The 56585-nt window shown below is 71.3% G+C and carries 56 protein-coding genes; 46 read left to right on the top strand and 10 right to left on the bottom strand.

Going from position 1 to position 56585, the window contains the following annotated elements; genetic code table 11:
• Positions 1-66: 66 nt before the first annotated feature.
• On the bottom strand, positions 67-1059 hold the full coding sequence (locus AB0K00_RS20490) for a YihY/virulence factor BrkB family protein (protein WP_363522880.1): 993 nt from the start codon (positions 1057-1059) through the stop codon (positions 67-69).
• 252 nt (positions 1060-1311) lie between these two features.
• On the opposite strand from AB0K00_RS20490, the gene aspS reads away from it, so the two are divergent.
• From aspS to AB0K00_RS20460, 6 genes are all read left to right on the top strand, one after another.
• Positions 1312-2550 (top strand): aspartate--tRNA(Asn) ligase, encoded by a 1239-nt coding sequence (gene aspS, locus AB0K00_RS20485; protein WP_363522878.1) that lies wholly within the window; start codon positions 1312-1314, stop codon positions 2548-2550.
• Between the two features lie 182 nt (positions 2551-2732).
• Positions 2733-3917, top strand: coding sequence for a 1-deoxy-D-xylulose-5-phosphate reductoisomerase (gene dxr / locus AB0K00_RS20480; protein ID WP_363523128.1), 1185 nt, complete (start codon positions 2733-2735; stop codon positions 3915-3917).
• A complete protein-coding gene (locus AB0K00_RS20475; protein WP_363522876.1) occupies positions 3917-5221 on the top strand; it encodes a site-2 protease family protein in 1305 nt (434 codons plus the stop codon). The genes dxr and AB0K00_RS20475 overlap by 1 nt, the downstream gene beginning before the upstream one ends.
• A gap of 40 nt (positions 5222-5261) precedes the next feature.
• Positions 5262-6428 (top strand): flavodoxin-dependent (E)-4-hydroxy-3-methylbut-2-enyl-diphosphate synthase, encoded by a 1167-nt coding sequence (gene ispG, locus AB0K00_RS20470; RefSeq protein ID WP_363522875.1) that lies wholly within the window; start codon positions 5262-5264, stop codon positions 6426-6428.
• An 83-nt stretch (positions 6429-6511) separates the two neighbouring features.
• Positions 6512-7351, top strand: a complete 840-nt coding sequence (locus AB0K00_RS20465; RefSeq protein ID WP_363522873.1) for a GNAT family N-acetyltransferase — start codon at positions 6512-6514, stop codon at positions 7349-7351.
• Positions 7352-7429: 78 nt separating this feature from the next.
• Entirely contained in the window at positions 7430-7954 is a 525-nt protein-coding gene (locus AB0K00_RS20460; protein ID WP_363522871.1) for a hypothetical protein, read from the top strand.
• 13 nt (positions 7955-7967) lie between these two features.
• On the opposite strand, the gene AB0K00_RS20455 is transcribed toward AB0K00_RS20460, so the two are convergent.
• Positions 7968-8795 carry a helix-turn-helix transcriptional regulator gene (locus AB0K00_RS20455; RefSeq protein ID WP_363522869.1) on the bottom strand — a complete coding sequence of 276 codons (828 nt, stop codon included), beginning with the start codon at positions 8793-8795 and terminating at the stop codon, positions 7968-7970.
• 101 nt (positions 8796-8896) lie between these two features.
• Between AB0K00_RS20455 and AB0K00_RS20450 the strand changes: the two genes are divergently transcribed.
• Positions 8897-9604 (top strand): SDR family oxidoreductase, encoded by a 708-nt coding sequence (locus AB0K00_RS20450; RefSeq protein WP_363522868.1) that lies wholly within the window; start codon positions 8897-8899, stop codon positions 9602-9604.
• Between the two features lies 1 nt (position 9605).
• Here AB0K00_RS20450 and AB0K00_RS20445 read toward each other — a convergent pair whose 3' ends face one another.
• Positions 9606-10475: a LysR substrate-binding domain-containing protein gene (locus AB0K00_RS20445; RefSeq protein ID WP_363522867.1), complete on the bottom strand. Its 870-nt coding sequence runs from the start codon at positions 10473-10475 to the stop codon at positions 9606-9608.
• A gap of 70 nt (positions 10476-10545) precedes the next feature.
• Between AB0K00_RS20445 and AB0K00_RS20440 the strand changes: the two genes are divergently transcribed.
• A complete protein-coding gene (locus tag AB0K00_RS20440; RefSeq protein ID WP_363522865.1) occupies positions 10546-10893 on the top strand; it encodes a nuclear transport factor 2 family protein in 348 nt (115 codons plus the stop codon).
• A 1-nt stretch (position 10894) separates the two neighbouring features.
• Here the strand turns inward: AB0K00_RS20440 and AB0K00_RS20435 are convergent, their stop codons facing one another.
• Complete coding sequence (locus AB0K00_RS20435; RefSeq protein WP_363522864.1) at positions 10895-13321, bottom strand: FAD-dependent oxidoreductase; 2427 nt, start codon at positions 13319-13321, stop codon at positions 10895-10897.
• Between the two features lie 190 nt (positions 13322-13511).
• Here AB0K00_RS20435 and AB0K00_RS20430 point away from each other — a divergent pair, with 190 nt between their 5' ends.
• The 10 genes from AB0K00_RS20430 (at position 13512) to AB0K00_RS20385 (ending at position 23266) form a co-directional block, all read left to right on the top strand.
• Entirely contained in the window at positions 13512-14441 is a 930-nt protein-coding gene (locus AB0K00_RS20430; protein ID WP_363522862.1) for a choline/ethanolamine kinase family protein, read from the top strand.
• Positions 14442-14460: 19 nt separating this feature from the next.
• Positions 14461-16002, top strand: a complete 1542-nt coding sequence (locus AB0K00_RS20425) for an amino acid permease (protein ID WP_363522860.1) — start codon at positions 14461-14463, stop codon at positions 16000-16002.
• A 59-nt stretch (positions 16003-16061) separates the two neighbouring features.
• Positions 16062-16805 carry an FCD domain-containing protein gene (locus AB0K00_RS20420; RefSeq protein ID WP_363522858.1) on the top strand — a complete coding sequence of 248 codons (744 nt, stop codon included), beginning with the start codon at positions 16062-16064 and terminating at the stop codon, positions 16803-16805.
• A 38-nt stretch (positions 16806-16843) separates the two neighbouring features.
• Positions 16844-18169 (top strand): glutamine synthetase family protein, encoded by a 1326-nt coding sequence (locus tag AB0K00_RS20415; RefSeq protein WP_363522857.1) that lies wholly within the window; start codon positions 16844-16846, stop codon positions 18167-18169.
• 5 nt (positions 18170-18174) lie between these two features.
• Positions 18175-19524 carry an aldehyde dehydrogenase family protein gene (locus AB0K00_RS20410; protein WP_363522856.1) on the top strand — a complete coding sequence of 450 codons (1350 nt, stop codon included), beginning with the start codon at positions 18175-18177 and terminating at the stop codon, positions 19522-19524.
• Entirely contained in the window at positions 19525-20292 is a 768-nt protein-coding gene (locus tag AB0K00_RS20405) for a 3-oxoacyl-ACP reductase (protein WP_363522854.1), read from the top strand.
• Positions 20289-20972 carry a gamma-glutamyl-gamma-aminobutyrate hydrolase family protein gene (locus tag AB0K00_RS20400; protein ID WP_363522853.1) on the top strand — a complete coding sequence of 228 codons (684 nt, stop codon included), beginning with the start codon at positions 20289-20291 and terminating at the stop codon, positions 20970-20972. The genes AB0K00_RS20405 and AB0K00_RS20400 overlap by 4 nt, the downstream gene beginning before the upstream one ends.
• Before the next feature lie 97 nt (positions 20973-21069).
• Positions 21070-21978 carry a TIGR03619 family F420-dependent LLM class oxidoreductase gene (locus AB0K00_RS20395; protein ID WP_363522851.1) on the top strand — a complete coding sequence of 303 codons (909 nt, stop codon included), beginning with the start codon at positions 21070-21072 and terminating at the stop codon, positions 21976-21978.
• 4 nt (positions 21979-21982) lie between these two features.
• The gene (locus AB0K00_RS20390) at positions 21983-22702 is read left to right on the top strand and encodes a gamma-glutamyl-gamma-aminobutyrate hydrolase family protein (RefSeq protein WP_363522850.1); all 720 of its coding nucleotides are present in this window, start codon (positions 21983-21985) and stop codon (positions 22700-22702) included.
• Between the two features lie 18 nt (positions 22703-22720).
• Positions 22721-23266 (top strand): Uma2 family endonuclease, encoded by a 546-nt coding sequence (locus tag AB0K00_RS20385; RefSeq protein WP_363522848.1) that lies wholly within the window; start codon positions 22721-22723, stop codon positions 23264-23266.
• Here the strand turns inward: AB0K00_RS20385 and AB0K00_RS20380 are convergent.
• Positions 23237-23434 carry a hypothetical protein gene (locus AB0K00_RS20380; RefSeq protein WP_363522846.1) on the bottom strand — a complete coding sequence of 66 codons (198 nt, stop codon included), beginning with the start codon at positions 23432-23434 and terminating at the stop codon, positions 23237-23239. The two genes, AB0K00_RS20385 and AB0K00_RS20380, sit on opposite strands and share 30 nt — an antisense overlap.
• 52 nt (positions 23435-23486) lie before the next feature.
• On the opposite strand from AB0K00_RS20380, the gene map reads away from it, so the two are divergent.
• Positions 23487-24344: a type I methionyl aminopeptidase gene (gene map, locus AB0K00_RS20375; RefSeq protein ID WP_363522845.1), complete on the top strand. Its 858-nt coding sequence runs from the start codon at positions 23487-23489 to the stop codon at positions 24342-24344.
• A complete protein-coding gene (locus tag AB0K00_RS20370; RefSeq protein WP_363522844.1) occupies positions 24341-25039 on the top strand; it encodes a VIT1/CCC1 transporter family protein in 699 nt (232 codons plus the stop codon). The genes map and AB0K00_RS20370 overlap by 4 nt, the downstream gene beginning before the upstream one ends.
• A 228-nt stretch (positions 25040-25267) precedes the next feature.
• On the opposite strand, the gene AB0K00_RS20365 is transcribed toward AB0K00_RS20370, so the two are convergent.
• The 3 genes from AB0K00_RS20365 to AB0K00_RS20355 are packed head-to-tail and all read right to left on the bottom strand — an operon-like array spanning position 25268 to position 26625.
• Positions 25268-25732 (bottom strand): nitroreductase/quinone reductase family protein, encoded by a 465-nt coding sequence (locus AB0K00_RS20365; RefSeq protein WP_363522843.1) that lies wholly within the window; start codon positions 25730-25732, stop codon positions 25268-25270.
• A complete protein-coding gene (locus AB0K00_RS20360) occupies positions 25733-26164 on the bottom strand; it encodes a DUF4439 domain-containing protein (RefSeq protein WP_363522841.1) in 432 nt (143 codons plus the stop codon).
• Positions 26161-26625: a hypothetical protein gene (locus AB0K00_RS20355; protein WP_363522839.1), complete on the bottom strand. Its 465-nt coding sequence runs from the start codon at positions 26623-26625 to the stop codon at positions 26161-26163. Before AB0K00_RS20355 ends, AB0K00_RS20360 begins: the two co-directional genes overlap by 4 nt.
• Before the next feature lie 199 nt (positions 26626-26824).
• On the opposite strand from AB0K00_RS20355, the gene rimP reads away from it, so the two are divergent.
• The 13 genes from rimP (at position 26825) to truB (ending at position 38763) form a co-directional block, all read left to right on the top strand.
• Complete coding sequence (gene rimP, locus AB0K00_RS20350) at positions 26825-27424, top strand: ribosome maturation factor RimP (RefSeq protein WP_363522836.1); 600 nt, start codon at positions 26825-26827, stop codon at positions 27422-27424.
• Positions 27421-28455, top strand: coding sequence for a transcription termination factor NusA (gene nusA, locus AB0K00_RS20345; RefSeq protein WP_363522835.1), 1035 nt, complete (start codon positions 27421-27423; stop codon positions 28453-28455). The genes rimP and nusA overlap by 4 nt, the downstream gene beginning before the upstream one ends.
• Before the next feature lie 5 nt (positions 28456-28460).
• Positions 28461-28760: a YlxR family protein gene (locus AB0K00_RS20340; protein WP_363522833.1), complete on the top strand. Its 300-nt coding sequence runs from the start codon at positions 28461-28463 to the stop codon at positions 28758-28760.
• Positions 28761-28920: 160 nt separating this feature from the next.
• Complete coding sequence (gene infB / locus AB0K00_RS20335) at positions 28921-32001, top strand: translation initiation factor IF-2 (RefSeq protein ID WP_363522831.1); 3081 nt, start codon at positions 28921-28923, stop codon at positions 31999-32001.
• Positions 32002-32084: 83 nt separating this feature from the next.
• Positions 32085-32459 (top strand): hypothetical protein, encoded by a 375-nt coding sequence (locus tag AB0K00_RS20330; protein ID WP_363522830.1) that lies wholly within the window; start codon positions 32085-32087, stop codon positions 32457-32459.
• A 20-nt stretch (positions 32460-32479) separates the two neighbouring features.
• Complete coding sequence (locus AB0K00_RS20325) at positions 32480-32776, top strand: DUF503 domain-containing protein (protein WP_327005765.1); 297 nt, start codon at positions 32480-32482, stop codon at positions 32774-32776.
• Positions 32777-32863: 87 nt separating this feature from the next.
• Positions 32864-33361 (top strand): 30S ribosome-binding factor RbfA, encoded by a 498-nt coding sequence (gene rbfA, locus AB0K00_RS20320; RefSeq protein WP_363522829.1) that lies wholly within the window; start codon positions 32864-32866, stop codon positions 33359-33361.
• On the top strand, positions 33358-34389 hold the full coding sequence (locus AB0K00_RS20315) for a bifunctional oligoribonuclease/PAP phosphatase NrnA (protein ID WP_363522827.1): 1032 nt from the start codon (positions 33358-33360) through the stop codon (positions 34387-34389). The genes rbfA and AB0K00_RS20315 overlap by 4 nt, the downstream gene beginning before the upstream one ends.
• A 53-nt stretch (positions 34390-34442) precedes the next feature.
• Positions 34443-34844 carry a hypothetical protein gene (locus AB0K00_RS20310; RefSeq protein ID WP_363522825.1) on the top strand — a complete coding sequence of 134 codons (402 nt, stop codon included), beginning with the start codon at positions 34443-34445 and terminating at the stop codon, positions 34842-34844.
• Positions 34841-35059: a DUF6186 family protein gene (locus tag AB0K00_RS20305; protein WP_363522824.1), complete on the top strand. Its 219-nt coding sequence runs from the start codon at positions 34841-34843 to the stop codon at positions 35057-35059. The genes AB0K00_RS20310 and AB0K00_RS20305 overlap by 4 nt, the downstream gene beginning before the upstream one ends.
• 605 nt (positions 35060-35664) lie before the next feature.
• Positions 35665-36951, top strand: a complete 1287-nt coding sequence (locus AB0K00_RS20300; RefSeq protein ID WP_363523126.1) for an MATE family efflux transporter — start codon at positions 35665-35667, stop codon at positions 36949-36951.
• 13 nt (positions 36952-36964) lie between these two features.
• Entirely contained in the window at positions 36965-37861 is an 897-nt protein-coding gene (locus AB0K00_RS20295) for a DUF3626 domain-containing protein (protein WP_363522822.1), read from the top strand.
• A 26-nt stretch (positions 37862-37887) separates the two neighbouring features.
• The gene (gene truB, locus AB0K00_RS20290; protein WP_363523124.1) at positions 37888-38763 is read left to right on the top strand and encodes a tRNA pseudouridine(55) synthase TruB; all 876 of its coding nucleotides are present in this window, start codon (positions 37888-37890) and stop codon (positions 38761-38763) included.
• Here the strand turns inward: truB and AB0K00_RS20285 are convergent.
• Complete coding sequence (locus AB0K00_RS20285; protein WP_363522821.1) at positions 38760-39407, bottom strand: HAD-IA family hydrolase; 648 nt, start codon at positions 39405-39407, stop codon at positions 38760-38762. The two genes, truB and AB0K00_RS20285, sit on opposite strands and share 4 nt — an antisense overlap.
• Positions 39408-39442: 35 nt before the next feature.
• Between AB0K00_RS20285 and AB0K00_RS20280 the strand changes: the two genes are divergently transcribed.
• The 5 genes from AB0K00_RS20280 (at position 39443) to dapB (ending at position 45505) form a co-directional block, all read left to right on the top strand.
• Positions 39443-40384: a bifunctional riboflavin kinase/FAD synthetase gene (locus AB0K00_RS20280; RefSeq protein WP_363522820.1), complete on the top strand. Its 942-nt coding sequence runs from the start codon at positions 39443-39445 to the stop codon at positions 40382-40384.
• Positions 40385-40477: 93 nt separating this feature from the next.
• On the top strand, positions 40478-40747 hold the full coding sequence (rpsO, locus tag AB0K00_RS20275) for a 30S ribosomal protein S15 (RefSeq protein ID WP_203846174.1): 270 nt from the start codon (positions 40478-40480) through the stop codon (positions 40745-40747).
• A gap of 206 nt (positions 40748-40953) precedes the next feature.
• Positions 40954-43431 carry a polyribonucleotide nucleotidyltransferase gene (locus AB0K00_RS20270; protein ID WP_363522818.1) on the top strand — a complete coding sequence of 826 codons (2478 nt, stop codon included), beginning with the start codon at positions 40954-40956 and terminating at the stop codon, positions 43429-43431.
• Between the two features lie 3 nt (positions 43432-43434).
• Entirely contained in the window at positions 43435-44748 is a 1314-nt protein-coding gene (locus tag AB0K00_RS20265) for a pitrilysin family protein (protein ID WP_363522817.1), read from the top strand.
• A gap of 10 nt (positions 44749-44758) precedes the next feature.
• The gene (gene dapB / locus AB0K00_RS20260; RefSeq protein WP_363522815.1) at positions 44759-45505 is read left to right on the top strand and encodes a 4-hydroxy-tetrahydrodipicolinate reductase; all 747 of its coding nucleotides are present in this window, start codon (positions 44759-44761) and stop codon (positions 45503-45505) included.
• 83 nt (positions 45506-45588) lie between these two features.
• Here the strand turns inward: dapB and AB0K00_RS20255 are convergent, their stop codons facing one another.
• A complete protein-coding gene (locus AB0K00_RS20255; RefSeq protein ID WP_363522814.1) occupies positions 45589-46194 on the bottom strand; it encodes a GNAT family N-acetyltransferase in 606 nt (201 codons plus the stop codon).
• Positions 46195-46350: 156 nt separating this feature from the next.
• Here AB0K00_RS20255 and AB0K00_RS20250 point away from each other — a divergent pair, with 156 nt between their 5' ends.
• From AB0K00_RS20250 to AB0K00_RS20215, 8 genes are all read left to right on the top strand, one after another.
• Positions 46351-47691 carry a glycosyltransferase family 87 protein gene (locus tag AB0K00_RS20250; protein ID WP_363522812.1) on the top strand — a complete coding sequence of 447 codons (1341 nt, stop codon included), beginning with the start codon at positions 46351-46353 and terminating at the stop codon, positions 47689-47691.
• 75 nt (positions 47692-47766) lie between these two features.
• Positions 47767-48981 carry a crosslink repair DNA glycosylase YcaQ family protein gene (locus tag AB0K00_RS20245; RefSeq protein ID WP_363522811.1) on the top strand — a complete coding sequence of 405 codons (1215 nt, stop codon included), beginning with the start codon at positions 47767-47769 and terminating at the stop codon, positions 48979-48981.
• 48 nt (positions 48982-49029) lie between these two features.
• Entirely contained in the window at positions 49030-49599 is a 570-nt protein-coding gene (locus AB0K00_RS20240; protein WP_363522809.1) for a DUF2752 domain-containing protein, read from the top strand.
• Positions 49600-49608: 9 nt separating this feature from the next.
• Positions 49609-50346, top strand: coding sequence for an FAD-dependent thymidylate synthase (gene thyX, locus AB0K00_RS20235; RefSeq protein ID WP_363522807.1), 738 nt, complete (start codon positions 49609-49611; stop codon positions 50344-50346).
• Between the two features lie 36 nt (positions 50347-50382).
• A complete protein-coding gene (dapA, locus tag AB0K00_RS20230) occupies positions 50383-51336 on the top strand; it encodes a 4-hydroxy-tetrahydrodipicolinate synthase (RefSeq protein ID WP_363522805.1) in 954 nt (317 codons plus the stop codon).
• Positions 51333-53021 carry a ribonuclease J gene (locus AB0K00_RS20225; protein ID WP_363522803.1) on the top strand — a complete coding sequence of 563 codons (1689 nt, stop codon included), beginning with the start codon at positions 51333-51335 and terminating at the stop codon, positions 53019-53021. The genes dapA and AB0K00_RS20225 overlap by 4 nt, the downstream gene beginning before the upstream one ends.
• 4 nt (positions 53022-53025) lie before the next feature.
• Positions 53026-53439 (top strand): DUF2784 domain-containing protein, encoded by a 414-nt coding sequence (locus AB0K00_RS20220; RefSeq protein WP_363522802.1) that lies wholly within the window; start codon positions 53026-53028, stop codon positions 53437-53439.
• Between the two features lie 242 nt (positions 53440-53681).
• Positions 53682-56057, top strand: coding sequence for a DNA translocase FtsK (locus tag AB0K00_RS20215; protein ID WP_363523122.1), 2376 nt, complete (start codon positions 53682-53684; stop codon positions 56055-56057).
• The last annotated feature ends 528 nt before the right edge of the window (positions 56058-56585 follow it).

Raw genomic sequence — 56585 nt, 5'->3', positions numbered from 1 at the left:
GTCCACGCGAGCGATCACCCGGGGCGGCCGCCCGCGCGCTCGAACCCACCTCGGCGGTCGCGGTGGTCAGCGTGGGGCGTTGAGCTGGTCGTGGGCGAAGGCCTGGGGGTCGGTGTCCGGGTCGCGGTCGAGCTGTTCGTCGACCGGGACCCACTTGTCGTCCACGACCGGCTCGGGGACGCCGACGCGCAGGGCCTCCAGCTGGGCGCCGAACGCGATGCCGAGGAACAGCGCCACACCTGTCAGGTTGGCCCACAGCAGCAGGGCCATGATGCCGGTCAGGGCGCCGTACGTGGCGCCGAAGGCGTCGCTGCTGCTGACATAGATGGCGAGGAGGGCGCTGATCAGCCACCAGAGGGCCGTGGACAGGGCGGCGCCGAAGAGGAGCCAGGAGAAGGCCGGCTGGCGGCGGCGTGGGGCGAAACGGAAGATGGCCGCGACGGCGGAGACGACGAGGACGACGCTGACCGGCCAGCGCACGAGCTGCCAGGCGGTGTCGACGGGGCCGCCCCACGAGTAGTGGGAGCGGACGGACTGGCCGAGGTCGCCGCCGGCGACGAGCATGAGGAAGCCGGCGAGGGCCGGGATGCCGGCGCCGACGGCGAGGAGGACGGCCCGGCCGTACTTGACGTGGGCGGGGCGGTCGCGTTCGACGCCGTAGATGCGGTTGGCGCCGCGTTCGATCTGGGCCATCGCGGTGGTGAGGGCGAGCATGCCGGTGAGCAGACCGGCGGTGAGGGCGAACTCGCCGATGTCCTCGGTGCGTTCGGAGTCGGCGAGCAGATCGTGGACGAGCTGATCGCTGGCGCCCGGGGTGAGGGCGAGGACGGTGTCGGCGACGACCTGGCCGCCCTCGGCGACGCCGAGCTTGCTGACGAGGCCGGTGAGCGCGATGAGGAACGGCACGATCGCGAGGCACAGCTGCAGGCCGAGGGCGCGTGCGTGGCTGAAGCCGTCGCCGTACCGGAACCGCAGGAACGCGTCGCGCAGCAGGCACCAGCCGCCGTGGCGGCGCAGCGCGTGCCAGGCGTCGTCGGCGGAGAGGTCGTCTCGGGCCATCAGCCGTGTCTCGGGAACCTGCCGGGTACTGCTCACGGCGGTTGAATTCCCGTCGCGGGGAAAGCGAAAACCCGCCTACCATATGGGGGCACGGTGATGAAGCGGACGTATCGGCGCCTGACAAGCGCACAGCGATGCGGTCGCGGAGCCGGATGCGTCGAGGTCACGGCTATGTCGTGGCGAAGGTGTGGTGGCACCGCGATCGGCCCCATCGCCCACACCTCCGGGGAGCGGAGTCCCTCGGGAGGTGTCATGCATCGCATTCTGTCCAACCAGCTGCCGGCCCACGTCGGCGAGACCGTCACGGTCGCCGGCTGGGTCCATCGGCGGCGGGTTCTCGCCAACGTCGCATTCGTGGTCGTCCGTGACCGCGGCGGGTTGCTGCAGGTGGTGACGAAGGAGGAGGACCCACCGGGTGAGGAGCAGGTCGTCGAGGTCACGGGCCTGGTCGTCGCCAACGAGGTGGCGCCCGGCGGGGTGGAGCTGGTCGAGCCGGTGTTCACCGTGCTCGGGCCAGCCGAGCCGCCGCCGGTGGAGCTGTTCCGGCCCGAGCTGAAGGCGTCGCTGCCGGTGGTGCTCGACCACGCCGCCGTGACGCTGCGGCACCCGGCGCGGCGGAAGGTGTTCGCGGCGTCGGCGGCCGCGGTCGGGGCGTTCCGGGAGGAGCTGGACCGGCAGGGGTTCACCGAGGTGTTCACGCCGAAGATCGTCGCCACGGCGACCGAGAGCGGCGCCAACGTGTTCCGGCTGGACTACTTCGGCGGCCCGGCGTATCTGGCGCAGTCGCCGCAGTTCTACAAGCAGACGATGGTCGGCGTCTTCGAGCGGGTCTACGAGGTCGGCCCCGTGTTCCGCGCCGAGCCGCACGACACGTCCCGGCACCTGGCGACGTACACGTCACTGGACGCCGAGCTGGGGTTCGTGCGCGACCACCGCGACGTCATGGCCGTGCTCACGGAGGTGATCCGGGCGATGGTCGGGGCGGTGCAACGGTTCGGTTACACCGCGAGCATGCCGGTGGAGGTACCGGTGCTGCATTTCCGGGAGGCGCTGAAGATCGCCGGCGCACACGAGGACGAGCCTGACCTCGCCCCGGAGCACGAGCGGGCGCTGGGGGAGTGGGCCGCGAGCACCCACGGGTCGGACTTCGTGTTCGTCGAGGGGTATCCGATGCGCAAGCGCCCCTTCTACACGCATCCGCAGCCGGACGAGCCGCGCTGGTCCAACTCGTTCGACCTGCTGTTCCGTGGCGTGGAGCTGGTGACCGGCGGCCAGCGCCTGCACCGGCACGCCGACTACCTGGCCGTACTCGCCCGGGAGCACCAGGACCCGGCGCCGCTGCGGACCTACTTGGAGGCGTTCCGGCACGGCATGCCGCCGCACGGTGGATTCGCGATCGGACTGGAGCGGTTCATGGCCCGGATGACGGGTGCGGCGAACGTCCGCGAGACCACGCTGTTCCCCCGTGACCTGCACCGTCTGGCGCCGTAATTCGATTGCCGGGCACCAAGTGATGATCTATAATTGGTACATGCGTACTAACGGGGATGGCATCTGGGATTCACCACGATGACGGTCGGTCGCGGGGGCACACCGCTGTGTGCCCCCGCGACATCGGCCACCCCTCACACGTGCGCGCCTGAGACAATGGACGGGTGACCCCCCGCGAGATCGTGCTGCTCGGCTCGACCGGGTCGATCGGCACGCAAGCGATCGACATCGTCCGGCGCAATCCCGACAAGTTCCGCGTGGTCGCCATCGGCGCCGGCGGCGGCAACGTGCGCCTCCTCGCCGAGCAGGCGCTCGAGCTGGGCGTCGACGCGGTCGGCGTGGCGAAGGCCACCGCCGCGCAGGACCTGCAGCTCGCGTTCTACAGCGAGGCCACCCGGCGCGGCTGGGCCACCGGCGACTTCCGCCTGCCGAAGATCCTCGCCGGCCCCGACGCGATGACCGAACTGGCGCAGTGGCCGTGCGACACCGTGCTCAACGGGGTCGTCGGCTCGCTCGGCCTGGCACCGACCCTCGCCGCGCTCAAGGCCGGCCGGACCCTGGCCCTGGCAAACAAGGAGTCCCTGGTCGCCGGCGGTCCGTTGGTGCGGGCCGTGGCCCGCCCCGGCCAGATCGTCCCTGTCGACTCGGAGCATTCCGCGCTCGCCCAGGGGCTGCGGGGCGGCACCGCCAAGGAGGTCAGGCGCCTGGTGCTGACCGCGTCGGGCGGCGCGTTCCGCGGGCGGACCCGCGAGCAGCTCGTCGGGGTCACGCCGAAGGAGGCCCTCGCCCATCCGACCTGGGACATGGGGCCGGTCGTGACGATCAACAGCGCCACGCTCGTCAACAAGGGCCTCGAGGTGATCGAGACCCATGAGCTGTTCGGGGTGGCGTATCGCGACATCCTCGTCATGGTGCACCCGCAGTCGGTGATCCACTCGCTGGTCGAGTTCCACGACGGCTCGACCCTCGCGCAGTGCAGCCCGCCGGACATGCGCCTGCCGATCGCGCTCGCCCTCGGCTGGCCCGACCGGGTTGCCGACGCCGCGCCCGGGGTCGACTGGACCGCGGCGCACACGTGGGAGCTGCGCCCGCTCGACGAGGAGGCGTTCCCAGCGGTTGCCCTGGCCAAGGCGGCCGGGGAGGCGGGCCGGTGCCGACCGGCGATCTACAACGCCGCCAACGAGGAGTGTGTGGCCGCGTTCACAGCGGGTGACCTTCCATTCCTCGGCATTGTCGAGACGTTGGAGCAGACCCTTACGGACGCACCTGACTTTGCCGAACCAGGTACCGTCGATGACGTGCTCGCCGCCGAATCCTGGGCGCGGGCCTATGCGCGCGAGCGGATCGCGGGCGGGAAAGGGGCCTGATGGCGTTCACGGTGGGGATCGTCCTCTTCGCGGTGGGGATCCTGTTCGCGGTGTGTCTGCACGAGGCGGGACACATGCTGACCGCCAAGTGGTTCGGCATGCGGGTGACCAAGTATTTCGCCGGGTTCGGGCCGACGATCTGGTCGTTCAAGCGCGGCGAGACCGAGTATGGCGTCAAGGCGCTGCCCTTCGGCGGGTTCGTGAAGATCGTGGGGATGACGCCCCAGGAGGACGAGATCGACCCGGCGACCGGCAAGTCCGGCGCCGACGACCCGCGGGCGATGTGGCGCTTCCCGGTGTGGAAACGGACGATCGTGATGAGCGCGGGGTCGATCACGCACTTCGCGATCACGCTGATCACGCTCTGGGTGCTCTTCTCGTTCGTCGGCATCCCCGACCCCGAGACCAAGAGCGAGGACTGGCCGGTCCGCGTCGGTCCGGTCGCCCAGTGCATCGCCACCACCTGGGAATACGACCCGGCCACCAAGGCGCCGAAGGCCTGCGATCCGGCGAAGGATCCGAAGAGTCCGGCCGCGCAGCTCGGGCTGAAGCCCGGCGACCTGCTCGTCTCCATCGACGGTGTCGCGGTCCCCAACTCCGGCACCCTGCGCGAGGAGCTCAAGAAGGTCACCAACAAGACCGTCCCGGTGACCTGGACGCGCGACGGCAAGACGATGAGCGGCACCGTCCAGATCCTCGAGGCGCAGCGGCTCAAGGCCGACCTGCCCGAGACCAAGACCTATGACCAGATCACCGCCGACGACCTCGAGAAGGGCGGCCTGCTGGGCATCAACATCGCCCCGCGGACGTCGGACATCCCGCACGTCTCCTACGGGCCGGTCGAGGGCATCGACAAGACGTTCACGATCACCTGGTCACTGATCGAGCGCACGTTCGCGTCGTTCAAGGACATCCCGGAGAAGGTGCCCAACCTCTTCAACGCGATCCTCGGCGAGAAGCGCGACCCCGAGACCCCGGTGAGCGTCGTCGGCGCCAGCCGCATCGGCGGCGAGCTGTTCGAGCTCGGCGACTGGGCGTCGCTGCTGCTGATGTTCGCCAGCCTCAACCTGTTCTTCGGCATCTTCAACCTGTTCCCGCTGCTGCCGATGGACGGCGGTCACATCGCGATCGCCTGGTTCGAGCGGGTCCGCTCCTGGGCCGCGGCGAAGCTGGGCAAACCCGACCCAGGTCGGGTCGACTACTACAAGCTGGCGCCCCTCACGCTCGGTGTGATAGGCATCCTCGGCGTCTTCGTCCTGCTGACGGTGACGGCCGACTTCGTGAATCCCATTACGCTCAAATAAACCGGACAATTCGATCACCCTGAAACAGGTGGCGCACTCCATGACCGCTGTCAGCCTCGGCCTGCCTACCCTCCCACCGCCGGCGCTCGCGCCGCGCCGGAAGTCACGCCAGATCATGGTCGGCTCGGTGCCGGTCGGTGGCGGCGCGCCGGTGTCCGTGCAGTCGATGGCGACCACGCTCACCGCCGACGTCAACAGCACGCTCCAGCAGATCGCCGAGCTCACCGCCTCGGGCTGCCAGATCGTGCGGGTCGCCGTGCCCAGCCAGGACGACGTCGAGGCGCTGCCGGCGATCGCGAAGAAGTCGCAGATCCCGGTCATCGCCGACATCCACTTCCAGCCGAAGTACGTGTTCGCGGCGATCGACGCCGGCTGCGCGGCGGTCCGGGTCAACCCCGGCAACATCCGGCAGTTCGACGACAAGGTCAAGGAAATCGCCAAGGCGGCCTCGGCGGCCGGCATCCCGATCCGCATCGGCGTCAACGCCGGCTCCCTCGACAAGCGCCTGCTGGAGAAGTACGGCAAGGCGACGGCCGAGGCGCTGGTCGAGTCGGCGCTGTGGGAGTGCTCGCTGTTCGAGGAGCACGACTTCCGCGACATCAAGATCTCGGTCAAGCACAACGACCCGGTCGTCATGATCCGGGCGTACCGGCAGCTGGCCGAGCAGTGCGAGTATCCGCTGCACCTCGGCGTGACCGAGGCCGGCCCCACGTTCCAGGGCACGATCAAGTCCTCCGTCGCGTTCGGCGCGCTGCTCGCCGAGGGCATCGGCGACACGATCCGGGTCTCGCTGTCGGCCCCGCCGGTCGAGGAGATCAAGGTCGGCAACGCCATCCTCGAGGCCCTCGGCCTGCGCGAGCGCGGGTTGGAGATCGTCTCGTGCCCGTCGTGCGGCCGCGCCCAGGTTGACGTCTACACCCTGGCCGAGCAGGTCACCGCCGCGCTCGACGGGTTCCCGGCGCCGCTGCGGGTCGCCGTCATGGGCTGTGTCGTCAACGGCCCCGGCGAGGCCCGCGAGGCGGACCTCGGCGTGGCGTCCGGCAACGGCAAGGGTCAGATCTTCGTCAAGGGCAAGGTCGTCAAGACGGTGCCCGAGTCGCAGATCGTTGAGACGCTGGTCGAGGAGGCCCTGCGCCTCGCCGAGGAGATGGGCGTCGACCTGCCCGAGGAGCTGCGCGGCCTCGGTCCGTCGGTGACGGTGCACTAAGCGGTGCACGACGAGCCGGACACGGGGACAACTGCCATGGGTATGTGCGGCCGTCCCCGGCCGGATCTGGCAGGCTTGTACGCATGCTGACGGTGGCGGCGAGGCTCCTTGGCGACGCCGAACGTGGTTCGGTCGAGCGCCTGCTCGACGGCGACCCGTTCGGCGGCGCGCAGGTGGCCGAGCGGATCTCGATGGCCGGGCTCGCCTGGTGGCGCCAGGACGCCCGGATCTTCGGTTACGGCTCGCGCCGCCACCTGGAGTCACTGTGCTGGCTCGGCGCCAACCTGATCCCCGTCAACGCCTCGGCCGCGGCGGTCTCGGCGTTCGCCGACATGGTCGCCAATGAGCCGCGCGGCTGCTCCTCGATCGTCGGTTCGGCCGACGCGGTCCTCGGACTGTGGAGCCGGCTGGCCCCGTCGTGGGGGCCTTCGCGGGACGTACGCCCGAATCAGCCGCTGATGGCGACGTCCTCGCCCGCACCGGTGCCCGCCGACCCAGGGGTGCGGCTCGTGCGGCCGGATGAGATCGACCTGCTGTTCCCGGCCGCGGTGGCGATGTACACCGAGGAGGTCGGCGTCTCACCGACCGCCGACGGCGGCGAGCGCTCCTACCGGGACCGGGTCGGCGAGCTGGTCCGGGCCCGCCGGGCCTATGCCCGCGTGATCAACGGCAAGGTCGTGTTCAAGGCCGAGCTGGCCGTGGTCACCCGGCACACCGCGCAGATCCAGGGCGTGTGGACGGCGCCGGAGTGGCGCGGCCGGGGGCTGGCCCGGGGCGGGATCGCCGCGATCGTGCGCGACGCGCTACGCCGGGTGGCGCCATCGGTGAGCCTGTATGTCAACGACTACAACACGCCTGCTCGCAAGGTGTACGAGCGGTGCGGGTTCCAGCAGGTCGGCACCTTCGCCACCGTGCTGTTCTAAACCGCGATTTCCCGACAAATCACCCCCAATGTGCAGGATGATCAAGAGGCCACCCGGCTGAACAAGGGGAAGCTTCGCATGGGCCAGATCATCCGGCAGATATCGCCCAATACCACCCGCTACTACTGGTACCCGGGTGACAAGAAGGAGTGGCTGCGCGCCCTCTTCGCCTGTGGTGCCGGGTGTGCCGTCTTCGGGCTGACGTTCCTGCTGACCAGGAGCGTCGTCGCCGCCACGGTGCTCGGCATGTCGACCGCCGTCGGGTGCGCCTGCTTCAACCTCGGCCGGCGCGACACCCGCGCGCTCGACGGGCTCGACAAGGCCACGATCACCCGCCGCGCCACGGTCTGCGCGTCGGGCCGGGCCGCCTGGCGCGGGCTGGTCGAGGGCGTCGCCGTCGCGGTCGCGGTGCTGGTCGTCGTGCACCTGCCGACCCGCGGGTTCGTGGTGGACTGGCTGCTGCCGCTGGTGCCGGCGCTCGCCGCCGGGCTCGGCCGCCAGGGCGGGCTGCTCAGCGCCCGCCTGACACACGAGTCGGCGAAGGCGTCCACGCTGCGCCCGGTCCTCAACCGCAACCCGATCGCCGAGGGCGCCCGGCACTGACCACGCCCGCCGGTCAGCGGGCGTACTCGGGCTGGCGGCGCAGGGAGCACAGCACCCAGGCCGTGTGCGAGCCCGCTTCGGCGGTGTAGAAGATCACCTTCTGGCCGGCGTCGGCGATGTCGAGCACCTCGCAGTCGAAGACGAGCTCGCCGTGCACGGGGTGGTCGAAGCGCTTCGAGGTGCTGCGGCGCACGCACACCTGGTGCTCGTCCCACCGGCGGGCGAAGTCCGCGCTGGCCGCCCGCAGCCGCCCGATCAGGGCACGGATCGCCTCGTCGGCGGGGTAGCGCACCGAGGCCGCCCGCAGGTCGGCGACGCACTCGTCGGCGAACACGGAGGCGGCCTCATCGGTGAGCGCGGCGGCCGGCCCCGTGAACAGGTTCCAGATCATGTTGCGGGACTCGGGCATGACGACCGCCGGGTCACCCATGAGCGCGACGGCCATCGGGTTCCACGCGAGCAGCTCGTACTTCGCGTCGATCACGTACGCCGGGGTGTCGTCGAGGCGGTCGAGCAGGTGCCGGATGCCGGCGGAGACGTTGGGCGAGGGCCCGGCCGGCGGCCCCGGCTGCTCGCCGGCGAGCTGGAACAGGTACGTGCGCTCGTCGTCGTGCAGGCGCAGGGCCCGGCCGAGCGCCCCGAGGACCTGCCGGGACGGCCGCGGTCCCCGGGCCTGTTCGAGCCGGGCGTAGTAGTCGACCGAGATGCCGGCGAGCCGGGCGACCTCCTCGCGGCGCAGGCCGGGCGTCCGCCGCCGGGACCCGCCGTCGATGCCGGCGTCGGCCGGGGAGACCCTGGCCCGGCGGCTCTTGAGGAAATCGGCGAGCTGTTCCCGGTCCATCCCCTCATGCTGCCGGACCGCGGAGCCCGGAACCAGGGACCGGCGATCCGCTGTTCGCCGCGGCTCTGCCATGCGCCGCTTCCGGAGGGCAGCGTGGCGGCATGAGCGAAACGAAGGTCGCCCTCGTCACGGGCGCGAACAAAGGCATCGGCTTCCAGATCGCGAAGCTGCTCGGCACCAGGCACGGCATGAAGGTCCTGATCGGCGCGCGCGACGCGGTGCGCGGCAAGGAGGCCGCGGCGGCGCTCGGCGGCTTCGCGACGGCGGTCGTCCTGGACGTCACCGACGAGGACAGCGTCGCCGCGCTCGGCGCGCTGGAGCGGCTCGACGTGCTGGTCAACAACGCCGGCGTGCTGCTGGAGCGGGGCGCGCCGCCCAGCGGGACGCCACTGGAACTGCTGCGGCAGACGTTCGAGACCAACGTGTACGGGGTCGTCGCCGTCACCAACGCGGCCCTCCCGGCCCTGCGGCGCTCCGAGGCGGGGCGGATTGTGAACGTCAGCAGCGGGCTGGGGTCGCTCGCGTTCACCACCGAGCCGTCGCACGTGTACGCGCAGAACCCGCTGCTGGCCTACAACGCGTCCAAGACTGCTCTGAACGCGGTCACCGTCTCCTACGCCAACGAGCTGCGCGGCACCGCGATCAAGGTCAACGCCGCGGATCCCGGGTACTGCGCGACCGACCTCAACGCGCACTCCGGGCCGCGGACGCCGCTGCAGGGCGCGACCGCCGCGGTGCGCCTCGCCACGCTGCCGGCCGACGGCCCGACCGGCGGCTTTTTCGACGAGGACGGTCCCGTGCCCTGGTGACCTACCGGGAGTTCTCGAAGTGGGCCAGGAACGCGGCGGCGGCCGCCGAGCGGGGGCCGGCCCGGCGCCAGGCGAGCCCGAGCCGCCCGCTGAGCGCCGGTCGCGTGATCCGCAGCGCGTGCAGGCCGGGGTGCGCCCGGGCGATCGACGCCGGCAGGACCGCCACGCCCAGCCCGCGGGCCGCCAGCTGCGCCACCACCTGCGGCGTGCCCGCCTCGAACGCGACCGCCGGCGCGAACCCGGCATCCGCGCACGCCGCCTCCAGGATCGCGCGGATGCCGGTGCCGGCCCGCAGGCAGATCAGCGGCCGGTCGCGCAGCTCCGCGAGCCGCACGGCCGAGCGCCGGGCCCAGGCGTGATCCGGGGCCACCGCGGCGTCGAGCGCCTCGTCGGCCACGACCAGCACGTCGAGGTCGGGCGGCGGGGTGGCGTACGCGATGATCGCCGCGTCCAGACGCCCCTCCCGGAGCCCTTCGACGAGCCGGTCGTTGGTGTCCTCGGCGAGGGTGATCTCGACGCCCGGGTGCTCGGCGTGGAAGTCCGCGAGGATCGTGGCCAGGTCGACGTCGTGCGAGGTCACGGTCCCGATCGCGACCCGGCCGCGGGCCAGCCCGGCCAGCTCGGCGGCGGTGCGCCGGGCGCCCTCGACGGCGGCGAGCGCGGCCCGGGCGTAGGGCAGCACCGCCACCCCGGCCGGGGTCAGCCGGACCTCCCGGCCGGAGCGGTCCAGCAGGTCCTGCCCCAGCTCCCGCTCCAGCTTCCTGACCTGCGCACTCACCCCCGGCTGCGCGACCCGCAGCCGGGCCGCCGCGCGGGTGAAGCTCGCCTCCTCGGCCACGGCCACCAGGTACGCCAGCTGATGCAACTCCATAAGCGTTGATTCTAGAAGTCAGCAGGAACCGCTCTTGGAGTTCTGGACCGGGCGAGGGCACGGTGGAGGTATGACAACGACAGCGAAGACACCCGAGGACCTGACCCGCCTGTTCGTCGAGCGGGCCAACGCCGGCGACGCCGAGGGGCTCGCCGCGCTGTACGAGCCGGACGCAGTCCTGGCCTACCCGCCGGGCTCGACGACCGTCGGCCGCGCCGCGATCCAGGCGGTCTGCGAAGAGATGATCAAGCACGTGCCGCATTTCGAGCTGGAGCCGCTCACGCCCACGGTCGTCAACGGCGACCTCGCGCTGACCGGCACCCGGTCCGCCGACGGCAAGGGCGGCCGGGTCCAGGTCGTGCGCCGCCAGCCGGACGGCACCTGGCTGCGCGTCATCGATCGCCCCGAACAGGCCTGATTCAGGCGCGCACCCGCAGCATCTTCGGGTCGTAGAGCGGCTCCGGGCGCACGACGGCGGACACCCAGCGGTCGAAGACGGACACCTCGACCGTGGTGCCGGCCGCCGTCGCCGCCGGCAGGTACGCGTACGCGATCGACGCGCCGACCCGGTACCCGAACCCGCCGGACGTGACCCGGCCGCACGGGACGCCGTCGACCCGGACGGGTTCGCCGCCGAGGCAGACGGTCGCCGGGTCGTCCAGCACGAGGCAGCGCAGCGACCGCACGGGGGTGGTCAGGGCGTCCCGGCCGAGGAAGTCCTTCGACCGGTCGACGAACGGGCCGAGCCCGGCGGAGATCGGGTCGGTGTCGGTGGTGAGGTCGGAGCCCCAGACCCGGTACCCCTTCTCCAGACGCATCGCGTCGATCGCCCGGTAACCGCCGGGGCGCATCCCGAGCGGCGCGCCGGCCTCCATCAGCTGGTCCCACAGGGTCAGCGTGTACTCCGCCGGGGCGTACAGCTCCCACCCGAGCTCGCCGACGAACGTGACCCGCTGCGCCAGGACCGGCACCGGGCCGACCGTCAGCCGCTGCGCCCGCATGAACGGGAAGTCCACATTGGACAGCGAGGCGTCGGTGAGCGGCTGGAGGATGTCGCGGGCGGCCGGGCCCCACAGGCACAGGCAGCCGTGCGCGGAGGTGACGTCGTCGACCGTCACGTCGGCGCCGGTGGCAAGGGCGTGCCGGCGGATCCAGGCCGCGTCCCGCACGCCGCTCGCGGTGCTGGTGACGATCCGGAAGTGCGCCTCGCCGAGCCGGGTCACCGTCAGGTCGGCCTCGACGCCGCCGCGGGCGTTGAGCATCGAGGTGTACGTGAGCGTGCCCACCGCCCGGTCGACGTCGTTGGCGCACAGCCGTTGCAGCAGCCGCACCGCGCCCGGCCCGCGCACGTCGAGCTTCGCGAACGAGGACTGGTCGAACAGCCCGGCGGCGGTGGCGGTCGCGGCGACCTCGGCGGCGATCGCGGGCGACCAGTGCCGCCCGGCCCAGCCGCGCGGAGCGGTGACGTCGACGACACCGGCGGCGTTGACGCCGAACCAGTTCGCCCGTTCCCAGCCGGCCTTCTCGCCGAGGGCCGCGTCCAGGCCGGCCAGCCGCGGCCACACCGGGGACCGGCGCAGCGGGCGACCGGCGGTCCACTCCTGGCCCGGGTACACGATGTCGTAGTAGCGGGAGTAGCCGTCGAGCGCCTTGGTCGCGGCCCAGGTGCGGCTGGCGGCGTGGGCGCCGAAGCGCCGGACGTCCATCGTGGACACGTCCCACTCCGGGGTGCCGTCCACGATCCACTCGGCGATCACCTTGCCGACGCCGCCGGCCGCGGCGAGCCCGTGGACGCAGAACCCGGCGGCGACCCAGAATCCGGCCACCGCGGTCTCGCCGAGCAGGAACTCCCCGTCCGGGGTGAAGGCCTCCGGCCCGTGCACGACCCGGTCCATGCCCAGGGTCTGCAGCGCCGGTACGCGGTGCCGGGCGTTGCCCCACGACTCGGCGAACTTGTCCAGGTCGGGCTCGAACACGGTCCGCGCCACCGACAGCGGCGCTGGGTCGTCCCACAGTGCGGGGTCGCGCACGTACCCGCCGACGAGCAGGCCGCCCTCGGGTGACGGGGCGCCGCGGAAGTAGACGATCCGGTCCGGGTCGCGCACCGTCGGGATGTCCACTGTGGAGCCGGACCCGGGCAGCGCCTCGGTGACGACGTACTGGTGCTTGATCGGCACGATCGGGACGTCGACCCCGGCGAGCCGCCCGACGTGCCCCGCGGCCGCCCCGGCGGCGTCCACGACGACCTCGGTGGCGATCCGCCCGGCGGTGGTGACGACGGCCGAGACCCGGCCGCCGGCCGTCTCCACGCCGGTCACGCGGACGCCGGTGACGATCCGGACGCCGAGCGCGGTGGCGCCGGTGGCGAGCGCGGCGGCCAGCTGCGCCGGCTCCAGCCAGCCGTCCCCGGGCAGCCAACCGGCGGCGAGGACGTCGTCGACGTTGAGCAGCGGCAGCCGGTCCTTCGTCTCTGCCGGGGTCAGCAGGTCGAGCTCCAGGCCGTAGGTGGTGGCCGAGCTGACCTGCCGCCGCAGCTCCTCGACGCGGGCCGGCGTGGTCGCCAGGCGCAGCCCGCCGACGCCGCGCCAGCCCGGGTCCAGGCCGGTGAGCTCGCGCAGCTCGGCGTACAGGCCGGAGGAGTACATGATCATCCGGGTCTGGCTGACGGTGGAGCGCAGCTGCCCGACGAAGCCGGCCGAGTGCCAGGTCGTGCCCTCGGTGAGCTCGTGCTGTTCGAGCAGGACGACGTCGGTCCAACCGAGCCGGGCCAGGTGGTACGCGACGCTGCAACCGGCGACCCCGCCGCCGATCACCACAACACGAGAGGCTGCTGGGAGCTCCGACATTGCATGATTGTGATCCCACGTGCCGGGCTTGTAAAAGGTCTGAAGCAATACCGGTAAACGCGAAGATCCCTCTTGACGACCGGCTGAACCCGGCGTTAACTGTGCCCCACTATGACGCCGATCACTACAGGCCGCAGGGTGTAAAAGGTCTGTAACCGGCGTGGACCGCGCGGCGAAGGGGCCGGGTGCCATGACTGCGGTGCCGTCCATCGCGGACCTGCTCGAGCGGGTCCCGTCGTGGACCGGCCGCGCGGTCGAATGGCAGCGGCTCCAAGGCGGCCTGTCCCACCACATCTACCGGGTCGACGTCGACCGCGTGCCCTACGTCCTGCGGGTCCTCGAACCGGCGGTGTCCGCCGCCGGGCTCGGCGTCCCGCCGGAGCAGGAGATCGCCAACACCGTCCTCGCGGCGCACACCGTCGGCGCGCAGGTCTACGAGATCCTGCCGGACGTGCCGGCGGTCGTCATCGAGTTCCTCCCGGGAAGGACCCTCAGCACCGCCGAGGTGCGCCGGCCCGAGATCATCCCGTCCATCGCGACCGCGTGCCGGCGGCTGCACGCCGGCCCGGCGTTCGGCAACGAGTTCGACATCTTCGCCAAGCGGGCCGAGCTCCTCGACGTCTGTGCGCGGCACGACCTGCCGCTGCCCGACGGCTATCTGTCCCGGTCGTCCACAGTGGATGCCATTGAGCAAGCGCTTGCCGCGAGACCGCTGGCGAGCGTGCCGTGCCACAACGACCTGCTCGCGGAGAACTTCATCGCCACCGGCGACGGTGTGCGGATCATCGACTACCAGCTGTCCGGCAACAACGATCCCGCATTCGAGCTCGGCGACATCGCCGCGGAGGCCGACTACGACCCGGATCTGGTCGGCCTGCTGGCAGGGGAGTACTTCGCCGAGGCCGACGAGACCCTCCGCGCGAGGGTCCGGCTGTTTCAAGTCGCGTCCAACGTCACCTGGACGCTGTGGTTCACCGTCCACCATGGACTGTTTGCGTCCGCCGCCTTCGACTATGCGGCGGAGGCGGCCGACAAGTGGGGCCAGGCCAAGGAGTCCTTGGACGACCCCGGACTCGGCAGGCTCCTGGCGGCGGTCAGCGGAAGGACCCCCCACCCCTAAAACTCGCAAGGAGGTGCCCATGGCATCACCGACCGTCGACGCCGACGAACAGCGGCTCGCCGAGCTGGGCTACAAGCAGGAGCTGCGCCGCAAGTGGAGCGGCTTCTCCAACTTCGCCATCTCGTTCTCCATCATCTCCATCCTCGCCGGCTGTTTCACCACGTTCGGCCAGGCGTGGATGAACGGCGGCCCGGTCGCCATCTCCTGGGGCTGGCCGATCATCTCGGTCTTCATCCTGATCATCGGCCTGTGCATGTCGGAGCTGGTGTCGGCGTACCCGACCGCCGGCGGCATCTACTGGTGGGCCGCGAAGATGGGCAAGCCGATCCACGGCTGGTTCACCGGCTGGCTCAACCTGGTCGGCCTGATCGCCGTCACGGCGTCGGTCGACTACGGTTGCGCGACGTTCCTGAGCCTGGTGCTCGACGCGTACAGCGGCTGGGACAGCGGGAACCTGTACCTGACGTTCCTGCTCTTCGTGGTGATCCTCGCGCTGCACGCGGCGATCAACATCTTCGGCCACAACGTCATCGACGTGCTGCAGAACGTCTCGGTGTGGTGGCACGTGTTCGGTGCCGCCGCGGTCGTGCTGATCCTGGTGTTCGTGCCGGAGAAGCACCAGAGCCTGGAGTTCGTCTTCACGGAGCGGTTCAACAACTCCGGCTACTCCGACGCGCTGTATTGGTTCCTGGTGCTGCCGTTCGGCTTCCTGCTCACCCAGTACACGATCACCGGCTTCGACGCGTGTGCCCACGTGTCGGAGGAGACGATGGGCGCATCCACGGCCGCCGCGAAGGGCCTGTGGCAGTCCATCTTCTACTCGGCGATCGGCGGCTGGATCCTGCTGCTGTCGTTCCTGTTCGCTTCCACCGACGTCGACGCGATCACCGCCGCCGGCGGGTTCTCCGGCGCGGTCTTCGAGACGTCGCTGAGCTCCGGCTTCTTCAAGGCGGTCATCCTCATCTCCACCATCGGGCAGTTCTTCTGCGGCATGAGCTGCGTGACGAGCATGTCCCGGATGACCTACGCGTTCAGCCGTGACCGGGCCGTGCCGGGCTGGCAGCTGTGGTCCAAGGTGGACCGCAACGGCACTCCGGTCAACGCGATCCTCGGCGCCTCGGCGGCCGGCCTCGTGCTCACCCTGCCGGCGCTGTACAAGAGCCCGCTCGGCGTGCCCACCGCCTTCTACGCGGTGGTGTCGGTCGCGGTCATCGGCCTGTACCTGGCCTTCCTGATCCCGATCTACCTGCGGCTGAGGATGGGCGACCGGTTCGTGCCCGGGCCGTGGACGCTCGGCGCCAAGTACAAGGTGCTGGGCTGGATCGCGGTCATCGAGATCGCCGTCATCTCGGTCTACTTCGTGCTGCCCTTCGTGCCGACCGGCATCCCGGGCAACAAGGAGTTCGCCTGGACGTCGGTCAACTACGCCCCGCTCGCGATCCTCCTGGTCATCGGCGGTGCCGCGCTGTGGTGGACGCTGTCGGCCAAGCACTGGTTCAAGGGCCCGATCCGCACGATCGACGAAGCGATCGCGCAGGACACTGCCGCGGTCAAGGAGTAGGGAATGATGTGGTCCGGGCGGCGCGTGAACGCCGCCCGGACCATGACCGAGGAGGGCGGATGCCGGTGGCCACTGAGCCCCTGTCGGGCGTGCCGATGTGGCGACCGGTGCGGGGCGGCAACGCCTTCGAGATCACCGTCGCACGGCTGGCGCAGGCGATCCGGTTGGGACTGGTACCGGTCGGTGAGCGCCTCCCGCCGGAGCGGGAGCTGGCCGAGCGCCTCCAGGTGAGCCGGGTGACCCTGCGCGAGGCCATCGCCGCCCTGCGGGAGGCCGGCTTCCTCGAGTCGCGGCGGGGCCGCTCGGGCGGCACGTTCGTGGTGCGCGCGACGGGCGACTCGCACGCCGACGCCGCGGAGCAGGACGCCGCCGCGCTCGCCCGCGAGATGGGTGACTCACTGCACGACGCCCTCGACTTCCGGCGGGTCCTCGAGCCGGGCGCCGCCGCGCTCGCCGCGACCCGCGCCCTGTCCGCCGCCGACCGGGCGCACCTGGTGGCCTGCCTGTCCGCGGCGCGGACCAGGGATCCCAGGACGCGGCGGGTCAACGACTCCCGGCTGCACCTGGCGATCGCCTCGGCGAGCGGCTCCACCTCGGTGGCCGCCTCCATCGCCGACGTGCAGCTGCGCCTGGACCGGCTCCTGGCCGCGATCCCGGTGCTGCGCCGCAACCTCGACCACTCCGACCTCCAGCACGAGCGGGTCGTCGAGGCGATCCTGGCCGGCGACCCGGTCGTGGCCCGCACCGAGATGGAAGAGCACTGCGACGCCACCGCCGCGCTGTTGCGCGGCCTGCTGGGTTGAGTTTATGGTTTCTTTCTAGACCTTTAGGGGTGGGGACGATGCTGACGATCGAGCAGCTGCGCATCGCCGTGGACGATGGCGAGATCGACACCGTCGTCGTGGCGGTCACCGACATGCAGGGCCGGCTGCAGGGCAAGCGGTTCTACGCCCCGCACTTCCTCGACGAGGTCATCGCGCACGGCACCGAGGGCTGCAACTACCTGCTCGCCGTCGACGTCGACATGAACACCGTCGAGGGCTACGCGATGTCGTCCTGGTCCAGCGGCTACGGCGACTTCGCGATGATCCCCGACTTCAGCACCCTGCGCCGCATCCCGTGGCAGCCCGGCACCGCGCTCGTCCTGGCGGACCTGCGCTGGCTCGACGGCGAGTCGCCGGTCGCCGCCTCACCCCGGCAGATCCTCCAGGCCCAGCTCGCCGGGCTGGCCGACGCCGGCTACGTCGCCTACACCGGCACCGAGCTGGAGTTCGTGGCATACCGCGACACCTACGAGGACGCCTACGCCAAGGGGTACCGCGGCCTCACCCCCGCCAACGTCTTCAACGCCGACTACTCACTGCTGCAGACCGCCCGGGTCGAGCCGCTGCTGCGCCGCATCCGCAACGACATGGCCGGCGCGGGCCTCGTGCCGGAGAGCGCGAAGGGCGAGTGCAACCTCGGCCAGCACGAGATCGCGTTCCGCTACGACGAGGCGCTGCGCAACGCCGACGGGCACGTGCTGTACAAGAACGGCGCCAAGGAGATCGCGGCGCTGGAAGGCATGTCCATCACCTTCATGGCCAAGCCCAACGCCCGCGAGGGCAACTCCTGCCACATCCACTTCTCCCTGCGCGCGAACGGCACCCGGGTCGACGAGACCGTGTTCCACCACGCGATGGCCGGCCTGCTGGCCACCATGCGCGAGTTCACCCTCATGTACGCGCCCAACATCAACTCCTACAAGCGCTACCAGGCCGGCTCGTTCGCGCCGACCGCGGTGCGCTGGGGCAACGACAACCGCACCTGCGCCCTGCGCGTCGTCGGCCACGGCCCGTCGCTGCGGGTCGAGAACCGGGTCCCCGGCGCCGACGTCAACCCCTACCTGGCGATCGCCGCGATGACCGCGGGCGCGCTGCACGGCATCCGCAACGAGCTGCCCCTCGAGGACATCTACACCGGCAACGCCTACCAGGACGACAGCGCGCCGCGGGTCCCGTCGACCCTGCGCGAGGCGCTCACCCTCTGGGAGGCCAGCGACCTGGCCCGCGCCGCGTTCGGTGCGGACGTCGTCGCCCATTACGCCAACAACGCCCGGGTCGAGCTGACAGCGTTCGAGGCGGCGGTCACCGACTGGGAACTCCAGCGCGGCTTCGAAAGGCTGTAACCACGATGCATGACGTCATTTCGCCGGTGACCGAGGAGATCGTCGCCACGGTGCCCTCCACCAGCGTGGAGGAGACCGACGCCGCGATCGCGCGGGCGCACGAAGCGTTCCAGACCTGGCGGGCCGTGTCGCCCGGCGACCGGGCCCGGCTGCTGCGCCGCTTCGCCGCACTGGTCGACGAGCACAACGAGGAGCTCGCCCAGCTGGAGGTCCGCAACTCCGGGCACACCATCGGCAACGCCCGCTGGGAGGCCGGCAACGTCCGCGACGTGCTCAACTACTACGCCGGGGCGCCGGAGCGGCTCAGCGGGCGGCAGATCCCCGTCGCGGGCGGCATGGACGTCACGTTCTACGAGCCGCTCGGCGTCGTCGCCGTCATCGTGCCGTGGAACTTCCCGATGCCGATCGCCGGCTGGGGCTTCGCGCCGGCCCTGGCCGCGGGCAACACCGTGGTCCTCAAGCCCGCCGAGCTGACCCCGCTCACGGCCATCCGCCTGGGTGAGCTGGCGCTCGAAGCCGGCCTGCCCGAGGGTGTCTTCACGGTACTGCCGGGCAAGGGCTCCGTCGTCGGCGAACGGTTCGTCACCCACCCCCTCGTGCGGAAGGTCTGCTTCACCGGCTCCACCGACGTCGGCAAGCGCATCATGGCCGGCTGCGCCCAGCAGGTGAAGCGGGTGACCCTCGAGCTCGGCGGCAAGAGCGCCAACATCGTCTTCGCCGACGCCGACCTGGCCAAGGCCGCCGCGGGCGCGCCGGGCGCCGTCTTCGACAACGCCGGCCAGGACTGCTGCGCGCGGTCCCGCCTGCTGGTCCAGGCCAGCGTCTACGACGAGTTCATGGCGCTGCTGGAGCAGTCGGTGCAAGCGTTCCGCTGCGAGGATCCGTCCCTCGAAACCGCGCAGATGGGGCCGCTGATCTCCGCGGGCCAGCTGGCATCGGTCAAGTCCTATGTGGACAAGGCGGTCATCGAGGGCACCGCTCCCGGCGGCCCCGGCTACTGGATGGCCCCCACCGTCCTGGCCGCGGAGTCCACCGAGGACCGGCACTGGCGCGAGGAGATCTTCGGCCCCGTCCTGTCGGTGCTGCGCTTCGACGACGAGGCCGACGCGATCCGCCTCGCCAACGACACCGAATACGGCCTGTCCGGCTCCATCTGGACCGGCGACCTCGGCCGCGGCATCCGCGTCGCGCGGGGCGTCGAGGCCGGCAACCTCAGCGTCAACTCCAACTCCTCGGTGCGGTACTGGACGCCCTTCGGCGGCGTGAAGCAGTCCGGCCTCGGCCGTGAGCTCGGACCGGACGCGCTCGCCGCGTTCAGCGAAGTCAAGAACGTCTTCTTCAGCACGGAGGTTTAAGTGCAGGCTCGTCTCCAGGACCGGGTCGCGGTCATCACCGGCGCCGGCAGCGGCATCGGACTCGCCACGGCGCGCCGGTTCGCGTCCGAGGGCGCCAAGGTCGTCGTCGTGGACCTCAATCCCGAGGCGGGCAAGGCCGCCGCCGACGAGGTGGGCGGCGAGTTCGTCGCCACCGACGTCGCCGACGAGGAGGCCGTCAAGGCCCTGTTCGACGGCGTCGCCGAGCGGTACGGCCGGCTCGACATCGCCTTCAACAACGCCGGCATCTCCCCGCCCGACGACGACTCGATCCTCGACACCGGCCTGGAGGCCTGGGAGCGGGTGCTGAAGGTCAACACGACCAGCGTCTACTTCTGCTGCAAGTACGCCATCCCGCACATGCGCGCCCAGGGCAAGGGCTCGATCATCAACACCGCCAGCTTCGTCGCGCTGCTGGGCGCGGCCACCTCGCAGATCGCGTACACCGCGAGCAAGGGCGCCGTGCTGTCCATGACCCGCGAGCTCGGCGTGCAGTTCGCCCGCGAGGGCATCCGGGTCAACGCGCTGTGCCCCGGCCCGATCGCCACCCCGCTGCTCATGGAGCTCTTCGCCAAGGACCCCGAGCGGGCCGCGCGGCGCCTGGTGCACGTGCCGATGGGCCGCTTCGGCACCCCCGAGGAGATCGCCGGCGCGGTCGCGTTCCTCGCCAGCGACGACGCGTCCTTCATCACCGCCTCCACGTTCCTCGTCGACGGCGGCATCACCGGCGCCTACGTGACGCCGCTGTGATCCCGTTGGTCGGCATCACCGCCTACGTCGAACCCGCCCGCTGGGGCGTGTGGGACACCCGGGCGGTCCTGATCCCCGAGGGCTACGCCCGGTTGGTGCAGGAGGCCGGCGCCCGGCCGGTCGTCCTGCCCCCGTCGGCGGACGGCGCCGCCGACCTGATCCGCCGCCTGGACGGCCTGGTCCTGGCCGGCGGCGCCGACATCGAGCCGGCGCACTACGGCGCGCCGGCCCACCCGACGACGAAGACCCGGCCGGACCGCGACAGCGGCGAGCTGGCGGTGCTCGCCGCCGCGCTGGACGCCGACCTGCCGGTGCTGGGCGTCTGCCGCGGCATGGAACTGCTCGCCGTCGCCTGCGGCGGCACGCTCACCCAGCACCTGCCCGACGTCCTGGGCAACGAGCGGCACCAGCCGAGCCCAGGCGTCTACGGCGCGCACCCGGCCCGCTTCGCACCCGGCTCCCGGGCCGCGGCGATCTTCGGCGAGGTGGCGGACGTCAACTCGTACCATCACCAGGCCGTCGACGACCCGGGTTCGCTGACCGTCACCGGCTGGGCCGACGACGACGTCATCGAGGCCGTCGAGGACCCGGCCCGCCGCTTCGTCCTCGGCGTCCAGTGGCATCCCGAGGAGGCTTCGGACGTCCGCCCGTTCGCCGCGTTGGTGCGGGCAATAGCTTGAGTGGGAGCGAAGCGAGCATGGGGGTGTGGGGTGGCGCAGCCCCCCACGGAACCGCTGGGCGAAGCCTACGGAGCTGGAAACTGGGTAGGTTAAGCACATGCGCGTCGGTTTCGGACTGCCGGTGTCAGGGTCATGGGCCACACCCGACCTCCTCGCCGAGGTCGCCGTCGAGGCGGAGCGGCTCGACTACGACTCCTTGTGGACCTTCCAGCGGCTGCTCGTCGGCGAGGACCAGGCGGTCGACCCGGTCTATCGCAGCGTGCTCGACCCGCTCGTCGCGCTGACCTTCGCCGCCGCCCGCACCAGCCGCATCCGCCTCGGCGTGGCGGTGGTCAACCTGCCGTTCGTGTCACCGGCGGTCCTGGCCAAGCAGGTCTCCACCCTCGACGTGCTCAGCGGCGGCCGGGTCGACCTCGGGCTCGGCGTCGGCTGGTCCCCGGTCGAGTACGCCGCGACCGGCGCCGTGGCCGAACGGCGGGTCGCCCGCACCCGCGAATACGTCGCCGTGCTGCGGGCGCTGTGGGCCGACGGCGTCAGCGCGTTCGACGGCGAGTTCTACACCGTGCCGCCCAGCCGCATGGAGCCCCGCCCGGTCCAGCGCCCCGGCGTGCCGATCCTGCTGGGTGGCGCCGTCCCCGCCGCGATCCGCCGCGCCGGGGAGATCGGCGACGGGTGGGTCAGCCGCTCTGCGACCAACCTGTCCGACATTTCCTCGGATGTCGCCCTGGTACAGGAGGGCGCCGCGTCCTCCGGTCGCGCTTCGCCGCGGGTCGTCTGCCGGGGTGTGCTCAAGCTCACGGACCTCGAACTCGACGCCGACGGCCGGCCGCCGCTGTCAGGCACCTTCGAGCAGATCCGCGAAGGCACGGCGTGGCTTGCCACGCAGGGCGTCACCGAGATCTTCTACGACCTCAACTGGGACCCGCTGATCACGCTGGAGCCGGCGGCCGCCAGGGATCGTGCCCTGGAGATCCTGCACAACCTCGCACCCGTGGGATTAGGTTGATGACATGTCGCGACCGGTGATCGGCCTGACCACCTACGCCGAGGAGACCCGCTTCGGGCTCAACGACACCTTCTCGGCCGTGCTTCCGCTGTCCTACGTGCACGCGGTGCACGCCTCCGGCGGCCGGGCGGTCCTCGTGACCCCCGACGACCCCGACATCGACGTCCTGGACGGGCTCGACGGGATCATGTTCACCGGCGGCTCCGACGTGAACCCCGACCTGTACGGCGAGCCACCCCACGCCACCACGAAGGTCAAACCCGAGCGCGACACCGCCGAGCTGCTGCTCATGCGCGCCGCCCTCGCCGCCGACCTGCCGCTGCTGGGCATCTGCCGGGGCATGCAGCTGATGTGCGTCGCCTACGGCGGCCGCCTCCACCAGCACCTGCCCGACGTCCTCGGCCACAACGACCACCGCCCGGTCAGCGGCCCGAAGTTCGGCGAGCACCCGGTCGTGCTGACCGGCGGCACCCTCGCCGCGAAGATCCTCGGCGACTCGGTCATGGTCAACTCGTTCCACCACCAGGGCTGCGCCGACCCCGGCACGCTGACCCCGACCGGCTGGTGCCCCGACGACAACCTCATCGAGGTCGTCGAGGACGCCTCGAAGTCCTTCGCCCTCGGCGTCCAGTGGCACCCCGAGGACACCACCGACTTCAGGGTCTTCGCCGCCTTCATCGAAGCCGCCCGCGCCCACAAATCCTCTGTAGCCATACGGCCATAAGTCCGCTACGCTCGTGCAATGAGGGTGATCGACATGGACATCGCGATTCCCGGGATTCATCTCCCTGATGGACTCTTCACGGTCGACGATGTGCTTGCGCTGCCCGAAACCGATCAATACCGGTTGGAATTGCACGAGGGAGTGATTCGGGTCGTGCCGCCGGCGAATCCGGAGCGCCAGGAGGTCCAGCTTGAGCTGGCTATCTACCTTCGCGGGCTTGGTCGCAAGGTATACACCACCATCGGCATCCAGATTGACCAGCGCAGCTACCGCATCCCGGACATCGCCGTCCTCAGGCAAGGCGAGGCGGTGACCACTGATGTGTTGCAGTCGCCGGACCTCTTCGACCTGATCATCGAGGTCGTCTCGCCGGGGTCTGTCGACGAGGACAGGCTCCTCAAGTCGAAGGTCTATGCGGACGCCGGCATCCCCGAATACTGGCGGGTCGAAAACACCGCCGTTGGGCGGGTGGTGGTCCAGAGTCATCTTGAGGGCGGCCACTATCGCCAGGTCAGCCAGGTGGCGCTGGAGAAGCTACTCGCCGGTGGCGGCGGCCTCGTCTGAGGTGCGGTGGTCGATGCGCAGGTCAGGTGTCGACTCGCGGTAGTGCTCGCGGTCGTCGGAGTCCTGCAGGAGCGCCTCGGCCTGGGCCTTCGGGTCTTCGCTGCCGGCGGCGAGCTCCTCGGGCAGGAGCTCCTCTGCGCGGCTGTTGACGCGGTCGTCGTCGATCATGCCCAGGGGTTACCCAGACCATGCCTGGTTGATGCGCGTTAGGCTTTTCGGCATGACGGTCCGCGCTTCGCTAGTCCCCGGCACGCAAACACCATGGCGTCAGGTTCCGGCCTCGATCGCGCGACCCGAGTATGTGGGGAAGCGCGCCCCGAGCAAGCATCGCGGGTCGGACGTGCAGACGCCGGAGATCATCGAGCGGATGCGGGTCGCGAGCCGGCTCGCGGCGCAGGCGACCGTGCTGGCCGGTGAGCACGCCAAGCCGGGGGTGACGACCGACGAGATCGACCGGGTCGTGCACGAGTTCCTGTGCGACCACGGAGCGTATCCGTCGACGCTGGGCTACAAGGGCTTCCCGAAGTCGTGCTGCACGTCGCTCAACGAGGTGATCTGCCACGGCATCCCCGACTCGACCGTGATCGAGGACGGCGACATCCTCAACGTCGACGTGACCGCGTTCATCGGCGGGGTGCACGGCGACACCAACCAGACGTTCTGCGTCGGTGACGTCGCCGAGGAGGACCGGCTGCTGGTCGAGCGGACCCGCGAGGCGATGATGCGGGGCATCCGTGCCGTCGCGCCGGGCCGCCCGCTCAACGCGATCGGCCGGGTCATCGAGGCGTATGCCAAGCGCTTCCACTACGGCGTGGTGCGGGACTTCACCGGGCACGGCATCAACGAGGTGTTCCACACGGGGCTCTACGTGCCGCATTACGACAACCCGCGGCTCACCACGATCATGGAGCCCGGCATGACGTTCACGATCGAGCCGATGATCACGCACGGCACGCACGACTACGACATCTGGAAGGACGGCTGGACGGTCGTCACCAAGGACCGTAAGTGGACGGCGCAGTTCGAGCACACCATCGTGGTGACCGAGGACGGCTACGAGATCCTGACCCTGCCGTGACCCACCCGGCCGCTGAGGACGCGCATCATCATGCGGACGTATCCGGCGGGTGGCTGCGGGCGGCGGTGTTCGGGGCGATGGACGGGCTCGTCACCAACATCGCGCTGATCGCCGGGGTCGGCGGCGGCGGGATCGCGCCGCGCACGATCGTGCTCACCGGCACGGCCGGGCTGGTCGCCGGGGCGATCTCGATGGGGCTCGGGGAGTTCACCAGCGTCCGCGCGCAGAACGAGCAGGTCGCCGCGGAGGTCGCGAAGGAGCGGCGGGAGCTGACGCACTTCCCGGAGGAGGAGGCCGCCGAGCTGGCCCGGATCTGGCAGGCCCGCGGGCTGCCGGCGGACCTGGCGCTGCAGGTCGCCTCCACGCTGGGGCGGGACATCGATGAGGCGGTCCGGGTGCACGCCCAGGAGGAGCTCGGCGTCGACCCGGACGACGCGCCCAGTCCCTGGGTCGCGGCCGGGTCGTCGTTCGTGTGCTTCTCGATCGGGGCGCTGGTGCCCCTGCTGCCCTACCTGCTCGGCGGGACGAGCCTGTGGCCGGCGCTGGCCGCGGGCAGTGTGGGGCTGTTCGTCGCGGGGGCACTGATCTCCCGGTACACCCGCCGGCGCTGGTGGGCCTCGGGGGTCCGGCAGCTACTGCTCGGGGCGGCAGCGGCCGGGGCCACATATCTGATCGGAAGGCTCATCGGGGTGTGAGTGACCTGGCCCGTCCGGGAAGGTGGTGGACTTCCCGGACGGCAGGGCTCACGAGACGGTTGTCGTTAACGACGCGGCTGCATCGTCGGACCGGCCCAAGCGGTGCGGCGCATGTCGGTCTCCTCTCGTTCGGACGCTCGTGGCGTGATGTAACGATCGTCGCGGAGCGGACACGTCTGTGGGGTCCTGCGCCCTTGCGATGGCACGCTTTCGGGAGTACTGGAGGTTTCAGATCCCGCGCAGGCGAAATATCCGGATTTCTCGCCCCGCGGCCCGTTCCTGGTACGTGCTGTACGCGGGCCAGCTGGCCGTCAGCGCGTCCAACAGGCGGGCGCGTTCCTCATCCTGTACCAACTCCGCGGTGGCTTGTAGCTCTTTGTTCTTCCAGGTGATCGCGCAGCGGGGGTCGGCCAGCAGGTTGGCCGTCCACGCCGGGTGGTGCGCCTGGCCCCAGTTGGAGCCGATCACGACGAAGTCGTCGCCGTCGCGGATGAACAGCAGCGGCTGGGAGCGGGGCTGCCCGGACTTGCGGCCGGTGGTGGTGATCAGCAGCGTGTTGACGCCGGTGGCGTTCATCGGCACGATCCGGCCCTTGGAGCGGCGCTGGAGCCACCGGTCGAGGCGCACGAGGCGCCGGGCCGCCGCGGCGAACCACGGCCTGTGCCCGAGCCGCTTGACGATCGTGCCGAGCATCTAGACCTTTCCAGGGAACGCGCTGGTCAGCGGTGTCGTGCCGGCGACCTGGCGCAGTGCGGCGCCCCGCGCGGCGCAGTCGACGAGCGCGTCGAGGGCGAGCTTGCGCACCTCGCCGGCGGTCGGCGGCAGGGCCAGGCGCCATTGCGCGGCCGTGCGGTCCTCGACCAGCGCGAGGAGCTTCAGGGCCGAGGCGCGGTCGGTGACCGGGAACGGCAGCGCATACGCGGGTGCCGCCGGCGGCGGTGTCACCCCGGCGCCGGACAGCCGCACCACCAGGGCGTCCCGGCGGGTGCGGTGGGCGCCGTCGGCGGCGCGGGCCAGGCCGACGGTCCCGCCGTCGAGCTTGGCGCCGGCCGCGCCGTAGGCGTAGATCGCGGCGTGCTCGGCCTGCAGCGCCGCCACGAGCCGTTCGTCGGCAGGCGTGGTCACGTGAGCACCTCCACGTGGGCGGCGCGGCAGGCGGCGATCGAGCCGAGCAGGGCCGCGCGGTAGGACGGGGCGGCCAGGCAGGCGGTGGTCGCGTCCTCCTGGCCGGCCTTCTCCAGGCCGGCGAGCTCCTTGACCGCCGCCGCCTGGTCCTGGACGACCGGGCCGGCCGACGTGCTCGCCGTCGGCATCGGGCCGTGCTCGTCGAGGCCGACCTCGCGGGCGAGCGCGACGACGTGCGCGGCGTGGTTGTCCTTGAGCGGGCCGAGCCGGTCCTGCAGCGCCGGGAACGCGGTGAGCACCTCGGCGTAGCGGTCCCGCAGCGCGACCGCGCGGGTGAGCAGCGGCAGCAGCACGTCCGGCGCGGGGTGCCAGGTGGCCGCGGAACTCTTCGGAATGTCGCAGGCGGTGAGGGTCGTCATTGCCGCCGCGGCGGCGGCGAGGACGGCTCTGCGGGAGGACACGCGCACAGTGAACACTATCCGGCGCTTTTTCGGTGTACACGACCCACTGCCGCATTCGGTCGGGGGAGCACGGTGGGAGCGCCGCCGGAACGCCGGAGGTCACCGCGCGTTACGCTCTGCGGAGAGCCGCCCGCGCATGCCGTCGCAGGCGGCGTGAAGCCGTGCGCCCGTCGGGGCGGTGCAGAAAGAGGTGTCGATCATGGCTCAGCAGCGGGATCGCCGCGCCGGCGGTTCGCGGGATGCTGGAGCCCGCGACGCCGGTGCGCACCGCGAGCGACTGCGAAAGGTCGTCGAGCCCGTCGTGGCCGCAGCCGGCTACGACCTGGAGGACCTCGACGTCAGCCGGGTCGGGCGGCGCCACCTGCTGCGGGTCGCGGTCGACAGCGACAAGGGCGTCGACCTGGACGCGGTCGCCGAGGTGTCGCGGGCGGTCTCGGCCGCGCTCGACGAGGCCGAGGCGGCCGGCGACGAGCTCATCGCGGGGGAGTACGAGCTGGAGGTCGGCTCCCGCGGGGTCGACCGGCCGCTCACCGAGCCGCGGCACTGGCGGCGCAACCGGACCCGCCTGGTGCTGGTCGACGTCGCCGGCAAGCCGGTGACCGGCCGGGTGACGGCGGTGACGGAGACCGGGGTGACCCTGGACGTGGAGGGCGCCGCGCGGACGGTCGCGTTCGCGGACCTGGGCCCCGGCCGGGTGCAGGTGGAGATGAAGCGGCTCGCCGAGCTGCCCGAAGACCTTGACGAAGACGAAGACGAAGACCTTGATGACGACGACGAGGAAGGGGAGGACGAGGCGTGAACATCGACCTGGCGGCGCTCCGCGCGCTGGAGCGTGAGCGGGAGATCCCGTTCGAGACCATCCTCGCGGCGATCGAGACCGCGTTGCTGACCGCGTACCGGCACACGGAGGGGGCCAACCCGCACGCCCGCGTGGAGATCGACCGCAAGAACGGGGCTGCGTCGGTGCTGGCGCAGGACCTCGACGACGACGGCACGATCGTGCGGGAGTATGAGGACACCCCGCACGACTTCGGCCGGATCGCGGCGATGACCGCCAAGCAGGTCATCCTGCAGCGGTTGCGCGAGGCGACCGACGAGGCGCACTTCGGCGAGTATGTCGGGCGCGACGGTGACCTGGTCACGGGCGTGATCCAGGCGCACGACGCCAGGACCGAGAAGGGCATCGTCTCGATCGACCTCGGCAAGATCGAGGGGCTGCTGCCCGCCGCCGAGCAGGTCCCCGGCGAGCGGTATGAGCACGGCCAGCGCATCAAGTGCATCGTGGTGCACGTGGTGAAGGGATTCCGCGGGCCGCAGGTGACGCTGTCGCGCTCCCACCCCAACCTGGTGAAGCGGCTCTTCGCGCTCGAGGTGCCGGAGATCGCCGACGGGACCGTCGAGATCGCCGCGATCGCGCGTGAGGCCGGCCACCGCACCAAGATCGCGGTGCGCACGACGGTCTCCGGGGTCAACGCCAAGGGCGCCTGCATCGGCCCGATGGGCCAGCGGGTCCGTGCCGTCATGAGCGAGCTGCACGGTGAGAAGATCGACATTATCGACTGGTCCGACGACCCGGCCCAGTTCGTCGGAAACGCACTTTCGCCGGCGAAAGCGCTCAACGTCGAGGTGGTCGACGCGGGCAACCGGGCCGCCCGGGTGACCGTGCCGGACTTCCAGCTTTCCCTGGCCATCGGCCGTGAGGGCCAGAACGCGCGGCTCGCCGCGAGGCTCACCGGGTGGCGGATCGACATCCGGCCGGACAACGCTCCGGACGCTGGCGTCGATCACGTCACGGGACCGGGCGCGGCACAAGCCGAAAGCGCAGGGTAGACTTCTTGTCGGTACGTCGCACGCCCCCGGTCCGCACCTGTGTTGGTTGCCGGAAGCGTGCGTCATCCTCCGAATTACTGCGGTTTGTCGCGATTGAGTCCGGCCCTGACCAGTTCATGGCCGTTCCTGATCCGGCCCGCAGACGGCCGGGCCGGGGAGCGCACCTGCATCCCGATCCGGCTTGCCTGGCGCTAGCGGAGCGTCGGCGCGCCTTCGGGCGAGCCTTGCGCCTCGCCGGAGTCCTGGACACCGGTCCGCTGGCCGAAGCCGTCGCTCAGGCGGCGGCATTGGAGCAATCGCAGTGATCGGAACCGCCGATGGTGGGCGCGTGATCGCCCCACCCGGACACGCAAGGTAGGACGACGGACATGAGCACACGATGAAGTCCCTGAGATGACCAGGCTTCAAGTGCACGAGTGAGGTCGGCGCGGACCTATGCCGCCCGGCCTCGAGGTGAGGAGTTCAGTGGCAGGCAAGGCCCGCGTACACGAGCTGGCAAAAGAGCTCGGGGTCGAGAGTAAGACCGTGCTCGCGAAGCTGCAGGAGCTTGGCGAATACGTGAAGTCCGCATCCAGCACGGTGGAAGCGCCTGTGGCGCGCCGGCTGCGAGCGAGCTTCGAATCCGGAGGGTCCGCTCCAGCGCCCTCGGCGCCTCCTGCGCCGGCATCGTCGGCTCCTTCGGCAGCGCCCGTGCCTTCGGCACCGCGTCCGAACCCGGCAGTCCCGGCAGCCAAGCCCTTCGCGCCCCCGAAGCGGCCACAGCCGCCCGCGGGCGGTGGCACTGGAGGCGGGCCCGGCCCGCGTCCCGGTCCGCCGCGCCCGGCGCCCGTGGTCAAGCCGACGAGCGCACACGACATCGAGGTGGCGGCCGCCGAGCAGCGTGCCGCCGCACTGAAGGCGGACCAGGAAGCGGCCATGAAGGCCGCCAAGGAGGCCCGCCAGCGGGAGACCACCCGGCGTGAGTCGGCGCCGCCGCCCAGCGGTGGCGCACCTTCGCCAGGCCCGCGTCCCACCCCGGCGGCGTCGCCGGCACCCCAGCCGGGTGCCGCGCCGGCCCCCGGTGGTGCTCCACGTCCTGGCCAGGGGCCACGTCCCGGCGGCGCACGTCCGCCGGCGCGTTCCCCGGGCAACAACCCGTTCGGCGTGTCCGGCGGCGCTCCCACGCGCCCCTCGGCGCCGGGCGGAATCCCGCGGCCGAACCCGTCCGCGATGCCTCCGCGGCCCAACCCCGCCTCGATGGGCGGCCCCCGGCCGAACCCGTCGCAGATGCCGAGCCAGCGTCCGGGTCGCCCGGCCGGTGGCCCCGGTGACCGTCCCGGTCGTCCGGGTGGCGGTCCCGGCGGTGGCGGCGGTGGCTTCCGCGGCGGTGCCGGTGGTGGCGCCGGCGGTGCCGGTCGTCCCGGCGGCGGTCCCGGTGGCGGCGGCGGTGGCTTCCGCGGCGGTCCCGGTGGCGGTGGCGCCGGTGGCGGCTTCCGTCCCGGTGGCGGCGCAGGTGCTGGTGCCGGCGGCGGCGGTTACCGCGGCGGTCCCGGCGGTGGCGGCGGCGCACCCGGCGCGGGTGTCGGCGGTGCCGGTCGTCCCGGTGGCGGCGGTGCCGGTGGTCGCGGTCGCGGCGGCGGTGCGGCGGGTGCCTTCGGGCGTCCCGGCGGCCGGCCGACCCGTGGTCGCAAGTCCAAGAAGCAGCGCAGACAAGAGTTCGACAACCTGTCCGCGCCGACGATGGGCTCGGGCGCCCCGAGGGGTCAGGGTCAGACGATCCGGCTCCCGCAGGGTGCCTCGCTGTCCGACTTCGCGGACCGGATCAACGCCAACCCGGGCTCGCTCGTCCAGGAGATGTTCAACCTGGGCGAGATGGTGACGGCGACCCAGTCGTGCACCAACGAGACCCTGGAGCTGCTCGGCGAGCACCTGGGCTTCATCGTCAGCATCGTCAGCCCCGAGGACGAGGACCGCGAGCTGCTCGCGCGCTTCGACATCGACATCGATGCCGACGTCGACGAGGAGCGCCTGGTCATCCGGCCGCCGGTGGTGACCGTCATGGGTCACGTCGACCACGGTAAGACCAAGCTGCTCGACGCGATCCGCTCCACCAACGTCGTGGCCGGCGAGGCCGGTGGCATCACCCAGCACATCGGTGCCTACCAGGTGCACGTGCCGCACGGCGAGGACGGCATCGACCGTGCCATCACCTTCATCGACACCCCGGGCCACGAGGCGTTCACCGCCATGCGTGCCCGTGGTGCGCAGGCCACGGACATCGTGGTCCTGGTGGTGGCGGCCGACGACGGCGTCATGCCTCAGACGATCGAGGCGTTGAACCACGCCCAGGCGGCCGAGGTGCCGATCGTGGTCGCGGTCAACAAGATCGACAAGGAGAACGCCAACCCGGCGAAGGTCCGCCAGGAGTTGACGCAGTACGGCCTCGTCGCCGAGGAGTACGGCGGCGAGACCATGTTCGTCGACATCTCCGCGAAGAGCCGCATCAACATCGAGGGTCTCCTCGAGGCTGTGCTGCTCACCGCCGACGCCGCGCTCGACCTGCGCGCGCCGATCGACGGTCCGGCGCAGGGCATCGCGATCGAGTCGCACCTCGACCGTGGTCGCGGTCCCGTCGCCACCGTGCTGGTGGAGAAGGGCACGCTCAACGTCGGTGACTCGATCGTCGCCGGTCGTGCCTACGGGCGCGTCCGGGCGATGCTCGACGAGAACGGCACGCCCGTGCCGTCCGCCGGTCCGGCCCGTCCGGTCCTGGTGCTCGGTCTGACCTCGGTGCCCGGCGCCGGTGACACGTTCCTTGCCACCGACGACGACCGCACCGCACGGCAGATCGCCGAGCAGCGGCAGGCTCGCCGCCGCGCGGCCGAGATGGCCTCGCGCACCGGCCGGGTCACGCTGGAGAACCTGTTCGACCAGCTCAAGGAGGGCGAGAAGACCACGCTCAACCTCATCCTCAAGGGTGACGGTTCGGGTTCGGTCGAGGCGCTCGAGGACGCACTGGTCAAGATCGTCGTCTCCGACGAGGTCCAGCTCCGGATCATCCACCGGGGCGTGGGCGCCGTCACCCAGGACGACGTCAACCTGGCGAGCGCGTCCGACGCGATCGTCATCGGGTTCAACGTGCGGGCCGAGGGTCGCATCCGCGAGCTGGCCGACCGCGAAGGCGTGGAGATCCGGTACTACACCGTCATCTACCAGGCCATCGAGGAGATCGAGACCGCGCTCAAGGGCATGCTCAAGCCGATCTACGAAGAGGTCGAGCTCGGCTCGGCGGAGATCCGCGAGGTCTTCCGCTCGTCGCGCTTCGGCAACATCGCCGGCTGCATCGTCCGCACCGGGCTCATCCGGCGCAACAGCAAGGCGCGCCTGCTCCGCGACGGGGCTGTCATCTCCGACAACCTCACCATCGCGGGCCTGCGCCGCTTCAAGGAAGACGCCACCGAGGTCCGCGAGGGCTTCGAGTGCGGTATTACGCTCGGCAACTTCAACGACATCCAGCTCGGTGACGTCATCGAGACCTGGGAGCTGCGGGAGAAGCCGCGCGGCTGATGCCGCAGAGCTGAGTGGGCCGCCGCGGATTCCGCGGCGGCCCTTTCTTTGATGTTGGTTTCCGGCGTACCGTCGAATCCGTCATGAGCCTCACCTGGTGGTCGATCGAGGTCCGCGACGGGGAGACTCCGGCGCGGCAGTGGCGCGACGCCTGGTCCGAGTCGTTGCTCGAGGCCGCGGTCACCCACGGGGCCCGTGACTTCATCTGGCAGGCCGAGCCGTTCGGGGTGGTGCTGGAGCTCGGCTTCGCCGAGACCGGCGACTGGGACCGCTTCCGGCACCTGCCGGCGGTCGTGGCCGCCATCGACGCGGTCGACCCGACGGCGCTGTATGTCTACCCGGGCCGTGGCGGCAGCGCCGGTGCCGGGCTGCCGCGCCGCACCCCTCGCCCGATCGTGGAGGACGCCGCGCCGCTGCCGGTCTCACCTGCCCCGTTATTGGTGGCCATGCTTTCCTAGAGTCGATAGGATCTTGGGCCGTGTATACCGGAACCGCGGTCTTCGACATGCTCCTGCCCGGTGACTCCCGTTCGCTGAAGGCCAAGCGTGCCTACGTGCGGCCGCTCGTCGCGTATCTGCGCAAGTTCGAGGTGTCCGTCGCCGAGGTCGGCGCCCTCGATCTGCACGGGCGCGCCGAGGTCGGCGTCGCGGTGGTCGCCTCCGAGGCCGCTCACGTGCGTGAGGTCCTGGACGCCATCGAGCGGGCGGTCGCCGGCCGGCCCGAGATCGAGTTGCTCTCCGTGCGCCGCCGGCTGCACGGTGACGATGACGAGTAGTCCTGTGTTCCGCGAGCGGCCGCCGGGTCGCGTCGCGGGTAATGTCAGAGCGTTGGTCAGATCGTTTTGGCTGCGGAGGTGTTCGAGATGACGGATCCGGCAAAGGTGCGCCGGCACGCGGAGCGCGTGAAGGAGCTCGTCGCATCGGTGGTGCGGACGCAGGTCAAGGACCCTCGGCTGGGCATGATCACGATCACCGACGCGCGGATCACTGCTGATCTGCGTGAGGCGACCGTGTTCTACACGGTGCTCGGTGACGCGACGGCACAGTCGGGCACGGCGGCGGCGCTGGAGAGCGCCAAGGGACTCATGCGGTCCACCGTTGGCAGGGCCCTCGGGCTGCGCCACTCGCCGAGTCTCGCGTTCGTGCACGACGACGTGACCGAGCACGTGAAGCACATCGACGACCTGCTGGCGACCGCACGCAGCGCCGACGCCGAGGTTCAGCGCCGGGCCGCGGGGGCGCACTACGCGGGCGACGCCCAGCCCTACAAGCTCGAGGACGACCTGGAGACCGGAAGCGACGACCTGGCGGGGGCCGAAGGCGCCGACGACGAGGTCGTCGTCGGCCAGGACCGGCGGTGACCCTCGGGCAGGCCGTGCGACCGTCGCCCGGGGAGTGGGACGCCGCGGTCTCCGCGCTGCGCGGCCTGCCCCCGGGCGCCCGGGTGTTGCTCGTGTGTCACGTCAACCCTGACGGTGACGCCCTGGGCAGCATGCTCGGCTTCGCGCTCGGCCTGCGCCGCTTCGCCCCGTCGCTGGTGATCGAGGCGACCTTCCCCGGCCCGATGGTCGTGCCGTCGCCCTTCGACCAGCTGCCGGGCGCGTCGATGCTGGTGCCCGCGAATGCGGTGACCCTGCCCGACGCGATGCTGGTGTTCGACGCCGCCAGCATCGAGCGGCTCGGGGCCCTCGCCGGGATCCTGACCTCCACACCGGTCGGCATCGTGCTGGACCACCACGCGTCCAACGCGGGCTTCGGCGCGATCAACCTCATCGACCCGTCCGCCGCCGCGACGTCGGTGGTGGCCGAGGGCCTGCTCAGCCGTCTGGGCGTCGCGCTGGACCCCGAGATCGCCGAGTGCCTCTACGTGGCCCTTGCCACCGACACCGGCTCGTTCAAGCACGGCTCGACCACCCCGGCGGTGCACGAGCTCGCGGCCCGGCTCATCGCCACCGGCATCCCCGTCGGTGACATCTCCCGCCGCCTGTTCGACACCCGGTCCTACGGCGCGGTCCGGCTCTTCGGAGTCGCCCTCGCCCGCACCGCGCTCGAGCCCGCCGGCGGGCTGGGCCTCGCCTGGACGTATGTGACGCTCGACGACCTCGCCGAGTTCGACCAGCCCGCGGGCGCGGTCGAGGCGCTCATCGACTCGGTGCGCTGCGTCGCGGAGGCCGACCTCGCGTGCGTGGTGAAGCCCGTCGGCCCGGGCGAGTGGTCGGTCTCGCTGCGCAGCAAGGGCGCCGTCGACGTCAGCCGGGTCGCGGTCGGCCTCGGCGGCGGCGGGCACCGCTTCGCGGCCGGGTTCAGCGCCTCGGGCACCGTCGAGGGGGTCATGGCCTCGATCCGCGCCGCGCTCGCGGACCGGGTCATCCTGGTGGATCAGGGTTAATCCAGGGCTGACATTGGTGGCACGCGAGATGGTTCTGCGGTGACAATCGATGAATGGACCGACCTGAGCTGGTTGCGGAGGTCGACCGGGTTTGGGCCCGCCCGGTCGTGCTGGCACCGGTCTTCGCCCTGACCGCCCTCGTGGGCGGGGCGCTGCCGTCGTTCTCCCTGCGGGCCAACCTGCTCGTCCTCGGCGCCGGAGGCGCCCTGCTGTGGCTCGGGATGTCCGCCACGGTGCCGAAGCGCCCCGCGCCGGCGCGGCTGCCCAGGGCCTCGGCGTGGTGGCTGCTGCCGATCGTGCTCTTCGCGGTCGTCGAGGGCGTCACGTTCCTGATCGGCTCGCGGGCCTATCCGACGCTGTCCCGGCTCGCGGACCCGCTGCTGGAGCACTACCTCGCCCGCGCCGCCGCGTATTTCGGCTGGCTGTGGGTGTTCTGGGCGATGGTACGGCGATGACCCTTGCACAGGCTGGTATTGCGGCCGCATTCACTGTCGCGCTGGGGCTCTTCGCGGCGGTTGAGGTCGCGGCCCGGCGGGAGGGCTCGCGGGTGCCGACGATCGGCGAGGTGTGCGGGGTCGTCATGCGTTACCGGGTCGGGCCGCTGCCGGTCGGACGGATCGCGATGTTCGGCTTCTGGTGGTGGCTGGGCTGGCACTTCCTGGCCCGCTGACGAGCCCCAGACGAGCCCCAGACGAGCCCCAGACGAGCCCCTGACGAGCTCTCTGACGAGCCCGCCGACATCCATCCGACAGGTAAACCCGCAGGTAACAACGTCCAGATCGCGGGATGACGTCGCACATCGTGGAACTGAACGATAACTTAGTCACCATGCGCATCGTACGAATTCTTCGCTGCCCGTCCCGGGGCTGACCGCTCACAGCGGAACCCGGCGGCGGGCGTCCACGGCCCAGTGACACAGCAGCCGCCGTAAGCGAGGAATCAGATGCCACAGACCCACCGATCCGCGTTTCAGACCGACACCACCCATCGTCGGTCTCCTGGTCGTGCGTTGGCGTGGCCGCCGGTGACCCCGGCGCCCCTGCGATCGGACCGTCAACACACCAACCGCGCCGTCAGTCGCGTCACCAGTCAGGAGACCAGCGTCATGCCCGAGCAGCCGAAGCCCCAGCCCAAGCCGCAGGAGCCGACCACCGACACGCGCGAGCGCGCCCGCGCCGCCCTGCAGATGTCCATGGACCGCCGGGGCTGATCGCCACCTCACCTCAGTAAGTAGCGCAGCGGAAGGCAACTCCTTACGCTGTCGCGGTGACCGTGATGCGTCGTGTCGCCGCCCTCGCCCTCCCGGCGCTCGTCGTGCTGGCCGCAGAGCCGCTCTACGTCCTGGTGGACACGGCGGTCGTCGGTCACCTCGGCCGCGAGGAGCTGGGCTCCCTGGCCATCGGTGGCCAGGTCATGGCGCTCGCCGTGTGGCTCGGCACCGTGCTCGCCTACGGCACGACCGGCCGCGCCGCGCGCCGCTTCGGCGCCGGCCAGCGCGAGGCCGCGGTTTCCGAGGGCGTCCAGGCGTCCTGGCTGGCCCTGGCCGGCGGCGTCACCATCATGGTGACCCTGGAGCTGGTCGCCGGGCCGCTGACCCGCGCCATCGCCGGGTCACCGGGCCCGGTCGCCGACGGCGCCGCCGACTGGCTGCGCATCGCCGCCCTCGGCGCGCCCGGGCTGATGCTCGGCACCGCCGGCAACGGCTGGATGCGTGGTGTCCAGGACACCCGCCGCCCGCTGTACTACGTCCTCGGCGCCAACGCGCTGTCCGCCGTGCTCTGCCCGCTGCTGGTCTACCCGCTCGGGTTGGGCCTGGAAGGCTCCGCCGTCGCGAACGTCATCGCGCAGACGGCCGTCGGGCTGCTGTTCGTGCGGGCGCTGCTGACCGAGCGCGTCCCGCTGCGCCCGCACCTGGACGTGATCCGCCACCAGCTGACCCTCGGCCGGGACCTGCTGCTGCGCGGCGCGGCGTTCCAGGCGTGCTTCCTGTCCGCTTCGGCGGTCGCGGCCCGCTTCGGCACCGCCAGCCTCGCCGCGCACCTCATCGCCATCCAGCTGTTCTTCTTCACCGCGCTCGCCCTCGACGCGGTCGCGATCGCCGCGCAGTCCCTCGTCGGGGCCGCCCTCGGCGGCGACCGGGTCGACGAGGCGAAGCTGCTCGCCCGCCGGATCACCACCGCCGGCCTGGTCTCCGGGGTCGTGTTCGCGTTCCTGGTCGCGGCGTCCCTCGCCACCGTGCGCCCCTGGTTCGGCGCCGACGCGGAGGTCTACCACCAGGCGAAGACGGCCTGGTGGTTCTTCGCCGGCATGATGCCCGCCGCCGGGGTCGTCTTCGCCCTCGACGGTGTCTTCCTGGGCGCCGGCGACATCCGGTTCCTGCGCAACCTGACCCTGGTGTCGGCCCTCGGCGGCTTCCTGCCCGGCATCTGGCTGGCGTACCTGGTCGACGGCGGCCTGCGCGGAGTCTGGATCGCCCTGACCCTGTTCATCGTGCTGCGGCTGGCCGGCCTGCTGCAGCGCTTCGCCGGCGACAAATGGGCGGTGGCCGGCGCTGTGCGTTGACATACTGCGCACCGTGGACGCCCGACTGACGCCCGCGCAGCTCGAAGCGCTCGCCCACGTCAGGGCCGCGAGCGGCGCCCGCACCGACCCGCCCGACGCGGTCGTGACGATCAACTTCCATCCCGACCGGATCGACGCCGGTGGTCGCAGCGTCGTCGAGGGGCTCCTCGCCGACGGCCGGTTCCGCAGCCAGTTCGAGACCGGCATCTCCAACGGCGGCCTGACCGCCCACCCCAGCGGCGCCCGGGACCGCTGGGAGGAGCGCAGGTTCGGCGGTGCCTACCAGCGGCCCGGGGTCACGCCCGCGGACCGCCCCAAGTACGGCGCCCTCGACCTGCGGCGCCACCCCGGCGGGGCGGCCCGCCGCTTCGGCTCCGCGCACCTGCGCCTGCGCCCCGAGATCAACGCCCGGGCCACGTTCACCCTGGGCGACAGCTTCCACGAGCCGGCCGAGGCGGGCGTGGTTGACGCGTTGTCGCCGGTACTGGCCGGGCTCACCGACCATCTCGCCGCCGCCGGGCCGCTCGACGACTACGTCGAGGCGCAGGTCCACGGCCCGGTCGACCTCGCCCGTGACGTCGAGGCGCTGGTCCTCGACGACAGCTTCGCCGGCCGCCTGCCCGCGGCGGACGCGCTCGCCGCCCGGTTCGGCGTCAAGCTCGAATGGCGGCCGGGGTCGCGCCTCGCCCCCGACGAGGTGCCGGACGAGTTCCGTGGTCCCGAGATGCGCCCGCTCGCGGTGCTGCTGTGCGAGCGCTACGCGCGGCCCGTCGTCGACGCCGAGCTGATCGGCCGCGCCGCCCGCGACGTCGTCACCGCGCCCGGGGAGTGGGCCGGGTGGGGGACGCCCGCGCAGACGCTGCAGCTGCTGAAGTACCTGTGGCACACCCTCGCCTGGCACGGCCGTTAGGCTGACCGGTCGTGGCGCAGAAGGCAGTGACGCAGGGCGGTCTGGTCGTCGTCGACAAGTCCGGCGGGATGACCTCGCACGACGTGGTGTCGCGGATGCGGCGGCTGGCGAAGACGCGCCGGGTCGGGCACGGCGGGACCCTCGACCCGATGGCGACCGGGGTGCTCATCATCGGCGTGGAGAAGGCGACCCGCCTGCTCACGTACGTGATCGGCAGCACCAAGGAGTACCGCGCCACGATCCGGCTCGGGCAGGCCACCGTGACCGACGACGCCGAGGGCGAGGTCGTGTCCACAGTGGACGCGAGCGCGGTCACCGACGGCGACGTGCGCGCCGGCCTCGAACCGCTGCGCGGCGCCATCCTGCAGGTGCCGAGCGCGGTGTCGGCGATCAAGGTGAACGGGGTCCGCTCGTATCACCGGGTCCGCTCCGGCGAGGAGGTCGAGCTGCAGGCCCGGCCCGTCACCGTGTCCCGCCTCGACGTGCTGGCGATCAACCGCTCGCCCGGCTGGGTGGACGTGGACGTCGACGTGGCGTGCTCGTCCGGGACCTACATCCGCGCCCTGGCCAGGGACCTCGGTGCCACGCTCGGCGTCGGCGGCCACCTGACCGCGCTGCGCCGCACCGCCGTCGGCGCGTTCACGCTCGCCGAGGCGGCGACCCTGGACGAGCTCGCCGAGCGGGACGACCCGGTGACGATGCCGCTGCCGGCCGCCGCCGACCGGTGCTTCCCGCGCCGCGACGCGGACGAGGTGGAGGCCAAGACGCTGTCGCACGGCGGCTCGCTGGCCCCGATCGGCGTCGCCGAGCCCTACGCGGTGTTCGCCCCCGACGGCACCGTCCTGGCGATCGTCCGCGAGAAGGACGGCCGGGCGCGGCCGGAGGTCGTGCTGGTGCCCTAGACCCCGGTGTTGATCCGCAGGCCCGCCCGGGTGCGGGTCGACCGGGTCCGCAGCTCGTCGAGGTGTGCGACGTTGAAGTCGGCGCCGGGGACGGTCCTCAGCCCGGCCACCACGCCACCGGCCGCCTTCCCCGCCAGTACACCGGCGACCGCGTCCTCCACGACGAGGCTGCGCCGCGGGTCCACGCCGAGCTGGGCGGCGGCGCTCAGATAGCCCTCCGGGTGCGGCTTGGCCCGCTCGATCTCGGAGATCGTCACCAGCACCCGGGGCGGGGTGATGCCGGCGGCGCCGAGCCGGGTCAGCGCCAGGTGGCGGTCGGCCGAGGTGACGACCGCCCACGGAACGCCCCAGCCGTCCAGCGCGGCGAGCAGGTCGAGCGCGCCGTGCGCCGGCACGACCCCGTCGAGGTCCGCACGCTCCATGTCCAGCAGTGCCGCCGCGTCCGCGGCCTGCTCCTCGGGTGACAGCCACGGCGCCAGCTCGGGGATGGTCTCGCGGGCCGGGCGGCCGGGGGTGACCCGCATGACCAGGGCGTGCTCCAGCCCTCTGCGGGCGCACCAGTGCAGCCAGGTCCGGGCGACGACCGCGTCGGAGTCCACGAGCGTGCCGTCCATGTCGAAGAGCACAGCGGTGACGTCTGCCATGAAGCCGATCCTGCCCCGGCGCTAGGCTCAGGGGCATGCAGCGGTGGCGGGGAACACAGGCGGCGCCGGGTGGCTGGGGCCGCGCGGTCACCACGATCGGCGTCTTCGACGGCGTGCACCGGGGGCACCAGCAGGTGATCGGGCACGTCGTGAAGCGGGCCGGCGAGCTGGGCGTGCAGTCGGTCGTGCTGACGTTCGACCCGCACCCGTCGGAGGTGGTGCGGCCCGGGTCGCACCCGGCGGTGCTGAGCGAGCCGTCCCGCAAAGCGGAGCTGATCGAGGCGCTCGGGGTCGACGTGCTGGTCGTCATCCCGTTCACGGTCGAGTATTCACATCTCTCACCCGAGGCCTTCGTCCACGACGCGCTGGTCGAGCACCTGCACACCGCGCTGGTCGTGGTGGGGGAGAACTTCCGGTTCGGGCACAAGGCCGCCGGTGACCTGCAGCTGCTGCACCGGCTCGGCCGCACGTTCGGGTTCGGGGTGGAGGGCGCACCGCTGGTCGCCGACGAGGGCACCGTGTTCTCCTCGACCTACATCCGGGCCTGCGTCGACGCCGGCGACGTGGTGGCCGCCGCCCGCGCGCTCGGCCGGCCGCACCGCGTCGAGGGCGTCGTCGTGCGTGGCGACCAGCGCGGCCGTGAGCTGGGCTTCCCCACGGCCAACCAGCTGACGTCGCCGAACGCCGCGATCCCCGCCGACGGCATCTATGCCGCGTGGGTCACCCGCGACCGGGACGGGGTGCCGCACCCGGCGGCGGTCTCCATCGGCACCAACCCGACGTTCTCCGGCAAGGAGCGGCGGGTCGAGTCCTACATCCTCGACTTCGACGGCGACATCTACGGCGAGCGGATCGCCGTCGACTTCGTCGAGCGCCTCCGTGAGCAGCGGACCTATGCGGGCATCGAGCCGCTGATCGAGCAGATCGAAGACGACGTCGCACAGACCAGACGGGTGCTGGATCGGCCCGTCTGTTAGCCTAGTGTCGACGCCGGGTGACCGGCGGGGGCCAGGCTGCCTGCACGACGCCGCGGGGCCGGCCTTATGCAGATCCAACCTTTAAGGGAGAACATGGCGCTCGACTCTGCGCAGAAGACCGAGATCATGGGCAAGTACGCGACCGTTGAAGGGGACACCGGCTCGCCGGAGGTCCAGGTCGCGATGCTCACCAAGCGGATCGCGGACCTCACCGAACACCTCAAGCTGCACAAGCACGACCACCACAGCCGGCGTGGCCTGCTGCTGCTGGTCGGCCGTCGCCGCCGCCTGCTCAACTACCTGCAGCGCAGCGACATCGCCCGCTACCGCTCGTTGATCGAGCGGCTCGGCCTGCGGCGATAACGACTGATGCGTTGGGGAGCGGCGTCCATGCGTCGCTCCCCTTCGTGTAGTGACACACTGGTATGACGAGCCGCCCCGCCCGAGCGCGTCGGCGCACCGGTCCTCGGTAGTGGCTTCCGGGCGATCAGCCCCGTGAGCTTCGATCGAAGACCGGCCGCAGACGGCTCCGCCAGGGCGCACCACAACCCGAAGGAGCACCACACCACATGACCGAGCAGAGCACTCTCGGTACACACTTCAGCACCGCGGTCATCGACAACGGCGCTCTCGGCACCCGGGAGATCACATTCTCCACGGGCCGCCTGGCGCGTCAGGCCGCTGGGTCCTGCCTCGCGCAACTCGGCGAGACCGTCGTGCTGTCGGCGACCACGGCCGGCAAGACCCCGAAGGACCAGTTCGACTTCTTCCCGCTGACGGTCGACGTCGAGGAGCGGATGTATGCCGCGGGCCGCATCCCCGGCTCGTTCTTCCGCCGCGAGGGTCGTCCCAGCGAGGACGCGATCCTCACCTGCCGCCTGATCGACCGGCCGCTGCGCCCCAGCTTCGTCAAGGGGCTGCGCAACGAGGTCCAGGTCGTCGAGACGATTCTCGCCCTCGACCCGGCCCACCCCTACGACGTCGTGGCGATCAACGCCGCCTCGCTGTCGACCAAGCTGTCCGGCCTGCCGTTCTCCGGCCCGATCGGCGCCACCCGCATGGCGCACGTCGACGGCCAGTGGATCGCGTTCCCGACGCTCGAGGAGCTCAGCCGCGCCACGTTCGACATGGTCGTGGCCGGCCGGACCCTGCCCGACGGTGACGTCGCGATCATGATGGTCGAGGCCGAGGCGACCGAGCACACCGTGGCGCTGATCGCCGGTGGCGCGCCCGCGCCGACCGAGGAGGTCGTGGCCGGTGGCCTCGAGGCCTCCAAGCCGGCCATCCGCGAGCTGTGCCGGGCCCAGTCCGAGCTCGCGGCCGTCGCCGCGAAGCCGGTCCAGGAGTTCCCGACCTTCCTCGACTACCAGCCCGACGCCTACGAGGCCGTGGCCGGTGCCGTCAAGGACGAGGTCTCCGAGGCGCTGCGCATCTCCTCCAAGGCGGAGCGCGAGGAGGCCCTCGACCGGATCAAGGAGGCCGCCTTCCAGCGCCTCGCCGGCACCTTCGAGGGTCGCGAGAAGGAGGTCGGCGCCGCGCTGCGGTCGCTGACCAAGAACGAGGTCCGTGCCCGCGTCCTGCGCGAGCAGGTCCGCATCGACGGCCGCGGCCCGCGGGACATCCGTCCGCTGACCGCCGAGGTCCAGGTGCTCCCGCGAGTGCACGGCTCGGCCCTGTTCGAGCGCGGCGAGACCCAGATCCTGGGTGTCACCACGCTGAACATGCTGCGCATGGAGCAGACGCTGGACACCCTGGCGCCGGAGAAGTCCAAGCGCTACATGCACAACTACAACTTCCCGCCCTACTCGACCGGTGAGACCGGCCGGGTGGGCTCGCCCAAGCGGCGCGAGATCGGCCACGGCGCGCTCGCCGAGCGGGCCCTGATCCCGGTGCTGCCGGCCCGCGAGGAGTTCCCCTACGCGATCCGCCAGGTCTCCGAGGCGCTCGGCTCCAACGGCTCCACGTCGATGGGCTCGGTCTGCGCCTCCAGCATGGCGCTGCTGTCCGCCGGTGTGCCGCTGAAGGCACCGGTCGCCGGCATCGCGATGGGCCTCATCTCCGACGAGGTCGACGGCAAGACGGAATACGTCACGCTCACCGACATCCTCGGTGCCGAGGACGCGTTCGGCGACATGGACTTCAAGGTCGCCGGCACCCGTGACTTCGTGACCGCCCTGCAGCTGGACACCAAGCTCGACGGCATCCCGTCGGACGTGCTGGCCGGCGCCCTGCAGCAGGCCCACGACGCGCGGCACGTCATCCTCGACGTGATGGCCGAGGCGATCGAGTCGCCGGCCGGCATGAGCCAGTACGCGCCTCGCGTGACCACGGTCCGCATCCCCGTCGACAAGATCGGCATGGTGATCGGGCCGAAGGGCCAGACCATCAACGCGATCCAGGACGAGACCGGCGCCGAGATCAGCATCGAGGACGACGGCACGATCTACGTCGGCGCGACCAACGGCCCGTCGGCCGAGGCCGCGGTCGAGCGGATCAACGCCATCGCCAACCCGACGATGCCGAAGGTCGGGGACAAGTTCCTCGGCACCGTGGTGAAGACGGCCGCGTTCGGCGCCTTCATCTCGCTGCTGCCCGGCCGCGACGGCCTGCTGCACATCTCCAAGGTGGGCAACGGCAAGCGCGTCGACCGGGTCGAGGACTTCCTCAACGTCGGCGACAAGGTCGAGGTGCAGATCGCGGACATCGACAACCGCGGCAAGATCTACCTCGACAAGGTGCTGACCGAGGCCGAGGCCGCCGCTGCGGCCGCGGCGGTGGCGGCCGGTGGCCCCGCGCCCACGTCCGGCTCCGGCGAGCGTCCGGCCGGCCGGGACCGTGGTGACCGCGGTGGTGACCGTGGCGGTGACCGTGGCCCGCGTTCGCGCGACCGTGGTGACCGGGGTGACCGTGGCCCGCGTCAGGCGTCCGCGGACACCGCACCCTCCTCACCCTCGGCGCCGTCCACGTCCTCATCCGACGGCGAGGACGGCCCGGCCGACGGCGAGGACGGCGGCGAGTTCCGTCGTCGGCGGAACCGGCACAGCTGAGACATGGCGAGTCGAGCGCTGACCCAGACGTTGGCAGAGGACCCGCTGGGTGGCACGGTGCGTCGCACCGTGCTGCCCAACGGGCTGCGCATCCTGACCGAGGCGATACCGGCGATGCGCAGCGTGTCGTTCGGCGTCTGGGTCGGCATCGGCTCACGGGATGAGACCCCGGCGCTGTCCGGGGTCTCCCACTTCCTCGAGCACCTGCTGTTCAAGGGCACCAAGCGGCGCACCGCGCTGGAGATCTCCTCCCAGATCGAAGCGGTCGGCGGGGAGACCAACGCGTTCACCGCGAAGGAGTACACGTGCTACTACGCACGGGTCCTCGACGCCGACCTGCCGCTTGCCATCGACGTGGTGTGCGACCTGGTCATCGACTCGGTGCTGACCGATGCGGACGTCGAGACCGAGCGTGGCGTGATCCTCGAGGAGATCGCGATGCACGACGACGAGCCCGGCGACGAGGTGCACGACGTCTTCACCGAGGCGATCTTCGGTAACCACCCGCTCGGCCGGCAGATCTCCGGCACCGTGGCGAGCATCTCCGCGCTGACCCGCAGGCAGATCGACGGGTTCTACCGCAGGCGGTACCTGCCCTCGCAGATGGTGATCGCGGCGGCCGGCAACCTCGACCACGCGAAGGTGGTCAAGGCGGTCCGGGCGGCGTTCGACGGGCTGACCGTGGAGTCGGCCCCCGCGCCGCGCCGCTCCCGCACCACGAGGGTGCCCGCCCGATCCGGCCAGATCGTGGTCCGCAACAAGGACACCGAACAGGCGCATGTGGTGCTCGGTTGCGTGGGGTACCCCCGGCAGCACGACAACCGCTTCGCGCTCGGTGCCCTCAACAACGTCCTGGGCGGCGGCATGTCGAGCCGGCTGTTCCAGCAGATCCGCGAGCAGCGCGGGCTGGCCTACTCGGTCTACTCGTTCACGTCGCAGTACAGCGACGCCGGGCTCTTCGGCGTCTACGCCGGCTGCGCGCCCGGCAAGGTCGAGGAGGTCCTCGCCATCACCCGGGACGAGCTGGCCAGGGTCGCGGCGGAGGGCGTCACCGACGCCGAGGTCGAGCGCGGCAAGGGCATGCTCAAGGGCGCCGTCGTGCTGGGCCTGGAGGACACCGGGTCCCGGATGAGCCGGCTCGGCAAGGGTGAACTCCTGTATGACGAGCTGCTGTCCGTCGACGAGGTGCTGCGCCGGGTCGACCTCGTCACGCCCGAGATGGTCCGTCAGGTGGCGGGGGAGCTGCTGTCCCGCCCGATGTCCCTCGCGGTGATCGGCGAGTTCGACGACAACGCCTTCGCGGGAGCTTTGGGATAAATTATCCCGCGTGAACTCTCCTTCAGAGCCGATCAAGGTCGGTGTGATCGGTGCCCGTGGCCGCATGGGCACCGAGGCGTGTCAGGCCGTCTCGGCCAGCGCTGACCTGTCCCTGGTCGCGTCGCTCGACATCGGTGACCAGCTGTCCACGGTTGCCTCCGTCTACGTCGACTTCACCACGCCGGACGTGGTGATGGACAACCTGCGCTGGTGCGTCGATCACGGCGTGCACGCGGTCGTGGGCACGTCCGGCTTCACCACGGCGCGGCTGGACGAGGTGCGGTCGTGGCTTTCGGACAAGCCGGACGTCGGTGTGGTCATCGCGCCCAACTTTGCGGTCGGCGCCGTGCTGATGATGGAGTTCGCGGCCCGCGCGGCGCGCTTCTTCGAGTCGGTCGAGGTGGTTGAGATGCACCACCCGCAGAAGATCGACGCCCCCAGCGGCACGGCGCTGCGCACCGCCCAGCTCATCGCCGCGGCGCGTGCCGACGCGGGCCTCGGCCCGGTGCCGGACGCGACCGCGGAATCGATGGCGGGCGCGCGCGGCACCGACGTCGAGGGCGTCCCCGTGCACTCGCTGCGGGCCCGCGGGCTCGTCGCGCACCAGGAGGTCCTCTTCGGCGCGGCGGGGGAGACGCTCACCATCCGGCACGACTCGTTCGACCGGAAGTCGTTCATGCCGGGTGTGCTGCTCGCCATCCGGGCGGTCGTTTCGCGGCCGGGACTGACGGTAGGGCTCGGTCCGCTGCTCGGCTAGCGATCACGTTGTGTAACCGTTTCGCGTTTGTCTGACGTTTCCATATGCTGGGATCCTAAGGCCCCAATTCGGGCGCAACAGGGTCACATCGCGGTAACGACAGGGGCCTCTTCGGTCTCGAGTGACACATGCCACCGGATCTGCGGGACGAGCAGATCATCAACGTCGAGTGACCGGCTGACCCCGTCCGGAGCCCAGCCGGAACTCTCCAGAAATCGACGCGTAACACCGTCTTCAACGAACGTCCAGGCAAGAGCTGTCGTGAATCCGTCAGTACGCCATAAATCGACACTAGCCGCCAGCAATCGGCTTCCATGGCCGCGACGTCCCCAGCGGGGCTCGACCAGGACATCGGTGATCGCCGCGGCGTTCGCCAGGACGGTGTGATCTTCGTCCGGAGCGAGCGCGGTGTCGTCTGCTGGACCTGACGCGGCAAAACCCACGACGTATGCTGAGGTCGGTCCGGAGCTGGATTCCTGTTGCTCCACTGCGACCAGGACCCGGTGTCCAGGGGTCGGGGGATCCGCGATTGCGTCCCGCCACCTGCGGGTAATCCAGTCTTCGTCCAGTTGGTCGAGGATGTGTTGGGGCAGCAGTCGCCGATAGGCGGCACGCCAGGTCGTGAGTTGGATGCGCGTGATCTCGACGACGTCGTCGAGTCGCGCCGGTCGGACGAAGCCGAGCGTCATGACGCAGCAGCCTACGGATTTTGTGTGAAGAGCCACGTGGCGGGGTAGCGCCGACTCGTCACAGTTGGACCCGAGCAACCGTTGAGACAGGCAGCAGGTTAGCCAGCAGCGAGCGAGTGGAGGGCAGCACAAGTGGCGGAGCGAGGACGAGTCGCCGTGTTGACGGCCGTCCGGCGGCCCAAGCTTCGGCCCGGGGTCAAGCAGGTGCTCATCGTGGCGGCCGTCTGGGCCGTCGTGTGGGCCTTCTTGGCGGTGGCCGCTGCGAGAAACGGGTATTTCGACCTCAAGGTCTACTACGGCGCCATGGACTACTGGGTGAACAAGGGTGGCGACATCTACGACTACCTGGTCCCCGGCACGCCCTATGGCTTCACCTATCCACCGTTCGCCGCCGCGCTGATGTCGCCGATGGCGCTCATCGGCTGGCACGCCGCGATCGCGATCAGCGTGACGATGAACGTCGTCGCGATCGGTTTCATCATCACCTGGCTCATCGGTCCGATCATCAAGCGCCAGGGCTGGCAGTTCTGGTTCTCCCTCGGCATCGCGTTCGGACTCGTCGCGGCCTTCGAGCCGGTGCGCGAGACCGTCAACTTCGGCCAGGTCAACATCCTGCTGCTGTTCATGGTCGTCGGCGACCTGCTGCTGCTGGTCCGCGGAGGCTCGCGCCTCGGCGGCATCGGCATCGGCCTGGCCACCGCGATCAAGCTCACGCCGGGCGTGTTCATCCTGTACCTGGTGGTGACGCGCCGCTGGCGCGCCGCCGCGGTCTCCACGGCCACCGCGGCCGCCGCGACGTGGGCGGCGGCGACCTTCGCGCCGGACGCCTCGCGGGTCTTCTGGACCGACGCGATGTGGAACACCGACCGCGTCGGCTCCGCCACGTTCGTGTCCAACCAGGCGCTCAGCGGCCTCGTCGCCCGCCTGTTCAACCCGGACCCGATGAAGCCGCTGTGGCTGCTGCTCGTGCTCGGCGCGCTCGCGGTCTGGGCGTGGCGGGTCCGCAAGGCGGTCAAGGCCGGCGACGAGCTCGCCGGGCTGGCGCTGACCGGCCTCGTCGGCTGCATGGTCAGCCCGATCAGCTGGATCCACCACCTGGTGTGGGTGCTGCCGTCGATCGCGGTCCTGCTGGACCACGCGACCGACCGGAGCAACGACGCACGCCGCAGGCGCCACCTCATGATCTTCGGGGTGTTCTCGTATCTGCTGCTGTGCAGCCGCACACCCTGGGCGTTCCACCAGAAGTTCGACGGTCTCGGCCTGCTCGGCGGCAACGCCTACGTGCTGCTGATGATCGCCCTGCTGATCACGCTGCCGATCCGGGAGCCCGCCGACGCGACCTCCGGGCCGCCGCGCAAGGCCAACCCGGCCACCTCGACCGGACCGGTCGTCGAGGACGTCCCCGACCTCGTCGAGATCGACCGGCGCGTCAGCGCCGCGTTCGACGCGAAGGACGCCGGTGGCGTGGAGCCGGCCCGCCCCCTCGTGGGCGCATAGCTCCAACGACGCGCGGACGGCGGCCCCTGCGGGCCGCCGTCCGTTTTTGTCATACCCGGCGGTTAGCCTCGCGGGGTGCTGACTCTCACCCAGGCACGGCGGATCGCTCTCGCCGCTCAGGGCTTCGCCGACCGCACCCCGACCGGCGTCCCCGAGCGGCGCCACCTGAAGCGGGTCCTCGGCCGCACGGGTCTGCTGCAGATCGACTCGGTCAACGTCGTCCAGCGCGCGCACTACCTGCCCGCTTACAGCCGCCTCGGGCCCTATCCGACCGAGCTGCTCGACCGGCTGGCCTATCGCCGCCCCCGTGAGCTGTTCGAATACTGGGCTCACGAGGCGTCCCTCGTCCCGGTGCACCTGCACCCGGCGCTGCGCTGGCGGATGCAGTCCGGCTCCGCCTGGGGCCGGATGGTCCGCATGGCCCGCGAGCAGCCCGACCTGATCCGCTGGGTCCTCGACGAGATCCGCGACAAGGGCCCGATCACCGCCAACGAGGTCGAGGGTGACCTCGCCCGCCCCCGCAGCAAGGACCACTGGGGGTGGAACTGGTCGGACACGAAGACCGCGATCGAGTGGCTCTTCTACACCGGCGAGGTCAGCGTCGCCAGCCGCAACTCCTCCTTCGCCCGGGTCTATGACGTGCCCGAGCGCATCCTCCCGGCGGCCGTCCTCGCCGCGCCCACCCCCGAGCCCGCCGACGCCTACCGTGACCTCGTCCGCGTCGCGGCCAGGTCCCTCGGCATCGCCGCCGAGCCCGAGCTGCGCGACTACTTCCGCCTGCCGCTCGCCGGCGCCCGCACCGCGATCGCCGAGCTGGTCGAGGCCGGCGAGCTCATCCCCACCGAGGTCGAGGGCTGGCAGCCCCGTGCCTATCTGCACCACGAGGCGCCCAACCCGCGCCGCATCGGCGCCGCGACCCTGGTCAGCCCCTTCGACCCGCTGATGTGGGAGCGGGCCCGCGTGGCCCGGCTGTTCGGCTTCACCTACCGCATCGAGATCTACGTCCCGCCGCTGCAACGGCTCTATGGCTACTACGTGCTGCCGTTCCTGCTCGGCGACCGGCTCGTCGCCCGGGTCGACCTGAAGGCCGACCGCCGCTCCGGCACGCTGCTGGTGCCGGCCGCCTGGGTCGAGCCGCTGACCGGGCGCGGCGCCCCTTCGCGCGGTGAGGTGGCCGCGGCGCTGTCGGTCGAGCTGCGCAGGTTCGCGGGGTGGCTGGGGCTGGAGCGGGTCGACCTGCCGGTCGCGGGCGACTTCGCCGTCGACCTGGCCAAGGCGATGACCAACTGACCTGTCGGCCGTGCCGGCCGGTGGCCCGGCCGGTGTAGCGTAAATGGCGTGACGTCACCCCTTCAGGCCACGCCCGCCAGTGACGGGCTGGCGGCGCATCTGCTGGCCGAGCAGCCTGCCTCAGGCGGTCATGAGCTGCCGGTGCAGGGCGGCTACCAGTACACCTACGTGGCGCCGCCGAAAGGGCGGTTCGCCAGGCTGGTGGAAAGGACGCCCAGGTGGGTGGCGCCGCTCGGGCTGACGGCGCTGCTGTCCGGCGGCGTGGCCTACACGCTGCTGATGCGGCCGACCTCGGCCGGCGCGACCGACGTGCCGACGTGCGTGATGAAGCTCTTCACCGGCTTCGACTGCCCGGGGTGCGGCGGCACGCGGGCGGCCTGGTATCTGCTGCACGGCGACGTGCCGGCGGCGGCGCACCACCACGCGATGCTGGTGTTCGCCGTGCCGTTCCTGGCCTACTGGTATGTGAGCTGGACCGTCAACCGGCTCGCCAACCGTAAGGTGCTGCCGATCCTGCGGGTGTCCAACGGTGCGCTGATCGGCTTCCTGGTCGCGTGGCTCGTGTTCTCCGTCGCACGGAATCTGCCCTGGGCGCCGTTCGATTGGCTGTTCGTCTAGGCTTTTTGCATGCTCTCCGCCAAAGCGATCGCCTGGACGCATTTCGAACCGCCCACGGACGTGCCGTGGGAGACGGATGCGGACGGCGGTCAGGCCCTGGCAGAGTTCGCCGGGCGGGCGTGCTACCAGTCGTGGAAGAAGCCCAACCCGGCGACCGCCACCAACGAGGGCTACCTGCGGCACATCCTCGAGGTCGGGCACCTGTCGGTCCTGGAGCACGGGACCGTGACGTTCTACCTGACCGGCGTGTCGCGCTCGTTCACGCATGAGCTGGTCCGGCACCGGCACTTCTCGTATTCGCAGCTGTCGCAGCGGTATGTGCCCGGTCGCGAGGCGCAGATGGTCGAGCCGGACGTGATCGCCGAGGACCCCGAGCTGCACAAGGTGTTCGTGGAGGCCTCGGAGGCGGCGCTGCGGGCCTACAACGAGCTCCTGGAGGGCCTGGAGGCCAAGTTCAGCGAGGTCGAGAACGGCACCAGCCGGCGCAAGCAGGCCCGGCAGGCGGCGCGGGCGGTGCTGCCCAACGCGGCCGAGACCAGGATCGTCGTGACCGGCAACTACCGGGCGTGGCGGCACTTCGTGACCATGCGGGCGACCGAGGCCGCCGACGTGGAGATCCGTGAGGTGGCGATCGCCTGTCTCAAGGAGCTGCAGCGCGTCGCGCCCAACGTATTCGCCGATTTCACCATCAGCACGCTCGCTGACGGCAGCGAGGTCGCCGCTGCCCAGTACAGCTGGGAATCTTGAGCTGAGCGACCGGAAGGCGTCCGCTAGGTTGTGCGTATGACACGCACCGGTTCCGTCCCCGGCCGGCCGTTCGGCCGGCTGCTCAGTGCGATGGTGACGCCATTTCGCGCTGACGGTTCGCTCGACGTCGACGGTGCGGCGCGGCTGGCCGCTCACCTGGTCGACGACCAGGCGCACGACGGCCTGGTGGTCAACGGCACTACCGGCGAGTCGGCGACGACCAGCGACGCCGAGAAGGACCAGGTGCTGCGGGCCGTCATCGAGGCCGTCGGCGACCGGGCCACGGTGATCGCCGGCGTCGGCACCAACGACACGCACCACACGATCGAGCTGGCGCGCGCCGCGGAGAAGGCGGGCGCCGACGGGCTGCTCGTCGTCACGCCGTATTACAACAAGCCCCCGCAGGCCGGCATCCTGCAGCACTTCCGGTCGATCGCGGACGCCTCCGCCCTGCCGGTGATGGTCTACGACATCCCCGGGCGCACCGGCGTGGCGATCGAGACCGACACCATGTGCCGGATCGGCGAACACGAGCGGATCGTCGCGGTCAAGGACGCCAAGGGCGACCTCGGCGAGAGCGCCTGGGTGATCAAGCGGACCGACCTGGCGTATTACTCGGGTGAAGACAAGCTGACCCTGCCGCTGCTGTCGGTCGGTGCCGTCGGGGTGGTCGGCGTGCCGACGCACGTCTTCGGCCCGGAGACCAAGCGGATGATTCTGGCGCACGAGGAGGGCGACGTCGCCCGTGCCCGTGCGCTCCACCTGCAACTGCTCCCCGCGTTCTGCGGATTCTTCCGCACGCAGGGGGTCATCCTCACCAAAGCCGCCCTGACCCTGCTGGGCCTTCCCGCCGGGCCGGTGCGCCCGCCGCTGGTGTCGGCCAACGCGGCGGAGCTGGGCCGGTTGCGGGAGGATTGCGCTGAGGCGGGCCGCACGATCGGCACCGCGGACCAGATGGCTCATCACAACGACCTCGGAGTGGCCCTATGACGGTGGCACACATCGAGCTCGAACCACCGCCGCCACTCATTCCAGGCGCCCTGCGGGTCACCCCGCTGGGCGGTCTGGGCGCCATCGGGCGCAACATGACGGTGTTCGAGCACGACGGCAAGCTGCTCATCATCGACTGCGGGGTGCTCTTCCCCGACGTCGAGCAGCCTGGCGTCGACCTGATCCTGCCCGACTTCTCGTCGATCCTCGACCGGCTCGACCGGGTTCAGGCGATCGTGCTCACTCACGGCCACGAGGACCACATCGGTGCCGTGCCGTATCTGCTCGCCCACAAACCCGACATCCCGCTCGTCGGGTCCAAGTTCACCCTGGCGCTGGTCGAGGCGAAGCTCGCGGAGCGGCGCATCGAGCCCTACACGCTGACCGTACGCGAGGGACAGGTCGAACGACTCGGCCCCTTCGAGTGCGAGTTCTTCGCGGTGAACCACTCGATCCCCGACGCGCTTGCCGTGGCGGTCACCACCAGCGCCGGCACGGTGCTGCACACCGGCGACTTCAAGATGGACCAGTTGCCGCTGGACGGGCGCATCACCGACCTCGCCGGGTTCGCCCGGATCGGTGCCAAGGGCGTCGACCTGCTGCTGTCGGACTCGACCAACGCGGAGATCCCCGGGTTCGTCACCCCCGAGCGGGAGATCGGCCCCGTCCTGGAGCGGACCTTCGGCCGGGCCAAGGGTCGGATCATCGTCGCGTCGTTCGCGTCGCACGTGCACCGGGTCCAGCAGGTGTTCGACGCCGCGCACGTGCACGAGCGGAAGGTCGCGCTGATCGGCCGTTCGATGGTGCGCAACATGGGCATCGCCCGCGACCTGGGGCTGCTGAGGATCCCGGCCGGCCTGCTCGTGCCGATCGACGAGGCGATGGGGCTGGCCGAGGACCGGGTCGTGCTGATGTCGACCGGGTCGCAGGGCGAGCCGATGAGCGCCCTGGGCCGGATGGCCAACGGCGACCACCGGCACGTCCAGATCGGCGAGGGCGACACGATCGTGCTCGCCTCCTCGCTCGTGCCGGGCAACGAGACCGCGGTGTACCGCGTGATCAACCAGCTGTCCCGGGCCGGTGCGCTCGTGGTGCACAAGGACGTTGCCAAGGTCCACGTGTCCGGGCACGCACCCGCCGGTGAGCTGCTCTACCTGCTCAACGTGGTCAAGCCGCGCAACTTCATGCCGGTGCACGGTGAATGGCGGCACCTGCGGGCGCACGCGCAGCTGGCCCGTGACGCCGGTGTCCCCGACGACCGGGTCGTGCTCTGCGAGGACGGCGACGTCGTCGACCTCGTGGACGGCAAGGCGTCGCTGGTCGGGCACATCCGCTCCCGCTACGTCTACGTCGACGGCCTCGCCATCGGCGACGTGGGGGAGTCGCTGCTCACCGAACGCCGCATACTGGGTGACGGCGGATTCATCGCGGCGACGGTGGTCATCGACTCGGTGACCGGCAAGGTCGTCGCCGGCCCGACGGTGTCGGCGAAGGGCTTCTCCGACGACCCGGCGGTGTTCGCCGCGGTGTTGCCGCTGGTCACGGACGCGCTCAACAAGGCCGCGACCGAGGGCATCACCGACCCGCATCAGTTGCAGCAGATTGTCAGACGCACCATCGGGCGCTGGGTCAACGAGGCATACCGGCGCCGCCCGATGATCGTGCCGACGGTGGTGGAGGTTTAGCAGGATGTATGAAGTGCTGGCGTCCACCGTGCTCGTCCTGCACTTCTGCTTCCTTGCCTACGTGGTGCTGGGCGGGTTCCTCGCCTGGCGATGGCCCAGGGCGTTGTGGTCGCATCTCGCGGCCGCCGCCTGGGGTCTCGCCGTGGTGAGCATCCCGCTCACCTGCCCGTTGACGCTGGTCGAGCACTGGGCCCGGCGCAGGGCCGGCGAGTCCGGCGTCGGGCGGGGCTTCATCGACCAGTACATCGAAGGCGTCCTCTACCCGGAGCGCTACACCCACCTGTTGCAGGTCCTCGTCGGTGTTCTGGTGGCGGTCTCCTACGCCGGTATCTACCTGCGCCGGCGGAAGCGCCGGGACACGACTCCGGACACGAGACCCGGGTCCGAAGAAATGTCGGAGCCTACCGCTACGGTGTGACCATGGCGGGCCGCACCTCTCAGGCCGGCCGCGGTAGCGGCACCCCTGGCGCCCGCGGCAGATCGAGCACGCCTGCCAAGCGGGCGACTCCGGCTCCAACTCCGGCGGCGTCCGCCAGGAAGGCGACGCCGACCAAGCGCGCCGCTCCAACTCGTCGCACCACCCCGGTCCGCCGCACCGCGGCATCCCGCCGGCGCGGCGGCGCGGTCGTCGCCACCCCGCTGGGGCTGCTCGGCCGGGGCATGATCGCGCTCTGGATGGGCGTCGCGCACGGCGTCGGCTGGGTCGCCCGCGCCGTGGGCCGGCAGGCGGCCAACGCGCGCGAGCTGGACCCCGAGCACCGCCGCGACGGCGCCGGCCTGGGCCTCATCGGCCTCGCCGTGCTGCTCACCGCGGCGCTGTGGTTCCAGTCCGCCGGGCCCGTCGGGCACTGGCTCGCCGGGATCTGCCACACGTTCATCGGCAGCGCATCCTCGGTGCTGCCGGTGCTGCTGCTCCTCGGCGGGATCCGCATCATGCGCTCCGACCCCGAGGAAGACCACCGCGGCCGGGGGCTGGTCGGCTGGACCGCGCTGTTCCTCGGCGGCACCGGCCTCATGCACCTCGCCGCCGGCGGCCCCGACAAGCCCGACCTCATGGACAAGGCCGGCGGCCTGCTCGGCCGGGCCAGCGGCGGCCTGCTGGAGAAGGCCGTGACCTCGTGGGTCGCGGTCCCGCTGCTGCTCCTGCTCGGCGGGTTCGGCCTGCTCGTCGTCACCGCCACCCCGATCAGCCGCATCCCGCACCGCTGGCGGCAGCTGCGTGACCTGGCCCTCGGCCGAGTCGAGGACCCGACCCTCGACGTCGACGAGGAGTTCGAGGAGCTCTATGACGAGCCGGAGCCGCGGCCGGCCCGCCGGACACCCGCCCGCCGCCGGCAGGCGACGGCGCTGCCGCACCCGCTCGACGACCCGGACGGGCCGCTCGACGACTATGACGCCGCCGCGCCCGACCTCGGTGACGAGGGGCCGGTCGTCCACGACACGGTCGTGCTGCAGCGCACGCCCGCCGTCGGGTCGCGGAAGAAGGCGAAGGAGCGGGAGAAGGACCCGCCGGAGCACTCGCCGCTGCCGACCCGCGCGGAGCAGCTCGCGCTCACCGACGCCGACTACAAGCTGCCGCCGCCCGACCTGCTCGGCACCGGCGACGCGCCGCGCGGCCGCACCCGCGCCAACGACGAGGTGACGGCGGCGCTGCAGGGCGTGTTCGAGCAGTTCGGCGTCGACGCGCTCGTCACCGGCTTCACCCGCGGCCCGACCGTGACCCGCTATGAGGTCGAGGTCGGCCACGGCGTCAAGGTCGAGCGGATCACGGCGCTGTCGCGCAACATCGCCTATGCGGTGAAGTCGCCCGACGTGCGGATCCAGAGCCCCATCCCCGGCAAGAGCGCCGTCGGCGTCGAGATCCCCAACCCCGACCGGGAGAATGTCGCGCTCGGCGACGTGCTGCGCTCGCGGGTCGCGGCCAGCGACCACCACCCGCTCATCGTGGCGCTCGGCAAGGACATCGAGGGTGGCTACGTGGTGGCCAACCTGGCGAAGATGCCGCACATCCTGATCGCCGGCGCGACCGGCGCGGGCAAGTCGAGCTGCCTCAACACGCTGCTCGTGTCGCTGCTGACCCGCGCCACGCCCGACGAGGTGCGGCTGCTGCTGGTCGACCCGAAGCGGGTCGAGCTGACCAGCTATGAGGGCATCCCGCACCTGGTCACGCCGATCGTCACCAACCCGAAGAAGGCCGCCGACGCCCTCGACTGGGTCGTGCGCGAGATGGACATGCGCTACGACGACCTGGCCGCCGCCGGCGTCCGGCACATCGACGACTACAACCGCAAGGTCCGCGCCGGGCAGATCACCGCGCCGCCGGGCAGCGAGCGGGTGATCCGGCCGTATCCGTATCTGCTGGTCGTCGTCGACGAGCTCGCCGACCTGATGATGGTCGCCCCGCGGGACGTCGAGGACTCGGTGGTGCGCATCACGCAGCTGGCCCGCGCCGCCGGCATCCACCTGGTGCTCGCCACCCAGCGCCCCAGCGTCGACGTGGTCACCGGCCTGATCAAGGCAAACGTGCCGTCGCGGCTGGCGTTCGCGACGTCCAGCCTCGCCGACTCGCGGGTCATCCTCGACCAGCCCGGCGCGGAGAAGCTGATCGGCCGCGGCGACGCGCTCTTCCTGCCGATGGGCGCGTCGAAGCCCGTCCGCATCCAGGGCGCCTGGGTCAGCGAGACCGAGATCGCCGACATCGTCAAGTTCTGCAAGGACCAGCGCGAGCCGGAGTTCCGCGAGGGCGTCACCACCAAGCCCGAGGAAGCCAAGAAGAAGGTCGACGAGGAGATCGGCGACGACCTCGAGCTGCTGCTCCAGGCAGTCGAGCTGGTCGTCACCAGCCAGTTCGGCTCGACCAGCATGCTGCAGCGCAAGCTGCGGGTCGGGTTCGCCAAGGCCGGCCGGCTCATGGACCTGATGGAGACCCGGGGGATCGTCGGCCCGTCCGAGGGGTCGAAGGCCCGCGACGTGCTCATCAAGCCCGACGAACTGCCCGAGGTCCTCAGCGCCCTGAAGGCCACCGAGGACGACTAACACCGCCAGCCACCGCACCACGCCACGGCATTCCGGGCGTGCCGGGGCTGTGCTGCGGTGGGCCGCGTCGGGCCGCACCACGTCGGGCCGTGCCGGGCCGTGCCGTGCCGGGTCGCGTCGGGGCCGTGCCGGGTCGGGCCGTGCCGGGCCATGGCGGGGGTGCTGCGCCGAACTGCACCGACCCGTGCCGTGCTGGGCCGTGCCGGGCCGTGCTGTGCCGGGCGGGCTGTGCCGGGCGGGCTGTGCCGGGCGGGCTGTGCCGGGCGGGCTGTGCCGGGCGGGCTGTGCCGGGCGGGTTGTGCCGGGCTGTGCTGTGCCGGGCGGGCTGTGCCGGGCGGGCTGTGCCGAGCAGGGCGGGCTGTGCCGGGCCGCGCCGAGCCAGGCCGCGCTGCGGTGGGCTGCGACGGGCTGTGCCGCGTCGGCCCGCGTCGGAGGCATAGTGGTCTGAGCGCAGTGGGCTGGGGTGGTCTGTGCCGTGCCGCGCCCCACCGGGCTATGCCGGGCCGCGCCGCGCCGGGCCGGGCTGCG

It is taken from the genome of Dactylosporangium sp. NPDC049525, from assembly GCF_040676755.1.
GTDB lineage: Bacteria > Actinomycetota > Actinomycetes > Mycobacteriales > Micromonosporaceae > Dactylosporangium.
Note: the sequence above shows the minus strand (reverse complement) of the source record. Positions and strands in the feature narration are given on the sequence as shown.

Coding starts and splice junctions, on each gene's coding strand:
- AB0K00_RS20490 (WP_363522880.1), bottom strand. CDS start 1,059: ATGGCCCGAGACGACCTCTCCGCCGACGACGCCTGGCACGCGCTGCGC.
- aspS (WP_363522878.1), top strand. CDS start 1,312: ATGCATCGCATTCTGTCCAACCAGCTGCCGGCCCACGTCGGCGAGACC.
- AB0K00_RS20475 (WP_363522876.1), top strand. CDS start 3,917: ATGGCGTTCACGGTGGGGATCGTCCTCTTCGCGGTGGGGATCCTGTTC.
- ispG (WP_363522875.1), top strand. CDS start 5,262: ATGACCGCTGTCAGCCTCGGCCTGCCTACCCTCCCACCGCCGGCGCTC.
- AB0K00_RS20465 (WP_363522873.1), top strand. CDS start 6,512: ATGCTGACGGTGGCGGCGAGGCTCCTTGGCGACGCCGAACGTGGTTCG.
- AB0K00_RS20460 (WP_363522871.1), top strand. CDS start 7,430: ATGGGCCAGATCATCCGGCAGATATCGCCCAATACCACCCGCTACTAC.
- AB0K00_RS20455 (WP_363522869.1), bottom strand. CDS start 8,795: ATGGACCGGGAACAGCTCGCCGATTTCCTCAAGAGCCGCCGGGCCAGG.
- AB0K00_RS20450 (WP_363522868.1), top strand. CDS start 8,897: ATGAGCGAAACGAAGGTCGCCCTCGTCACGGGCGCGAACAAAGGCATC.
- AB0K00_RS20445 (WP_363522867.1), bottom strand. CDS start 10,475: ATGGAGTTGCATCAGCTGGCGTACCTGGTGGCCGTGGCCGAGGAGGCG.
- AB0K00_RS20440 (WP_363522865.1), top strand. CDS start 10,546: ATGACAACGACAGCGAAGACACCCGAGGACCTGACCCGCCTGTTCGTC.
- AB0K00_RS20435 (WP_363522864.1), bottom strand. CDS start 13,321: ATGTCGGAGCTCCCAGCAGCCTCTCGTGTTGTGGTGATCGGCGGCGGG.
- AB0K00_RS20430 (WP_363522862.1), top strand. CDS start 13,512: ATGACTGCGGTGCCGTCCATCGCGGACCTGCTCGAGCGGGTCCCGTCG.
- AB0K00_RS20425 (WP_363522860.1), top strand. CDS start 14,461: ATGGCATCACCGACCGTCGACGCCGACGAACAGCGGCTCGCCGAGCTG.
- AB0K00_RS20420 (WP_363522858.1), top strand. CDS start 16,062: ATGCCGGTGGCCACTGAGCCCCTGTCGGGCGTGCCGATGTGGCGACCG.
- AB0K00_RS20415 (WP_363522857.1), top strand. CDS start 16,844: ATGCTGACGATCGAGCAGCTGCGCATCGCCGTGGACGATGGCGAGATC.
- AB0K00_RS20410 (WP_363522856.1), top strand. CDS start 18,175: ATGCATGACGTCATTTCGCCGGTGACCGAGGAGATCGTCGCCACGGTG.
- AB0K00_RS20395 (WP_363522851.1), top strand. CDS start 21,070: ATGCGCGTCGGTTTCGGACTGCCGGTGTCAGGGTCATGGGCCACACCC.
- AB0K00_RS20390 (WP_363522850.1), top strand. CDS start 21,983: ATGTCGCGACCGGTGATCGGCCTGACCACCTACGCCGAGGAGACCCGC.
- AB0K00_RS20385 (WP_363522848.1), top strand. CDS start 22,721: ATGAGGGTGATCGACATGGACATCGCGATTCCCGGGATTCATCTCCCT.
- AB0K00_RS20380 (WP_363522846.1), bottom strand. CDS start 23,434: ATGATCGACGACGACCGCGTCAACAGCCGCGCAGAGGAGCTCCTGCCC.
- map (WP_363522845.1), top strand. CDS start 23,487: ATGACGGTCCGCGCTTCGCTAGTCCCCGGCACGCAAACACCATGGCGT.
- AB0K00_RS20365 (WP_363522843.1), bottom strand. CDS start 25,732: ATGCTCGGCACGATCGTCAAGCGGCTCGGGCACAGGCCGTGGTTCGCC.
- rimP (WP_363522836.1), top strand. CDS start 26,825: ATGGCTCAGCAGCGGGATCGCCGCGCCGGCGGTTCGCGGGATGCTGGA.
- AB0K00_RS20330 (WP_363522830.1), top strand. CDS start 32,085: ATGAGCCTCACCTGGTGGTCGATCGAGGTCCGCGACGGGGAGACTCCG.
- rbfA (WP_363522829.1), top strand. CDS start 32,864: ATGACGGATCCGGCAAAGGTGCGCCGGCACGCGGAGCGCGTGAAGGAG.
- AB0K00_RS20310 (WP_363522825.1), top strand. CDS start 34,443: ATGGACCGACCTGAGCTGGTTGCGGAGGTCGACCGGGTTTGGGCCCGC.
- AB0K00_RS20305 (WP_363522824.1), top strand. CDS start 34,841: ATGACCCTTGCACAGGCTGGTATTGCGGCCGCATTCACTGTCGCGCTG.
- AB0K00_RS20300 (WP_363523126.1), top strand. CDS start 35,665: ATGCGTCGTGTCGCCGCCCTCGCCCTCCCGGCGCTCGTCGTGCTGGCC.
- AB0K00_RS20285 (WP_363522821.1), bottom strand. CDS start 39,407: ATGGCAGACGTCACCGCTGTGCTCTTCGACATGGACGGCACGCTCGTG.
- AB0K00_RS20280 (WP_363522820.1), top strand. CDS start 39,443: ATGCAGCGGTGGCGGGGAACACAGGCGGCGCCGGGTGGCTGGGGCCGC.
- rpsO (WP_203846174.1), top strand. CDS start 40,478: ATGGCGCTCGACTCTGCGCAGAAGACCGAGATCATGGGCAAGTACGCG.
- AB0K00_RS20270 (WP_363522818.1), top strand. CDS start 40,954: ATGACCGAGCAGAGCACTCTCGGTACACACTTCAGCACCGCGGTCATC.
- AB0K00_RS20265 (WP_363522817.1), top strand. CDS start 43,435: ATGGCGAGTCGAGCGCTGACCCAGACGTTGGCAGAGGACCCGCTGGGT.
- AB0K00_RS20255 (WP_363522814.1), bottom strand. CDS start 46,194: ATGACGCTCGGCTTCGTCCGACCGGCGCGACTCGACGACGTCGTCGAG.
- thyX (WP_363522807.1), top strand. CDS start 49,609: ATGCTCTCCGCCAAAGCGATCGCCTGGACGCATTTCGAACCGCCCACG.
- dapA (WP_363522805.1), top strand. CDS start 50,383: ATGACACGCACCGGTTCCGTCCCCGGCCGGCCGTTCGGCCGGCTGCTC.
- AB0K00_RS20225 (WP_363522803.1), top strand. CDS start 51,333: ATGACGGTGGCACACATCGAGCTCGAACCACCGCCGCCACTCATTCCA.
- AB0K00_RS20220 (WP_363522802.1), top strand. CDS start 53,026: ATGTATGAAGTGCTGGCGTCCACCGTGCTCGTCCTGCACTTCTGCTTC.
- AB0K00_RS20215 (WP_363523122.1), top strand. CDS start 53,682: ATGATCGCGCTCTGGATGGGCGTCGCGCACGGCGTCGGCTGGGTCGCC.